At 50.9% G+C, this 57671-nt stretch carries 50 protein-coding genes and 1 riboswitch (2 of these 51 running past the window's edge); of the genes, 27 read left to right on the top strand and 23 right to left on the bottom strand.

Translation table 11 applies throughout. The features are described 5' to 3' along the window. From M1D61_RS20360 to M1D61_RS20345, 4 genes are all read left to right on the top strand, one after another. Positions 1 to 826, top strand: the 3' portion of a protein-coding gene (locus tag M1D61_RS20360) for an EamA family transporter (protein WP_458120377.1). Its footprint begins 110 nt before the window's first position; 826 of the gene's 936 nt are visible here — the last part of the coding sequence; its start codon lies beyond the left edge, outside the window; it ends in the stop codon at positions 824 to 826. Positions 827 to 1105: 279 nt separating this feature from the next. Then, positions 1106 to 2206, top strand: a complete 1101-nt coding sequence (locus M1D61_RS20355) for an FAD-dependent monooxygenase (protein ID WP_458120376.1) — start codon at positions 1106 to 1108, stop codon at positions 2204 to 2206. A 186-nt stretch (positions 2207 to 2392) separates the two neighbouring features. Further along, a complete protein-coding gene (locus M1D61_RS20350; protein ID WP_458120375.1) occupies positions 2393 to 3166 on the top strand; it encodes a GTP cyclohydrolase II in 774 nt (257 codons plus the stop codon). 320 nt (positions 3167 to 3486) lie between these two features. Further along, positions 3487 to 3618, top strand: coding sequence for a hypothetical protein (locus M1D61_RS20345; RefSeq protein ID WP_458122573.1), 132 nt, complete (start codon positions 3487 to 3489; stop codon positions 3616 to 3618). Between the two features lie 198 nt (positions 3619 to 3816). On the opposite strand, the gene M1D61_RS20340 is transcribed toward M1D61_RS20345, so the two are convergent. From M1D61_RS20340 to M1D61_RS20330, 3 genes are all read right to left on the bottom strand, one after another. Further along, positions 3817 to 4647: an aldo/keto reductase gene (locus tag M1D61_RS20340; RefSeq protein ID WP_046213777.1), complete on the bottom strand. Its 831-nt coding sequence runs from the start codon at positions 4645 to 4647 to the stop codon at positions 3817 to 3819. Positions 4648 to 4711: 64 nt separating this feature from the next. Beyond that, on the bottom strand, positions 4712 to 5959 hold the full coding sequence (locus tag M1D61_RS20335; RefSeq protein WP_458120374.1) for a CynX/NimT family MFS transporter: 1248 nt from the start codon (positions 5957 to 5959) through the stop codon (positions 4712 to 4714). A gap of 3 nt (positions 5960 to 5962) precedes the next feature. Further along, positions 5963 to 6643, bottom strand: a complete 681-nt coding sequence (locus M1D61_RS20330) for a FadR/GntR family transcriptional regulator (RefSeq protein WP_458120373.1) — start codon at positions 6641 to 6643, stop codon at positions 5963 to 5965. 984 nt (positions 6644 to 7627) lie between these two features. On the opposite strand from M1D61_RS20330, the gene M1D61_RS20325 reads away from it, so the two are divergent. Beyond that, the gene (locus tag M1D61_RS20325; protein ID WP_458122572.1) at positions 7628 to 9166 is read left to right on the top strand and encodes a DUF6359 domain-containing protein; all 1539 of its coding nucleotides are present in this window, start codon (positions 7628 to 7630) and stop codon (positions 9164 to 9166) included. A 129-nt stretch (positions 9167 to 9295) separates the two neighbouring features. Here M1D61_RS20325 and M1D61_RS20320 read toward each other — a convergent pair whose 3' ends face one another. The 4 genes from M1D61_RS20320 to M1D61_RS20305 all read right to left on the bottom strand — a co-directional run bounded on the left by M1D61_RS20320 (position 9296) and on the right by M1D61_RS20305 (position 12186). Further along, complete coding sequence (locus M1D61_RS20320) at positions 9296 to 9733, bottom strand: DUF350 domain-containing protein (RefSeq protein ID WP_458120372.1); 438 nt, start codon at positions 9731 to 9733, stop codon at positions 9296 to 9298. A 79-nt stretch (positions 9734 to 9812) separates the two neighbouring features. Beyond that, a complete protein-coding gene (locus M1D61_RS20315; protein ID WP_458120371.1) occupies positions 9813 to 11276 on the bottom strand; it encodes a glutathionylspermidine synthase family protein in 1464 nt (487 codons plus the stop codon). Between the two features lie 5 nt (positions 11277 to 11281). After that, positions 11282 to 11704, bottom strand: coding sequence for a hypothetical protein (locus M1D61_RS20310; protein WP_458120370.1), 423 nt, complete (start codon positions 11702 to 11704; stop codon positions 11282 to 11284). Then, positions 11701 to 12186, bottom strand: a complete 486-nt coding sequence (locus tag M1D61_RS20305; RefSeq protein WP_458120369.1) for a hypothetical protein — start codon at positions 12184 to 12186, stop codon at positions 11701 to 11703. The genes M1D61_RS20310 and M1D61_RS20305 overlap by 4 nt, the downstream gene beginning before the upstream one ends. A gap of 362 nt (positions 12187 to 12548) precedes the next feature. On the opposite strand from M1D61_RS20305, the gene M1D61_RS20300 reads away from it, so the two are divergent. Continuing rightward, complete coding sequence (locus tag M1D61_RS20300) at positions 12549 to 13826, top strand: hypothetical protein (RefSeq protein ID WP_458120368.1); 1278 nt, start codon at positions 12549 to 12551, stop codon at positions 13824 to 13826. A 309-nt stretch (positions 13827 to 14135) separates the two neighbouring features. On the opposite strand, the gene M1D61_RS20295 is transcribed toward M1D61_RS20300, so the two are convergent. Together M1D61_RS20295 and M1D61_RS20290 are read right to left on the bottom strand one after the other, a co-directional pair. Continuing rightward, positions 14136 to 14705: a thymidine kinase gene (locus M1D61_RS20295; protein WP_458120367.1), complete on the bottom strand. Its 570-nt coding sequence runs from the start codon at positions 14703 to 14705 to the stop codon at positions 14136 to 14138. Positions 14706 to 14794: 89 nt separating this feature from the next. Beyond that, positions 14795 to 15139, bottom strand: a complete 345-nt coding sequence (locus tag M1D61_RS20290; RefSeq protein WP_458120366.1) for a hypothetical protein — start codon at positions 15137 to 15139, stop codon at positions 14795 to 14797. 361 nt (positions 15140 to 15500) lie between these two features. Between M1D61_RS20290 and M1D61_RS20285 the strand changes: the two genes are divergently transcribed. The 7 genes from M1D61_RS20285 to M1D61_RS20255 all read left to right on the top strand — a co-directional run bounded on the left by M1D61_RS20285 (position 15501) and on the right by M1D61_RS20255 (position 22724). Beyond that, the gene (locus M1D61_RS20285; protein ID WP_458120365.1) at positions 15501 to 15854 is read left to right on the top strand and encodes a metal-sensitive transcriptional regulator; all 354 of its coding nucleotides are present in this window, start codon (positions 15501 to 15503) and stop codon (positions 15852 to 15854) included. Positions 15855 to 15964: 110 nt separating this feature from the next. Next, positions 15965 to 16177, top strand: coding sequence for a copper ion binding protein (locus tag M1D61_RS20280; RefSeq protein ID WP_458122571.1), 213 nt, complete (start codon positions 15965 to 15967; stop codon positions 16175 to 16177). 252 nt (positions 16178 to 16429) lie between these two features. Continuing rightward, positions 16430 to 18940, top strand: a complete 2511-nt coding sequence (locus M1D61_RS20275; protein WP_458120364.1) for a heavy metal translocating P-type ATPase — start codon at positions 16430 to 16432, stop codon at positions 18938 to 18940. A 69-nt stretch (positions 18941 to 19009) separates the two neighbouring features. Beyond that, positions 19010 to 19450, top strand: coding sequence for a hypothetical protein (locus tag M1D61_RS20270; protein WP_458120363.1), 441 nt, complete (start codon positions 19010 to 19012; stop codon positions 19448 to 19450). A gap of 161 nt (positions 19451 to 19611) precedes the next feature. Beyond that, complete coding sequence (gene nfsA / locus M1D61_RS20265) at positions 19612 to 20355, top strand: oxygen-insensitive NADPH nitroreductase (protein WP_458120362.1); 744 nt, start codon at positions 19612 to 19614, stop codon at positions 20353 to 20355. A 276-nt stretch (positions 20356 to 20631) separates the two neighbouring features. After that, positions 20632 to 21120 (top strand): PH domain-containing protein, encoded by a 489-nt coding sequence (locus tag M1D61_RS20260; protein ID WP_458120361.1) that lies wholly within the window; start codon positions 20632 to 20634, stop codon positions 21118 to 21120. Next, the gene (locus tag M1D61_RS20255) at positions 21117 to 22724 is read left to right on the top strand and encodes a PH domain-containing protein (protein ID WP_458120360.1); all 1608 of its coding nucleotides are present in this window, start codon (positions 21117 to 21119) and stop codon (positions 22722 to 22724) included. Before M1D61_RS20260 ends, M1D61_RS20255 begins: the two co-directional genes overlap by 4 nt. Before the next feature lie 180 nt (positions 22725 to 22904). Here the strand turns inward: M1D61_RS20255 and M1D61_RS20250 are convergent, their stop codons facing one another. Further along, on the bottom strand, positions 22905 to 24332 hold the full coding sequence (locus M1D61_RS20250; protein WP_458120359.1) for an MDR family MFS transporter: 1428 nt from the start codon (positions 24330 to 24332) through the stop codon (positions 22905 to 22907). 497 nt (positions 24333 to 24829) lie between these two features. Here M1D61_RS20250 and M1D61_RS20245 point away from each other — a divergent pair, with 497 nt between their 5' ends. Then, positions 24830 to 27010 (top strand): response regulator, encoded by a 2181-nt coding sequence (locus M1D61_RS20245; protein ID WP_458120358.1) that lies wholly within the window; start codon positions 24830 to 24832, stop codon positions 27008 to 27010. Between the two features lie 141 nt (positions 27011 to 27151). Here the strand turns inward: M1D61_RS20245 and M1D61_RS20240 are convergent, their stop codons facing one another. From M1D61_RS20240 to M1D61_RS20220, 5 genes are all read right to left on the bottom strand, one after another. Further along, positions 27152 to 28018, bottom strand: a complete 867-nt coding sequence (locus M1D61_RS20240; RefSeq protein WP_458120357.1) for a TatD family hydrolase — start codon at positions 28016 to 28018, stop codon at positions 27152 to 27154. After that, positions 28015 to 28833, bottom strand: a complete 819-nt coding sequence (locus M1D61_RS20235) for an ABC transporter ATP-binding protein (RefSeq protein ID WP_458122570.1) — start codon at positions 28831 to 28833, stop codon at positions 28015 to 28017. The genes M1D61_RS20240 and M1D61_RS20235 overlap by 4 nt, the downstream gene beginning before the upstream one ends. Positions 28834 to 28864: 31 nt before the next feature. Further along, positions 28865 to 29659 carry an ABC transporter permease gene (locus M1D61_RS20230; RefSeq protein ID WP_458120356.1) on the bottom strand — a complete coding sequence of 265 codons (795 nt, stop codon included), beginning with the start codon at positions 29657 to 29659 and terminating at the stop codon, positions 28865 to 28867. Next, on the bottom strand, positions 29659 to 29949 hold the full coding sequence (locus M1D61_RS20225; protein ID WP_046213763.1) for a thiamine-binding protein: 291 nt from the start codon (positions 29947 to 29949) through the stop codon (positions 29659 to 29661). The genes M1D61_RS20230 and M1D61_RS20225 overlap by 1 nt, the downstream gene beginning before the upstream one ends. Positions 29950 to 30075: 126 nt before the next feature. After that, positions 30076 to 31125 (bottom strand): ABC transporter substrate-binding protein, encoded by a 1050-nt coding sequence (locus M1D61_RS20220; RefSeq protein WP_458120355.1) that lies wholly within the window; start codon positions 31123 to 31125, stop codon positions 30076 to 30078. A gap of 87 nt (positions 31126 to 31212) precedes the next feature. After that, a riboswitch (TPP riboswitch) is annotated at positions 31213 to 31321 on the bottom strand. A gap of 215 nt (positions 31322 to 31536) precedes the next feature. Between M1D61_RS20220 and M1D61_RS20215 the strand changes: the two genes are divergently transcribed. The 5 genes from M1D61_RS20215 (at position 31537) to M1D61_RS20195 (ending at position 36852) form a co-directional block, all read left to right on the top strand. After that, positions 31537 to 31953: a pyridoxamine 5'-phosphate oxidase family protein gene (locus M1D61_RS20215; RefSeq protein ID WP_458120354.1), complete on the top strand. Its 417-nt coding sequence runs from the start codon at positions 31537 to 31539 to the stop codon at positions 31951 to 31953. 285 nt (positions 31954 to 32238) lie between these two features. Then, positions 32239 to 32427 (top strand): aspartyl-phosphate phosphatase Spo0E family protein, encoded by a 189-nt coding sequence (locus M1D61_RS20210; protein ID WP_046213760.1) that lies wholly within the window; start codon positions 32239 to 32241, stop codon positions 32425 to 32427. Between the two features lie 393 nt (positions 32428 to 32820). Continuing rightward, the gene (locus M1D61_RS20205) at positions 32821 to 35121 is read left to right on the top strand and encodes a bifunctional 2',3'-cyclic-nucleotide 2'-phosphodiesterase/3'-nucleotidase (RefSeq protein WP_458120353.1); all 2301 of its coding nucleotides are present in this window, start codon (positions 32821 to 32823) and stop codon (positions 35119 to 35121) included. A gap of 246 nt (positions 35122 to 35367) precedes the next feature. Beyond that, positions 35368 to 35640, top strand: coding sequence for a hypothetical protein (locus tag M1D61_RS20200; protein WP_458120352.1), 273 nt, complete (start codon positions 35368 to 35370; stop codon positions 35638 to 35640). Positions 35641 to 35826: 186 nt separating this feature from the next. Then, positions 35827 to 36852, top strand: coding sequence for an EAL domain-containing protein (locus tag M1D61_RS20195; RefSeq protein WP_458120351.1), 1026 nt, complete (start codon positions 35827 to 35829; stop codon positions 36850 to 36852). Positions 36853 to 36963: 111 nt separating this feature from the next. Here M1D61_RS20195 and M1D61_RS20190 read toward each other — a convergent pair whose 3' ends face one another. From M1D61_RS20190 to M1D61_RS20180, 3 genes are all read right to left on the bottom strand, one after another. Then, positions 36964 to 38118 (bottom strand): mannitol-1-phosphate 5-dehydrogenase, encoded by a 1155-nt coding sequence (locus tag M1D61_RS20190; protein ID WP_458120350.1) that lies wholly within the window; start codon positions 38116 to 38118, stop codon positions 36964 to 36966. 210 nt (positions 38119 to 38328) lie between these two features. After that, positions 38329 to 40311, bottom strand: coding sequence for a PTS mannitol transporter subunit IICBA (locus M1D61_RS20185; protein WP_458120349.1), 1983 nt, complete (start codon positions 40309 to 40311; stop codon positions 38329 to 38331). After that, positions 40308 to 42434, bottom strand: coding sequence for a BglG family transcription antiterminator (locus M1D61_RS20180; RefSeq protein WP_458120348.1), 2127 nt, complete (start codon positions 42432 to 42434; stop codon positions 40308 to 40310). The genes M1D61_RS20185 and M1D61_RS20180 overlap by 4 nt, the downstream gene beginning before the upstream one ends. Before the next feature lie 547 nt (positions 42435 to 42981). Between M1D61_RS20180 and M1D61_RS20175 the strand changes: the two genes are divergently transcribed. Beyond that, positions 42982 to 43650: an SGNH/GDSL hydrolase family protein gene (locus tag M1D61_RS20175; protein ID WP_046213753.1), complete on the top strand. Its 669-nt coding sequence runs from the start codon at positions 42982 to 42984 to the stop codon at positions 43648 to 43650. Positions 43651 to 43896: 246 nt separating this feature from the next. On the opposite strand, the gene M1D61_RS20170 is transcribed toward M1D61_RS20175, so the two are convergent. The 3 genes from M1D61_RS20170 to M1D61_RS20160 form a co-directional block, all read right to left on the bottom strand. Further along, positions 43897 to 44838 carry a cation diffusion facilitator family transporter gene (locus M1D61_RS20170; protein WP_458120347.1) on the bottom strand — a complete coding sequence of 314 codons (942 nt, stop codon included), beginning with the start codon at positions 44836 to 44838 and terminating at the stop codon, positions 43897 to 43899. A 438-nt stretch (positions 44839 to 45276) separates the two neighbouring features. Next, complete coding sequence (locus tag M1D61_RS20165) at positions 45277 to 47046, bottom strand: alpha-glycosidase (RefSeq protein WP_458120346.1); 1770 nt, start codon at positions 47044 to 47046, stop codon at positions 45277 to 45279. A 935-nt stretch (positions 47047 to 47981) separates the two neighbouring features. Beyond that, positions 47982 to 49283, bottom strand: coding sequence for an aldehyde dehydrogenase (locus tag M1D61_RS20160; protein ID WP_458120345.1), 1302 nt, complete (start codon positions 49281 to 49283; stop codon positions 47982 to 47984). 206 nt (positions 49284 to 49489) lie between these two features. Between M1D61_RS20160 and M1D61_RS20155 the strand changes: the two genes are divergently transcribed. Then, a complete protein-coding gene (locus M1D61_RS20155) occupies positions 49490 to 50092 on the top strand; it encodes a TetR/AcrR family transcriptional regulator (protein ID WP_458120344.1) in 603 nt (200 codons plus the stop codon). Positions 50093 to 50258: 166 nt separating this feature from the next. Beyond that, a complete protein-coding gene (locus M1D61_RS20150) occupies positions 50259 to 50774 on the top strand; it encodes a hypothetical protein (RefSeq protein ID WP_458120343.1) in 516 nt (171 codons plus the stop codon). A gap of 166 nt (positions 50775 to 50940) precedes the next feature. On the opposite strand, the gene M1D61_RS20145 is transcribed toward M1D61_RS20150, so the two are convergent. Then, the gene (locus M1D61_RS20145) at positions 50941 to 51399 is read right to left on the bottom strand and encodes a MarR family winged helix-turn-helix transcriptional regulator (protein ID WP_458120342.1); all 459 of its coding nucleotides are present in this window, start codon (positions 51397 to 51399) and stop codon (positions 50941 to 50943) included. Between the two features lie 458 nt (positions 51400 to 51857). Between M1D61_RS20145 and zwf the strand changes: the two genes are divergently transcribed. Further along, positions 51858 to 53357 (top strand): glucose-6-phosphate dehydrogenase, encoded by a 1500-nt coding sequence (gene zwf, locus M1D61_RS20140; protein WP_458120341.1) that lies wholly within the window; start codon positions 51858 to 51860, stop codon positions 53355 to 53357. Between the two features lie 260 nt (positions 53358 to 53617). Continuing rightward, on the top strand, positions 53618 to 54517 hold the full coding sequence (gnd, locus tag M1D61_RS20135) for a phosphogluconate dehydrogenase (NAD(+)-dependent, decarboxylating) (protein ID WP_046213742.1): 900 nt from the start codon (positions 53618 to 53620) through the stop codon (positions 54515 to 54517). 253 nt (positions 54518 to 54770) lie between these two features. Here gnd and M1D61_RS20130 read toward each other — a convergent pair whose 3' ends face one another. Beyond that, positions 54771 to 55010: a hypothetical protein gene (locus tag M1D61_RS20130; RefSeq protein WP_458120340.1), complete on the bottom strand. Its 240-nt coding sequence runs from the start codon at positions 55008 to 55010 to the stop codon at positions 54771 to 54773. 315 nt (positions 55011 to 55325) lie between these two features. Here M1D61_RS20130 and M1D61_RS20125 point away from each other — a divergent pair, with 315 nt between their 5' ends. The 3 genes from M1D61_RS20125 to M1D61_RS20115 form a co-directional block, all read left to right on the top strand. Continuing rightward, positions 55326 to 55760: a MerR family transcriptional regulator gene (locus M1D61_RS20125; protein WP_458122569.1), complete on the top strand. Its 435-nt coding sequence runs from the start codon at positions 55326 to 55328 to the stop codon at positions 55758 to 55760. Between the two features lie 202 nt (positions 55761 to 55962). After that, on the top strand, positions 55963 to 57177 hold the full coding sequence (locus tag M1D61_RS20120) for an MFS transporter (RefSeq protein WP_046213740.1): 1215 nt from the start codon (positions 55963 to 55965) through the stop codon (positions 57175 to 57177). 371 nt (positions 57178 to 57548) lie between these two features. Next, positions 57549 to 57671, top strand: partial view of a universal stress protein gene (locus M1D61_RS20115; protein WP_458120339.1) — the start only. Its footprint extends 324 nt past the window's final position; only the first 123 of its 447 coding nucleotides appear in the window; its start codon is at positions 57549 to 57551; its stop codon lies beyond the right edge, outside the window.

Here is a 57671-nt window from a genome sequence, read left to right as displayed (position 1 = left end):
TCAGATGCTGCTCGGCGCATTGTTGTTATGGGGATTTCTGCTCATCAGCCGACTCGGCCGAAAAAGCAGACGCGCTCCCCGATATGCGGCTATCAGCCGCAGACAGATTGTGCTGCTCACGGTTATGGGCTCTACCACCGGATTAACCGGTATGTTCTATTATCTGGCGCTGCAGTACATTTCCGCTTCACTGGCGATTGTGCTGCTGTTTCAATTTACCTGGATGGGTGTACTGGCAGAAGCAATCATCAGCCGCAGACTGCCCGGTACAGGCAAGCTGCTGTCGCTGATTCCGCTGTTAATCGGCACATTGAGCGCCACCAATCTGCTGGCGACAGGATTCAGCGGTATTCACTGGCTGGGCTTCGTGTATGGTCTGCTGGCAGCAGTCTCGTATACGATCTTTATCATGCTGAGCGGCAAAATGGCCGTGCAGGTCAATCCGATGCTGAAGACCGCTCTGATGGTAACCGGTGGATTTATCGTTTGCGCGGTTCTGCTGCCGCCAACATTTTTGTGGGATGCAGGTCTGTTCATGAAATTGGCGCTCAAATACGGTTTGGCGCTCGCTTTTCTCGGTCCATTCCTGTCTACACTCATGTTCTCCAAGGGAGCGCCATTAACCGGATCAGGCATGGCTTCCATTCTGGGTGCCGCAGAACTGCCTACAGCCGTGCTTATGTCAGCGATTGTGCTGAATGAGCAGGTTGGCCTGCCGCATTATATAGGCATGCTGTTGATCCTGCTTGGGATTGTTTTTCCGGAAATATGGAGAAGGATCGGGTCACGCCGGCATTCGCTGTCTTCCAAATATCACAACCTGTAAATGTAATCTGTAAGTGTCGATTGTAAGTACCAGGTGTAACTATCAGAACATGAAGCCTGTGCAAAAGCATCTTTTACGGTAATCACCGGATAAAGTTTGGGATATCCGCGCCATAACGATAAGAGGTGCTTTTTTTGTGCTGTACCAAAAAGGTTTTATAAAGTTGACAAGACCCGTTCACTTAAATATAATCTACTTATTAAAAGTAAGTTAACGACCATAAATGTAATTGCTATGACAAATAAAGATACTGAAAATCATTAGAGAAAGGGGGATTCGATGGATCTGAATACACAGGCCTGTATTGTCGGAGCAGGGCCGGGTGGAGCACTGCTTGGTTATCTGCTCGCTGCCCAGGGGGTATCGGTGATCCTGCTGGAACGGCACGGGCATATTGACAAAGAGTTCCGCGGTGAACATCTGAATGCAGTGGGCGAGCGGATTCTCCATCAGCATGGACTTTATGAGCAGGTTCGCCGGGAAGGACTGCTGCAGATGGAGCGTGTGGAATATTTCCAGAATGGGGAGATTATCAAGACTATTCTGCCGGGACCAGGCGAGGAGCATACCGGTATTCATGTGCCGCAAAAGAATCTGCTGCACGTTCTGCTCGGGCAATCCTTGAAGTTCCCCAACTACCGTCTTATGATGGATACAACCGTCACCGACCTGATCCGGAACCCACTGGATCACCAGATTACCGGTGTCCGGGTTCGTCACGATGGCAAAGAGCTGACGATTCACAGCCGGCTGGTCATTGGGGCGGATGGCAGATATTCGACCGTTCGCAAGCTCGCTGGCATCCAGGCGACCATTATCAAGCATGGATTTGATCTGCTGTGGGCCCGCATTCCTGCACCGGACGGCTGGCCGCCTACTGTGCGTATGGCGCTGGCACAGGAGGCCCAGCTGGCGCTGTTCTCCCAGCAGGGTGGCTATATCCAGATCGGCTGGAATATTCCGCAGGATACGTATCCGCAGCTGCGCAAGTCACCGGTTGATCCGTTTGTCGAGGCACTGATTCATGCCTTTCCAGAGCTGCAGGCGACTGTGCAGGAGCATATCCGCTCCTGGAACGACTTTGTTCTGCTCAAGGTGCAGAGCTGTGTATGCGATACCTGGGTACAGCCTGGACTGGTCATTATGGGCGATGCCGCCCATACGTTCAGCCCGACCGGAGCGATCGGCGTGAACAGCGCGATGCAGGATGCCCATGTGCTCGCCCCGCTGCTGCTGGAAGCACTGGCTGCAGACGACGTGAGTTTGGAGCGGCTTGGTGCTTTTGAACAACTGCGCCGTCAGGAGACGGTGGATGAACTGGACAGCCAGTTCATGCGGGAAATCGGTTTTCGGGCCCACTTTCCGGCTCATCAAGCCTGAAGTTCCTTTTATTACATGAATAATCTATCTGGAACCACGATACAAGATTAATAATTCTCTGTTAGAGTAAGTATAGGAGCCCGGATATCCCTCAATAAAACAAATATTGCAGGCCGGATGCTGATCCAATTGGAAGCTATCGACGTATTTACAAATACAGCATTCCCATTTCCGGAGGTAATTGATATGATCAACCCTAAAATTGCAGCTGCACTCCAGAATCACATTCAAATTGTACCGACCGGCGAGAAATTCATCTATCTGGTCGGCCCGATCCGTCTGCCGGTCAATCTGGACGGCGAGACTGTTGTGTTCCAGTGGTACTGCTGGCTGCGCTGCGACAGCATGCCGGGCGCCGACTGCGGAGATCGCAGCTATGACCACGCCGCTATTATCGAGATGCTCTCTTCCTCCAATCTGGCCGAAGCCCAGCAGTCCAGCGTCCTCGTCTATGGTGATTTCAAGGAATCGCCGGATGCGCTGATCCGGATGCACAGCATCTGTCATACCGGTGATATTTTTGGCAGCAAGCGCTGTGATTGCGGATACCAGCTTAAGCAGTCGATGAAAATGATCGCCGCTCACGGCTCGGGTGCGCTGTTCTATCTGGCCAACCACGAAGGACGCGGTATCGGTTTGTTCAGCAAAGCGATGGCCTATGTACTGCAGGAGCAGGGTCTGGATACGGTCGAAGCCAATCTGGAACTGGGCTTTGAAGACGATATGCGCAACTATGACGATGCGATTGCTGTACTGAATCAGCTGCGTCAGCTGCCGGTCACCTTGATCACTAACAATCCGCGCAAGCTGGACGCTCTTCAGCGCTCCGGTGCGGAAGTGAGCGGCAGAGTTCCGCTGTGGGGCGATATTTCCGAATTTAACGAGAAATATTTGCAGACCAAGGTCGACCGTTCCGGACACTTCGGCAGCGGCCCGCTGACCCATGTGATTACGGATTAAGCCTACAACCGGAAGACCTGCGTGCAGCTTCATGCAGCAGGGCTTTCGGTTATGTTATATTTCTATAAAGCATTAGCGACATCCTTTAGCTCCATGTCACTTTATAATATAAAGTACATGTAATTGTAACATGGTAGAAATAGGAATCGTTTGGTAAAATTCGTAGACAGAGTAGTAGATGACAGACTGCATAAAGATAGAATAAACAGATAGAGATATGCAGCTGTTTCTTCAAGACATCGCGGCAGGAGGTGAGTTTCTTGGAAGAGCTTAGATTGATTGAAGCATGCATCGAACAAGAGCGCCGGGAACTTAATGAAATGGTACAGTTTTATGACCTTCAGGACCACCGCGTATTGGACCAGTCGAGAAGAGTAGACACCATACTTAACCATTACAATCATTTGAAGCAGGCATTATTAGGTACTCGAAGTTCAATCGTAGGGTCATAAGCATTCAAGCAGGGAATATAAGTATTGGAGTGAACACATACTTACTTATAAGCTTGGGATATTATAGGGAACAAATATAATATAATGGATAGGCCTCCGTGCAGACGGGGGCTTTTTTATATGCCCACACATCAAAAAGGCACAACGGGAATAGTCCCGATGTGCCTGTATATCCGCAGCAGTGCTGCAGAATAGAATTTAGAAGTTAAAGTTGTCCGGATCCGGACCGGTGCGCTCGTTTTTGTTGAGTGCATTCAGCTGATCCACTTCATCCGCTGTAAGCTGGAAGTCGAAAATGTTCGCGTTATCCACGATACGCTCTTCTTTGACCGAGCGGGTCAGCACGACTACGCCTTTGTCCAGTACCCAGCGCAGCAGTACCTGAGCCGGGCTCTTGCCGTATTTCTCGGCAATGGCGGTTACGACTTCGTTGTCGAACAGCTTACCTTGCGCCAGTGGGGACCAGGCTTCGACCTGGATGCCTTTTTGGGCGCAGTAGTCGAGCAGTTCGTTTTGCGTCAGCAGGGGATGGAATTCGATCTGGTTCACGGCAGGCACTACTTCTGCGTCTGCCAGCAGATCGTCGAGGTGATGCGGCTGGAAGTTACTTACACCGATCGCACGGATGCGGCCTTCTTTGTACAGTTTCTCCATGGCGCGCCATGAATCTTTGTATTTGCCTTTTACCGGCCAGTGGATCAGGTACAGATCCAGTACGTCCAGACCGAGTTTCTCCATCGTCGCGTCAAAGGCTGCTAGTGCGGATTCATAGCCCTGGTCACCATTCCACAGCTTGGAAGTGATGAAGAGCTGGTCACGGGGAACGCCGGAGTCGCGGATCGCTTTACCGACACTTTCCTCATTTTTGTAGGCGGCAGCGGTATCAATGGAGATATAGCCTGCCTTAATGGCGGCCGTAACGGATTGTGTTGCGTCTTCGCCTTCCTCTACCTGCCATACGCCGAGACCGAACCAGGGCATTTCTACGCCATTGTTCAGTTTTTTGGTGGAGCGGATATCAGTTGTCATGATTGAGTTCCTCCTCTTGGTCGCTAAGATTGCTTCTTATAAATCATACCCTATTTTATAGTTATTAATCGATAGTACGTATATTTTTGTCATTTGTCGTCTCTGGATAAATGAATCCGCGGCTTCCTGCACCGAATCCCGTGTACATCAGACTGGCTGCAGCAGCGACGAGCAGCATCAGCGGAATCGTCCATGTACCGGTCGTATCATGCAGCACACCGAACAGGGTCGGTCCGCACGCAGCAAGCAGATATCCGACAGATTGGGCCATGCCGGATACTTCGGTGGCCTCTTCCGGTGTACGGGTGCGCAGGTTGAAGAACATCATCGACAGACTGAAGGCGGCGGCCCCGGCAATCCCGAGCAGAACCAGACAAAAAGCAATCCAGCCCATATGCCCGCTGCCCATCATAATCCCGAGCAGTGCGATCAGATACAGCACGACCGTGCCGAATACGAGCACACGCTGCGTCTTCAGCCGGGCGGCCAGAATCGGAATAATAAAATTAAACGGCAGCATTGAAAACTGCATCAGGGACAGCATATAACCGGACTGTACGCGGCTCATACCCTGCTCCTGCAAAATATCCGGCAGCCAGGCAATGGACACGTAGTAGATCATCGACTGCAGTCCCATGAAAAAGGTGATTTTCCAAGCGATCGGTGACTTCCATACGCTGTGACCGGAAGTGTGCGAACGGGCAGCCAGCTTGGCGACTTTGTTGTGACGCAGCTGCGGAATCCAGCAGAGCAGGGAGGCCATCGCCAGCACCGTCCAGGTGAGCAGCGAACCCTGCCAGCCCAGTCCGGCATTGACCGCCAGCGGCAGGCTAAGCGCGGATGCAAGCGCGGCAAATACATTGGTACAGATCGAGTAGACGCTGGTCATAATCCCGATGCGGAGCGGAAATTCCCGCTTGATCAGCCCGGGCAGAATCACATTCAGCACTGCAATCGCCAGACCGGTCAGGAATGTACCGGTGATGAGGATACTGATGCCGCCGAACGGACGCATCCAGCCGCCGACGACCAGAATAACCATGGCAAAGAAAATAATTTTCTCCATGCCATAACTGCCGGCCAGCCTGGCGACAAACGGGGACAGCAGCGCAAACGCCAGCAGTGGAATCGTCGTCAGGAAGCCGGCCATCGTATTGGATACGGTAAAGTCCTGCCGGATCTGTTCCAGCAGCGGACTCAGACCGGTAATCGGTCCCCGCATATTAATGGATACAAACAGGATACAAAAAACGAGAAAGGCCATATTCCGCGTAGATGCGGAAGAGCCGGGAGTTTCGATAGTTGTGCGCATTGCTTATAAATTCCTTTCCATGATGATACCGGTGAAATGAGAAATATAATTGTCGACGATAGAGGCTGCACGGTCGGGCTGCTGCTCACGAATCGCCAGAATCAGATCACGGTGTCCGGTATGGTAATGATCATTGCTCATCTCGGTCGTACTCAGGATGGACATCTGAATCTGCACGAACAAATTGGCATACAGGTCGATCAGCAGTCCATTATACGACGCAGCCACAATGCTCTGATGCAGCTTCATATCGACTTCCACAAACGCTTCTACATCGCCCTCGTCGGTATACTGCTGACACAGGTCGGCATACCGATCCATGGTCTGAAGATCTTCTTCGGTCCGCCGCAGACAAGCCAGCCGCACCGCTTCCCGGTCCAGTGCATGACGCACCTCCATGATCTCTACCATCGTCGAACGCTGCACACGCTTTTGCAGAACAGAGTTTAATTCACTGCTCGCCGTCACAAAGGTCCCATCCCCCTGCCGGGTAGATAGCAGCCCCACATGCACCAGTGCCCGCACCGCTTCCCGTAATGTATTGCGGCTGACACCAAACTGCTCCATCAGCTCCGCTTCACGAGGGATGCGCTCACCGACCTGCCAGTGCCCTTCCTTGATCCGCTGCTCAATCTGCACATACACCTGATCCACCAGCGATTTCTTTTCCAGCTTGTCAAACAAAAGACTCACTCCCAAAGGTAGGATGATTGGTACATTGGCTATTCTATAAGAATAATCTCTATTTCGCAAGATGGTTGGGGATAGTTGTGAGGTTGGCAAGGGTTACGGATTGTCCAGCGTTTTGCTTCATCCGCTGCAGAAAGGAATAAGGGCACGTCCTCCGGTTAAGCCTGGAGATTCTTGAATAGGGTATTGGAAATGAGAATCTCCAGACTTAAAGGTCGTCCGGTGCCCTTATTTCCTTTCTTCCGCTCTGCAAAACTGTGGGAATCCGTAAACAATGCAAACCCATAAATCGGGGTGGGGTAATTTGTAACCTTTACATTCGTCAGATCATGCGTTCATAATCCAGCAGAAAGCAGAAAGCAGAAAGCAGAAAGCAGAAAGCAGAAAGCAGAAAGCAGAAAGCAGAAAGCAGAAAGCAGAAAGCAGAAAGCAGAAAGTAGTAGCCGCAAATCCAGCCCTCCTCCCTAAAATCCTCCCCCACAAACCACACCTCATAAACGCAAAACCATACCCTGCACCCTGCAGCAACCACCAACCGCTCCTCTCACCAGCCTATTACCCTCTCTCGTCTTTATCCCCCTGCCACCGCCCCCTAATAAAAAAGAATTTAAATCTTTCCCTAAATTGCGGGATGGGAGAGCTTGGCACGGAGCGGAGGGAATGGAATCCTTCTAGAGCCATCCTTTAAGACCGGCTATCGACTGCTGAAGGCAGTCATTCAAGATAGCTGGTCTTAACAGAGGGCGGCAGAAGGATCCATTCCCGCAGCGCTGTCCCTAAGCAACCTCCACCCACAACTCCCCCGCAAATTTAAATTCCTTTTTATTTAATTTTTACATAAAAGAGGAATACGCTAGATAAAAACGAATTATGATAAATAAAGAATCAACTGTCCCATCGTTTGACCATTTAGCCAGAGGAGGAACGTACATGCAAAATGCAGTATCCCGAAGGTTTCATCTGATTTTCCTTGCCCTGATGCTGACGGCTGTATCCCTGTTTGGAGGTATGCCGGGTACCAAAGCAGAGGCGGCTTCAACACTTACTGTGGCACAGGCGATTCAATCGCAGACCGCAGGCACGATTACCGTTACTGGAGTGATTGTCGGACATGCCAGTGGGGCACAGACGGCGGATTTCAGCAGTCCGTTTGCCAATGATTTCAATCTGCTGCTGGCAGACAGCAAGGGGGAGACCAGCAACAGCAAGCTGCTGAATGTACAGATTCCGAGCAGCTATCGTTCCCAGTTTGGACTGCAATCCAACCCAGGGCTGATCGGCCAGACGATTACGGTGACAGGTACCGCAGGTACATACAATAATTATCCGGGTGTAAAAAGCCCGACGTCGATGACGATTGGCGGAACTACACCAACAGACCCAACTAATCCAACCGATCCGACGCCAGGTACACCAGGCACCGGAACGACACTGCCGGATGGCACAGGCAAAAAAGTACTGTTCGACAATACGCATGGACAGACAGCCGGAGCAGCCGACTGGATCATTAACGGTGGATTCTCCGACTTTGCAGCTGGACTGCGTGCAGTCGGCTTTACGGTAGAATCGCTGGAGCGTCCGATTCCGTACACATTCGGCGAACAGGCGATCACGTATGACAAGCTCAAAAATTACGATGTATTCGTTCTGGCCGAGCCAAACGTTCCTTTCAAATCAAGCGAGCAGGCAGCGATGCTGCAGTATGTCAAAGCAGGCGGCAGCATTTTCTTTATCGGTGATCACTACAACGCCGATCGTAACAAAAACCGCTGGGACGGTTCCGAGGCGATGAATGGCTACCGCCGCGGCGCTTACAGCAACCCGGCCAAAGGCATGAGTGCAGAAGAAGCCGCTTCCCCGGCGATGCAGGGTGTAAGCAGTTCCGACTGGCTGGGTGCGAACTTTGGTATTCGTTTCCGCTACAATGCGCTGGGTGATGTAAATGCAACCGATATCGTTGCTTCGAATCAGTCGTTTGGCATTACGGCAGGGGTCAAATCGGTAGCGATGCATGCCGGCTCCACGCTGGCAATCGTTGATCCGAGCAAAGCCAAAGGCATCGTCTATGTACCGTCCGGCGTCTCCAAATGGGGTAACGCGGTCGACCAGGGCGTATACAATGGCGGCGGACGCAATGAAGGACCTTATGCAGCGATCTCCAAGCTGGGCGCGGGCAAAGCAGCCTTTATCGGAGACTCTTCTCCGGTAGAAGATGCTTCACCCAAATATCTGCGCGAAGAGAACGGCGCATCCAAGAAAACCTATGATGGATTCAAAGAGGTGGACGATGCCACACTGCTCGTACAGACAGTGAGATGGCTCGCCAACAAAGAAAGCTACACGAGCTTCAGTGCAGTCAGTGGACTGACGTTGGACAGCCCGACACCACTGCTGCCGATCGAGACACCATCTTCTTCGACCGAACCGCAGGCTGAACCGTGGGCGACGCCGCAAGCAGGCTACAAATGGTATGATCCAAAAACATTCAAACCGGGTTCCTACGGCGCAGCTTCCTGAGTGGAATCCCATTTCTAACGAGATACAGCAAAACAGCCTCTTCTCCTGTACCAATACAGGGAAGAGGCTGTTTTTTTATGCGCAGCTTGATATTATACCGACAGTATATGCTTTATCCATTCAGACGATTTACATCAGGAACGTCCCGATCACAAATGAAATACCGATGATCAGCGAGCGAAGCAGCTGAGCCATGGCCATGTTGCCATTTTTGATCTGCTCGCATACTTTGGTGCGTGGGGTGATCAGATCGAATAGGATATACACCAGGCAGAGAATAGCGATGCCGACCACCGACCAGATAATCACATCCAGCCAGTTGTTCGAGTTGATCGATACGAGTCCGACAATAATACAGAGGCCGAGCAGCTTGCTGCCCATATACATTCCGGCTGCTTCATTGCCCTCGGCAATCTCCTTGTTGTCGTTATACCGGGTGACCAGGCTGAATATATAATAACCGACCAGCAGTACGGCAAATAAGATGACCAGTCCAATCCCGACATGTAATAAATCCGTTCCAAAATGTCTCAACAATAGTCCCTCCTGTAAATTAAGATGCTTCATGCATCGTTCAATATCATGCAGTTTTCGAATTCGTATTGTATTCCGTTCAGCGGCGGATATCGGTGCGGATCTGAACGATTTAACTGCTCGATTCCCTGTCAAAGGCAGAGTGTTCGTCCGCTGGTGCGACAGCCGCCGCGCAGTAACAGGCCAGATTATCCGTCACTTTGCCGCCAATGCGCGGCAGCAGTCCGGCAAAGCGCCCGCCGATCACAAACGCACCGGTCAGAAGATACCCCTCATGGGTACCTTCCTGTGTAACAGCCCGCACCGGTTCCATCGGATGCAGCTGCTGATAGATTTTGGGTTGTTCTTCGTAATAGGCCGTAATCGCTTCTGCTGCGAGTCGTTCCTGCTCGGCTTGATCAGAATCCGGAGATATAGCAGTACTATCTTTTGTATCCGGGCCAGATTGTTCGCCAGCATCATCGGGGTTAGCGTAGAATTCGCCTGTATCTGCAGCCGGAGTCGTTTCTACCGATAATTTTTCCTGTCCGGGCTGCTCCACCAGTCGGGTTCCTTGGCCTTCACGTCCAAAATAACCTTTAGACACATACGGAATCTGATCCCGCCGGAACGGTTCATCTGTAAAATAGGTCGGCAGCAAATACTGCCTGATCCAGCTGCATTCCTCTGCAGTAAACAGGGTAAATCCGGCGTAGTCCTGCATCTGGTCATTACGTTCATACAGCGACCATAATGTTGCCATAAATCCTTTGCTCTGCGTAAGGATATGCTGCGCCGGATTGATCAGGCCGAGTCTGCCGTCAGCGACGAGCTGCAGCAGATCCTCGCCGACTGCCCGGCCGGAATCTGCCTCCCGGTCTTCCACGAGATATTCGAGCGGATACAGGCGATAGAGAATCGTAATCCGTTCCTTCTGATGATACAATCCCTGCTCGGGTACGATGGTGAGCTGCTCCAGAGGCACATAGGCTGCTTTGATTCCAGCGGCCTGGCACTGCTCCAGCAGATACATCGTATTCATCCGGTCTTCCTCATGCCAGTCATAGCTTGTGAAATGAATGTTGTCGCCCAGCCCGCGCTCCGAGTAATACGCCAGTGCCTGCCGGAACATGTACTGAATCTGCTCGTTCATCCGGCCGGAAGCCGGCAGCAGACCGGGTATATGCGAGAGCAGCGCTCCTTCGAGAAAGGCGACCTCAGGTATGCCGCTTGGGGTATCAGTGTTATTCTCAATACATTTCAGTTCACCGCCCGGGCTGATAATCCAGTCGAGCCGGGTCAGTCCATCCCATGGAATACGCTCCCTGGCAATAAGAGCGAGCAGTGGATGAATGCCCAACTGTTCGACCAGATAGTCATCCGGCAGATATTCCTGCACGAAATGCAGCGCTTTCCGATACAGATGATCGACCCGCTCCGAACCGATTCGCAGTTGTTCATACTCTTCTGCTGTATAGATTGTCAGAGCCGGCAGGCAGTACGGCTGTCCGTACATGGTATGATATGGAATTCTACGGGCAATCTCGCCGCTGAACAGCTGTTCACGGGATAACGGCAGTGTCACTGTCTTACGCATACCGGTTACCCTCCAAAGAAAGAGCTGTGTGAGCCGCTGCTGCCAAAGCCGCTGTGCGAGCCGGAGCTGCCTTTTTTGTAGGAAGAGCCGTAGCCGCCGTAATAATGCGAACCGCCGCTCGAATCATCGCAGTTATATGGATTACCGTTCTGGTCGTATTCGCAGTAATCGTCATCGTCTCCGCAGCCGGTCAGGGCGACCGGTACAACCAGCATGAGCGAGAAGGCAGCCATGCGGGCTTTGGAACCGAGCGAACGACCGGACTTTTCCGTAGGGTTTTGATAAATGGTGGAACTTTCCGTAATCGTACCGGCCACATCAGGCAGCTGCTCCGGTGCACCGATATGGGCAGTTACAGCCGCAGGAGGGATAGTTATTGCCTGATCCTGTATGTTGGTTTTCAGATTGTTATGTAGCTGTCTTGTCATGGATGTCTCACCTCACTCAGGAAAAACATGACTTTCTGGCGATCTGCATCCAGTACCGTATAAAGCATGTCATACGTGATCCCGTTCTCTACCCAGTAATGATCCAGCAGCCGACGGGCGATATCCAGTGGCGGCATGGAATAATCGTAGCCGCTGATCCGCTCGAAGCTGTCACTGTTCCAGATCCAGTATTCCGGCTGCAGCGCGGAAGGATAATCCTTTTGCCCGGTAATCGTGCGAGCGAGACTCTTCTGATACGGATGCGGCAGTTCCTCTGCGAAAGGACGCGCGTATACCAGATGCTGCCCGGTATCCTCGGATTCATGGGAGATGTGTACCCAGATCCGGTGGTTCAATTTGATAGCGTCTACCAGCTTGTGCACAAAAAGCTCATCCTGATGAAGGGATGGGTATTCATGGATCAGACCGAGTTCGCGCTGTTTGTCCTCCGACCATTCAATGTATCGTAGAGGATATTGCATGATGTTCACTCCCTTTTGAATCTTTCGTTGCAAGTACACCCATGTTTACGCACCTTGTTATAAAAAGATGCACAATTTCCATTTTCCGATAAAAAGACCTATTTGGGAACAGGAAATATTAACCATGAGTAATCAGACAAAGTACCCGGGGGAAGTACCGTCAGTATTTGACTTCACCATATAAGTTTATCTGTTCCAAAACATGATTTTACCATCTGCGCCCATCTGGCCGGCAAGGTTGCAACCGGTAGTGCCGTCCACTGTATAATGAACGCAGCAACGTTTCTGGCATGGCAACCAAACAACCCGTGCCTTCCTTGGATAAACGTCTGTCACTTGTGAAGAACAGGGAGGGACGACAGATGAGAAGAAGACCATCTACAAGTGTGGCATCCAGATTGCAGCCTGCTTTGCAGTACCATCGCAGAACGGGATTCACTCGGTGGCAGTGGTGGGGAATGATCCTGCTGCTGGCAGCCGGACTGGGGATAAGGATCTGGTGCGGCAGCCGGTATGCTGGATTTGTCACGGATCAGGAGCTGTTTGTGCAGTGGATGAATCAGGTGAGGGAATATGGACTCGTTAGCGTCTATCTTCATAATGGCGGCATTAACTATCCGCCGCTGTTTCTCTGGCTGCTCAGCGGCTATGGAGCGTTATTGCAGCTGCTGGACATAACAGCGCAGCCAGGATTGCTGTCTTATAAAAGTATTGTCATCGTGCTGGATATGATCGCTGTTGCAGCGGCCGTCTGGTGGTCGTCCGGAAAAACAGATTATCGGACCCGCTGGCTGCTGCTGGCAGCATTTGCCCTGAATCCGGCGCTGATCGTAAATGGGGCGGTATGGGGGCAGGTGGATATACTGAACGGTATGCTGATGGCCGGTTCCATTCTGCTGCTGCTCACTTCGCCGCTCGGTGCGGGCATCCTGTTTGCACTGGCGCTGCTGACCAAGCTGCAATCGATTATTATTGCTCCGGTGCTGGGCTGGTATGTGCTGCGGGAGCTGTGGAACAGACGCTTTCGCATGACGGTGCTGTTGACTGTCGGCGTCGTTATTCCTTTCGCCGTGACTGGTCTGTATTTTGCCAGTCAGGGCGGTCTGCAGGCGATGATCCGATCCGCCTATCTGAGCGCGGTCGGCATGTATACCCAGGTGACGATGAACGCGCTGAATATCTGGTACTATCTGGTCGGCACCGCTCCGGATACGAGTGATACGGTACGCTTTTGGGGCATCCTCTCGCTGCGTGATGTCGGCTTCATCCTGCTGCTGCTCGCAGTCCTCTATGCGGGGGTGTATCTCTGGAAGCTGCATACCATCGATACCGCTGCCCTGCTCAAAACAGGAGTCTGGATATCCTTTGCCTTCTTTATGCTGCCGACGGAAATTCACGAACGTTACAGCATCCCCGCCCTGATTCTGCTGCTGTTCACAGCCATGCTGGACCGCAGATGGTTTGGACTGGCTGCCCTGCTCAGCCTGACCATTACCTACAATCTATGGCAGGTCGTCACCAGCCAATTGCAAATGACTGGCGGCATGATAGCGGCCGGTCTGCACATGATCGCCCTGCTCTGGATGGGGCTTCTCCTGCTGCTGGATCTGCGCCGTCAAAGGCAGGGAATGCATGGTTAATCATACATTGCAGGAAAAGCAGCAATACATGATAACTACAACACAAGGAAGCAGATATAACCTCATAGATTAGGCTTATAGAGTAAGAGGCCAAAAACACAAATGAACATCACCACCCTGCTCATTTCTGCAAAAACCAAAAAGGCCGACTTCATGCACCCACCGTGCAATCGTCAGCCTTTTGTCATTACACGCATTCTATCGCTATCCAGCGAACAACCGCACGGATGTACACTCATCCTGCAACACTGCCTACTTTCCGCATCCGTTCAGATCGGCGATCCTGCTCACTGTCCTGCCCACACCCGCTCAAATTGGCGGATTATTGTAGCATTTGCGGCACACTGGATAATAACTCTCGTTGCCGCCAATCTGGATCTGTTCCCCGGTATATACGGGACGTCCGTCCTTCATGCGCAGGTTCATCGTGGCTTTGCGCTCGCAGAACCAGCAGATCGTCTTCATTTCCTCGATTTTGTCTGCATAGAGCAGCATATACTTGCTGCCTTCGAAGAGATGATTCTGGAAATCATTTTTCAGTCCGAATCCCATGACCGGGATATTCAGTTCATCTACAATACCGACCAGCTGCAGGACCGCTTCCTTTTTCAGAAACTGGCATTCATCGATCAGGAGGCAGGAAGGCTTGGGTGTATAGTTCTGGACAATCGAGTAGATGTCCGTATCTTCATGTATGGCAATTGCCTGACGGCGTACACCGATCCGGGAGGAGACATAACCCATCTCATCGCGCGTATCGAGCGCCGAGGTAAAAATCAGAACATGCTTGTTTTGTTCTTCGTAGTTATGGGCAACTTTGAGGATCTCGATCGACTTGCCGCTGTTCATCGCGCCATATTTAAAAAATAACTGTGCCAATGGGAAAAAGGCCCCTTTCTCTGTATCATTTGCTCTGTCAGCCTGATCTATTGTAACAGGAAATACTGAAGAGACCAATGCTGTATGGATCAGGAAGAGGCCTTTTCCAGCAGATGCTCCAGCGTCGTCACCAGCCTGTCCAAGTGCTCCATCTCCACCAGGGTACAATCTCGTGGCGGTTCCTGCAGCACAATCGCCAGGATATCGTTGCATACCTCATCCATCTCTTCATAGGACAGAATGAGTGCCAGTCCCTTGATCGCATGGGCATGGCGATGAATGGCATACTGAAGTTCGGGTATGCCGACAGGGGAGGGATCGTCATAATAAGTATGAAAGCGAATACGCAAATCTTGCATTTTCAACTCAGCGTCCTGCAGAAAACGAATCCGGGTCTGCTCCATCATCTGCTGATAACGATCGGTTTTGGACATATGATTCCCCTTCTTCCATAATATGTATAAAATAGACGGTCGCGAGCCCGGCCGAATTTTGCCGGATCAAAGAGGGCGGATAGAACAGGGGTATAAAGGAAGAATGTCCGGCTGAGTCAGTGCGCCGAATTCCAAAAATAGTAAAATATGCTCGTTTAGTTTAACATATTTCGCATATGTTCGTGAATTGGTTCAGGGAAGAAATACGTCGAATTTTAAATACTTTTTACTTAAATTAAAACAATAGTATATGAAGTTATTGAATACCCCCACGGGGTATGTTATGATTGGGTTGTAAAATCATTTACCCTGACATGTCTATCCATCAGATATACGGGCAGGTGAAAGAGGAGGCTGTACGATGGAAGAAACAGAAATGGTCCATGAGGATCGTTCGCCGAATACTGCGCTGGCAGATCATACGGAATGCAGCAGTATCCGGCGCAGCCATCATTCCGAAGAAATGAAGACGAATATGGTTCGTCGTCTCAATCGGGTAGAAGGACAGATTCGCGGCATCAAGGGCATGATCGAAAAGGATACCTACTGCGATGACGTGCTGAATCAGATCGCCGCTGCCCAGTCTGCACTCAATTCGGTCGGCCGCCTGCTGCTGGAAGGTCATATGAAGAGCTGCGTAGTCGAACGTATTGAAGCCGGAGAGAATGAAGTGATTGACGAGCTGCTGATTACGATTAATAAATTGTTGAAATAACGTGATGTGTTAGATGGATGACGATCCAACATCCATCTGGATGACGATCCAACATCCATCTGGATGACGATCCAACATATATTTTGAAGGAGGAATAAATCATGACACAAATGACAAATGTAACGCTGGAAGTGGAAGGCATGTCCTGCCAGCACTGCGTACAATCCGTAGAGGGGGCACTTGCTGAGATCGGCGCCAAGGGAAAAGTAAATCTGGAGGCCAAATCCGTGAACATCGAATACGATGCACAACAGCTGGATGTCGTTAAATTGACCCAAGCAATCGAAGATCAGGGATACGATGTTATCTCGGCAGGAGCCTGAGAACCATTACTCATTCACGAATAGGACAGGGCAGCCGCATGGGCACCTGATGGCAGATGATGTTTTCAGGTGCTAATGTCGGATGCCAATCCGGCGTTGTCTTTTTAATAACGCTGTCAACAACACGTATTCAATAAGCGCGGAACCAAGCCCATACGGGCTTTTATTTAACACTTATATGTACCCCCTGGGGGTATTTTGGATAAAGAATATGATGCAACAGATCCTAACAGGATAAGAGGAGGTTATCGTATGAATAATCCACACAACGCTGCTAACGATTCTGCAGCGGATACACTGCCATCAGGTACAGCTGCCGATCATTCTGCACGTCAGCTGCAATTGCAGATCGGCGGTATGACCTGTGCGGCCTGCTCGGCCCGAATCGAGAAAGGTCTGCGCCGACTGGAAGGCGTGCAGGAAGCCAATGTGAACCTGGCGCTAGAACGTGCTTCGGTAATCTATGACCCGGCACAAATTGATGAAGCCACCGTCGAGCGCAAGATTGAACAGCTCGGCTACCAGCCGCTCAAGGAAACTGCCGATCTCGATATTATGGGCATGACCTGCGCCGCCTGTGCGACCCGAATCGAGAAAGGAATCCGGCGGATGGAGGGAGTATCCGAAGTCAATGTGAACCTGGCGCTGGAGACCGCGCGGGTGCAGTACAATCCGGGCAGCGTGACACTGGAAGAGATTACCCGCAAAGTGGAAAAACTCGGCTACAAAGCCGAACCGAAGCATGAGGAAGGCATTGAGCAGCGGCGCGAGCGGGAAGCGATCATGCGCAAGTGGAAACTGATCATCTCGGCGGTATTATCGCTGCCGCTGCTGTGGGCGATGCTCGGTCATTTTAGCATCACCTCATGGATCAGCACCCCTTCGATTCTGATGAATCCATGGTTTCAGCTGATTCTGGCGACACCGGTGCAGTTTGTTATCGGCTGGCAGTTCTATGTGGGCGCGTACAAAGCGCTTCGCAGCGGCAGTGCCAATATGGATGTTCTGGTCGCACTCGGTACATCGGCAGCTTACTTTTACAGTCTGTTCCTGATTGTTCGCTCGGTATTCGTACCGGGAACACAGGTGGAGCTTTATTTTGAAGTCAGCTCGATTCTGGTGACGCTGATCTTGCTTGGTAAATGGTTTGAGCACCGGGCCAAAGGTCGTTCTTCCGAAGCGATCCGCAGCTTGATGAATCTGCGTGCCCAGACGGCACGAGTCGAGCGGGACGGCGGGGAGATGGAGATACCCGTCGATGATGTGCAGCTCCATGATATTGTTATCGTCAAACCGGGTGAGAAAATTCCCGTGGATGGCGAGGTGCTGGAAGGACAGTCTTCGGTCGATGAGTCGATGCTCACCGGTGAGAGTCTGCCGGTCGACAAAACGGTCGGCGATGCGGTGATCGGAGCGACGATCAATCAGAATGGACGGCTGCGCTTCCGGGTGAATCGGGTAGGACGGGATACCGCACTCGCCCAGATTATCCGGGTCGTCGAGGAAGCACAGGTATCCAAAGCCCCGATTCAGCGGATGGCTGATGTGATCTCAGGCATATTTGTACCGATTGTGGTCGGGATTGCGCTGCTGACCTTTGGCGTCTGGTATCTCGGTCTGGAACCGGGCAACTTTAGTAGTGCACTGGAAAAGGCGATCGCCGTGCTCGTCATCGCCTGTCCATGTGCGCTCGGTCTCGCTACACCAACGTCCATTATGGCCGGATCGGGCCGGGCGGCGGAATACGGCATTCTGTTCAAGGGCGGCGAACATCTGGAAGCCGCCCATAAGGTGAATACCATCGTACTGGACAAGACGGGTACGATTACACGCGGCGAGCCGGTGCTGACCGATGTTCATTTTGTTCCGGGAACAAACGGACTGGAAGAGCGGGTCTGGCTGCGGGCTATCGCCAGTGCAGAAGCTGCTTCCGAACATCCGCTGGCCCGGGCGATTGTACAGGGGCTGCAGGAACGTGATATTGCTGCCAGCCCGGTGCAATCATTTGAAAATATACCCGGGAAAGGTATCCGGGCTGTCATTGGTGGACAGCAGCTGCTGATCGGCACCCGGCTGCTGCTGCAGGAAGCAGGCATCTCCGGCAATAATCTGGAAGAAGAAGTACAGCAGGTGGAAAGCCAGGGCAAAACCGTAATGCTCACGGCAGTGAATGGCCAGTATACCGGCTGGCTGGCTGTCGCCGATACGGTCAAGGAGACGTCCAGAGAGGCGATACAGCGTCTGCGGCATATGGGCATGGAAGTGATCATGATTACCGGTGACAATGAACGCACGGCCCGGGCAATCGGGCAGCAGACCGGAGTGGACCGCATTCTGGCCGGCGTACTGCCGGAAGGCAAAGCCGCCGAGATCAAGCGTCTACAGCAGGAAGGCCGCATCGTCGCCATGGTCGGAGATGGGATCAATGATGCGCCGGCACTGGCAACCGCAGATACCGGCATTGCGATCGGCACCGGCACCGATGTAGCGATGGAAGCGGCGGATGTCACCCTGATGCGCGGGGATCTGAACGGTATCGCCGATGCGATCCTGATCAGCCGCCGTACGATTCGCAATATCCGCCAGAATCTGTTCTGGGCGCTCGCTTACAATGTGATCGGCATTCCGGTGGCGGCTGCGGGGCTGCTGGCGCCATGGCTGGCCGGAGCGGCAATGGCATTCAGCTCCGTCTCGGTCGTACTGAATGCACTGCGTCTGCAGCGGATCAAGCTGCAAAAGCCGCAGCTCCATACTGGCAAATAAGGTATACTATACTCCTGAAGGTAGATAGTCTGGGATGCAGACGATTTTATAGTCTTTTGGGAGGGTATTATGCACGAAGATCATTCCGGCCAGCAGGGCCAACCGTATCAGACACCACCACCGCTGCCGGGTTACCGGTCGCCTCCGAATGGGTATTATCCGCTGCATCAACCAGAGCATCCCGATCAGCAGACTGGCAGGGATCGGTTCGTTATGGCACTCATATCATTTGTACTGAGCCTGATCGGTCTGATCAGCATGTCGGGCGTTGTGTGTTTATTTATTATTCTGGTTGCCGCCAATGCGGAATTTGGCGTGATGCCGATGCTTGTTATAGTGGGACTGGTCGTCTCGGTGGCGATTATCCTCTTGTCACTTGTATTTGCGATATTATCGCTGCGTTCTTCACGCGGCAGGGGATTTGCGATGACCAGCCTGACGATCGGGCTGCTGCAGATCATGGGTTGGGCCGGATTTGTTGGATTGACGATCTGGTTGGGCTCGCTGTAAGCAGCATGAGTGTCTCCGACCCGTGCAGATGTAGGTTTTCGTTCCGCTTCTGCAGCATTACAGTATTGTGTATTATAATGTGCAGGATACAGTCTGCTTCATCTGATCCTGCGCATGGTTAAGATACGATTACATTGTATAGACAGGAGTGTAGTGCAACCGTGAACGATACGATTAATCTGTTAATGAATCACCGCTCAATTCGCAGTTACAAGCCGGACCCGGTCACCGATGAACAGCTGGAGACGATTATTGCTGCTGGGCAGATGGCCTCCAGCTCCAGTAACGTGCAGGCTTACAGCGTCATTGCCATCCGCGATCCAAAGCGCAAGGCTCAGTTGTCCGAGCTGGCCGGCAATCAGCGTTATATCGTGGAATGTCCGGTCTTTCTCGTCTGGTGTGCCGATCTGTATCGTCTGGAAAAGGCAGTACAGCAGCACGCGCCAGAGCAGGAATCATATACCGATGCGGTTGAGAACTTTATCGTAGCTACCGCCGATGTGACGCTTGCTGCCCAGAATGCAGCCGTTGCTGCCGAGTCGATGGGACTGGGCATCGTCTATATCGGCGGAATCCGCAACGATATCGAAGGGGCCGCCGCACTGCTCGGTCTGCCGGAGCTGGTCTATCCGGTATACGGCATGTGTATCGGTTATCCGAATCAGGAGCCGGACCTGCGCCCGAGGCTGCCGCTCAAGGCCGTACTGCATCATGAATCCTATGATACCGCTGCGACCGAGCAGAGTGTAAAAGAGTATGATGAACAGATGGCGAACTATCTATCCGTTCGTACAGCGGGAGCCAAGAATACACCATGGTCTGCGCTGATGGCTCAGAAGTTTACCACTCCTTCGCGGATGCAGCTCAAAGAATTTTTAGATAAAAAAGGGTTCAATAAACGTTAAATTTGGAGATTTGGCAGAGTTAGAGATAATGCAGCGTTCACCAATCTTCCTGTCAGCGAGATAGCAGCCGCCAGAATGGAAACGACATTTCTTCGTGAAGTGTTATTGCCGTCCTGGCGGCTTTTTATTTGTTTTTGGTAATACTAGCAATCAAATATGGAGAGATCGACACCAAAAGCAGGCAGATAGTGTATATACTGTTAACGTATACTTTTGTAAATGAGCAAAGCGTATACGGATGAACAAATATTGCTTGATGAGCAAAGGAGGAACAGGATGTCATTTACCGGAGCCAAAATGAGACCACTTCATCCGGACTGGAAATCCGCAGAGCGTCTGGGAGCACTGATCGGCTATGGAATCTTCCTGCTGATCCTGGCGGCGATTGCACTGCTGCCGGGCTGGCTGGGCTGGTTTGAGATGCCATGGTGGCTGAAGACGGCACTGATCGGTCTGGGTGTGCTGCTGATCGTGTTCTACGTGATGATCGCCCCATCGGTCCGGTACAACCGTTTCCGGTTCGCCGTATCGGATGAAGAGCTGGAGATACATAACGGGCTGTTTTTTATCAGTGAGACGCTCGTCCCGATGAGCAAGGTACAGCATGTGGAACTGGAGATTGGACCGATTCTGCGGCGTTATCGTCTGGCAGAGGTACATATTGTTACTGCGGCGACCACTCATACTATTGCCGGAGTGAAGCTGGAGGAAGCGGAGCAGCTCAAGCAGCAGATCGGACGTCTGGCACGGAGGGTAGACGAATGAATCAGCAGCCGCGCCGGATGCACCTATTGTATGTCGCTTTTGCACTGCTGCGTACCGTTAAGAATCTGGCTTTCCTGCTCGTGCTGGCTGCTGTACGGATCATCAGCGGTGATGGTCTGTCTGCGTCGGTGTACTGGACGATCGGCGGAGTACTGCTGCTGCTCCTGCTGAGTGGGCTGTATCAGTTCGCTGCCTGGCGCCGGTTCACCTACCAGGAGGAAGAAGATCGCCTGGTGATCCGAAGCGGACTGCTTCAGCGCCGGGAGAAAGCCATCTATTATTCGCGGATTCACTCGGTCAGTATTGAACAGCCGCTGATTCAGCGCCTGCTCGGTGTTGTACAACTCAAGATCGAGACGCCGGGAGGAAGTTCAGATGGAGATGCCGTGCTGGAAGTACTGTCTTCTGCCGAAGCGGAACGTCTGCAGGGAATGCTGGAGCAAGCTGCCGTTACCATGGAAATGCGACCGGGATCTTCTTCCGAACCTGCAGACACAACAGCAGAAAATGACGATTCTCCGCGCAATCATACAGGAGATGAAGGTGATGGTTTGCCGAATTCTTCTGCTTCCTTGGGGAATGGTAGAAGGGGCAGCGGTGCTGGTAATTTTCCGAACGGTACCGCCAGTTCGCCGCAGCTCGTGCCACAGCTGTTATACCGGTTGACCACTCCGCAGCTGCTGCGAGCGGCGCTGACCGAGCTGAACCTGGGATTGGGACTGGCTTTTATCGCGGGTATTTATTCTTTTGCCGGTGATCTTCTGCCCGGCAGTTTGGTGAACCAGCTGATGGATAATGCACGGGGGTATATTACCGGTATTCAGGCACTGTTGGGAGCGGTGCTGATCGGTCTGATTTTTGCCTGGCTGCTGTCGCTCGTGCTGTTTATTGTCAAATACGCCGGATTCTCCGTCTATCGCAGCGGGGAGCGGCTGTCTGTCCGCTATGGACTGCTGGAACGCAGGCAGTTCGTGTTCCACCCGAAGCATGTGCAGGCGGTTACCGTCAAGGAAAGCGCGATTCGCCGCTGGCTCGGCTTTGCCCAGATTCAGCTGCATGTCGTCTCCTCCGGCAGGGATGCCAAGGTACCTGTGCTGCATCCCTTTATCCGCAGAAGCGAAGTGCAGACGCTGCTCGACTCGGTTGTGCCTGGATTTCTGTACCGCAAGCCGGAGTATCGTTCACCATCCCGGGCGCTCTGGGCATATGTATGGCCGGGACTGCTGATCGGCGGCATTATTACCGCGGTAGGTACCTATTTCCTGTCGATGTATGGCCTGCTGATCGGTCTCGTGCTGATACTGGTCATTGTGCTGCTGGATTACGGTCGTTATCGCCGCTCCGGTGCTGCACTGGAGGGAGAGCGGCTGATTATCGCGAATCGGTACGTGTCCCACTATACACACTGTGTGTTATGGAAGCATATTGAAGCTTTCAGCTTTACCGGCAGTCGGCTGCAGCGTCGCCAGCATCTGCTGACGCTCCGTTTGTATATCGCGGCAGGACATGCTACTTTCCAGGCCAACCGATTGGAGCGCCGGGAGGCGGAACAGATCAGCGGCTGGTATAGCCGCAGCCACCGAGCAGCGGATTGGGAACAATGAACAAGTCTGTATTGTTTTTATTTTCAGTAAAATGGTCATGCAAAAAGGCTGCGCTCCCTCATACCGGGGAATCGCAGCCTTTTGTATTGTGGGAAAATCATTTACAGCGGAGTCTGTAATCGCTGCTCTCTTGCTCCGGCAGATCAATCCGTCATCCAAATCAGAATTAGCCCGGATGTGTTACTGCTGATGATTCAGCAGCCTGCTGCTTGGCGGCAGGAACAGGGCGACCAGCAGATTCAGGACAGCCACTGCGAGCATCAGGATAAATACATAATGAATGCCAAGCGCCAGCTCGCTCGCTGTACCGTGGGTAACGAACGCGTTGAATACGAGTCCGAATACTGCGACGCTGACGGTCTGTCCGAGCGAGTTCATCAGCGTATTGGTGGACGTCGCCACACTGCGCATCTGGAAGCCTACTGCGCCCTGAATAATGACCATGGACGGAGTTACGATACAGCCCATGCCAAATCCGATCAATACCAACGAGGCGACAATAATGAGATAAGGCGAACCGGAGTCCATTACAGCGACCAGCAGACTACCGATAACCGCCAGTGCCGAACCGAAAATAATCAGCGATTTGGCGCCCAGCTTGTACATTAGTCGCCCCGACAGCGTGGAAGCGATCGGCCAGGCGATCGACATTGGCATCAGTGCCAGACCGGCAAAAGTCGCACTGTATCCCGACACATCCTGCAGCCATAGCGCACAGTATACGGTAACCCCCATCACCGTCCAACGGGTAGTAAAGGCCAGAATGTAAGGAACCGTCAGCACGCTGGTACGGAACAGCGACAGGGGAAGCATCGGCTCCTGCGCTCGTTTTTCAATCCGCAGGAACAGCCCGAGGAAGATTATCGTAACAACAAACAGGCCGATAATAATGGGCGACGTCCATGCATACTCCTCGCCTCCGGTCAGCAATGCCAGCAGCAGCGCGGTCATCCCGATGGTAAAAGTGAGTGCACCGGCATAATCAATCGCCTTTTGCTGCTTCTCAAACGATTCATGATAGTACATAAAGATAAATAGAATTGCGATAACGCCAACCGGCAGATTAATAAAGAAAATCCAGCGCCAGGAGATATAATCGACGAAGTAACCGCCGACGAGCGGCCCGAATAATCCGGCAATTGACCACACAGAGGAGAAAATCCCCTGTACTTTGGCCCGTTCCTTGCCCGGATACAGATCGCCGACAATGGTAAAGGTAACCGGTGTAAGTGCACCTGCACCAATGCCCTGCAGCGCCCGGTACCAGATCAATTCGGTCATGGAACCGGCGAATCCGCACAATACCGAACCGAGGATGAATAATCCGAGTCCGATCGCGAACACCAGCTTGCGTCCGTACAGGTCGCCCAGCTTGCCAAAGATCGGTGTAGCGATACAGGTCGTCAATGTATAAATGGAAAAGATCCAGCTGATCAGGCTGAGACCACCCAGTGAGTCGATAATACGTGGTGAAGCCGTGCTGACAACCGTCGAATCCAGCGCCCCGATGAAGAGTGCAGCCAGTAGTCCGACCGTTACCATTGCCCGGTTGGTTTGCTTGGACATACGTATGATTCCTTCTTCCTGCTTGAGTTTCAGTATTGCCATATATGACTCCGTGCAAATAGGCTATACGGATACAATTACACTGCGTATCCGGTCATGAAGCATTCCAAATCGTATACCGGAACAAAGAGATGCGTCAAGGGGAAAACGGAAGAGTTCATGTAACAATGAGTCAGCAGAGTGACCGATTGGAATCTCTATGCGACAGCTAATCCCTCAAGTACAGCACGAAATGGATTGCTTTCACTAACGAAATTATGGCGTTTTGTTTTCGTAAGCAAAATACCATTTACTATTAGATGAAAATAAGTCCAAGTTTCTACAGACAAAGTACCAATGTTCACGTATCATTGAGAGTATATTCAGCCAGCGTTTCTGCTATAATCTCGCCTACATCAAGAGAGAGGAAGAATGCAATATTTATGAATTATAAACACCAACAGATTATTGGGTTTAGTTTTATGCTAATGCTGGCAATCCTATTTATTATTATAGAAGGGTTCTTTTTACAATATACCTTGATGTCGGAACGATGGGTGATGACAGGAATGCTCTCCTTTATCCTGCTGCTGGCAGGTATCATCATTTCACTCTGGACGATTCGCCGGACGACAGGCCGCCTTCAAAAGGTGACACATGTCATCACCAATGTGAATTTTGACAAGATTCACGAGATTCCTTACTTGGAGATCAAAGGCAAAGATGAAGTAGCGAATATTGCACAGGCATTCAACACCATGTCCATGGCGCTGGTAGAGTATAACCGCAAAATGCAGGAAGCTGCTTCCCGGATGGAAGATACGAACTGGGTGCAGACACAGCTGGCCCAGATCGGAAATGTATATCAGGAAATCAATAATACTCCCGAACTGGCGGAAAAGCTGCTGACGAGAATCGTTCCTCTGCTGGAAGCTTCGTATGGATTATTCTATTATGTCCATCCAGAGGTCAAGGGAGACCAGTTTCAACTTGAGTATTCGTATGGCGCCTATGGAGAAATGTCGGGTACCGTTCCTGGATTCAATCCCGGAGAGGGCGTCATCGGACGTGCAGCGATGGAGCAAAAGGCACATACGCTGACAGCCGATGAAGACCATCCGATTCGCATTCAGACGGGACTTGGCTACAGCATTCCCCAGCAGATCGTCGTAACACCGATTATCTTTGCCGGACGTACGGTAGCGGTACTGGAGCTTGGAGCGGCGTCGAAGTTTGCATCGCGTCACTGTCAGCTGATTGATCAGATCTGCAGCAGCTTTGGGGCGATTATCAGCAATATCGAGAACCGGATGCAGGTCGAAGAACTGCTGCGCAACAGCAGTATGATGAATAAGGAACTGCAGATGCAGCAGGAAGAGCTGCAGACCCAGCAGGAAGAACTGCAGGTACAGCAGGAAGAACTGCAGACGACCAACGAGCAGCTGCGGGAACGTACAAGTTTTGCGGAGAACAAAGCGCAGGAACTGGAAACGACCCGGCAGGAACTGGAATTGTATGCCGAACAGCTCAAGCTCAGTTCGAGCTACAAGACCGAATTTCTGGCCAATATGTCACATGAGCTGCGTACACCGATGAACAGCATTCTGATCCTATCCCAGCTGATTGCCGAGAGTCAGCCGAGGGATGACAAAGATGAGATGCCTGGGTATGGCCATATCATTAACCGCTCTGCCCAGGATCTGCTGGCACTGATTGACGATATTCTGGATCTGTCCAAAGTGGAAGCGGGCATGGTGGAAGTACAGCGTGAACTCATTTCCATCCATGATATTCCGGAAGTAATGGGTTATAACTTCAACAAACTGGCTGAACAGAAAAATCTAGAGTTCTACAATGAAGTCGATGATGATGCACCGCCCACTTTTTATACGGATGGCAAAAGACTGCAGCAAATCCTCAAAAATCTGCTCTCCAATGCATTCAAGTTCACGAGCGAGGGCACAGTACAACTGCGGATTGCTCCAGCAGACAAAGCCAAGCTGGCGGAGGGTTACAGCCTGCCGGAAGACGCGGAGAGCATGCTCGCCATCTCGGTAACCGATACCGGGATTGGCATCGCGGCGGACAAGCAGCAGGTTGTTTTTGAAGCATTCCGTCAGGCGGACGGTGCCCGTACGGATCGTGATTATGGCGGAACCGGATTAGGATTATCGATTTGCCGCGAGTTTTCGCAATTGCTGGGCGGCTTTATTACGGTGGAGAGTGAAGTGGGCCAGGGAAGTACATTTACACTGTATATTCCTTCGATGCCCGAAGACACTACACCGAACAGCCCGGAAACGGCATCTTCCGTGCCCGCCGGTCTGCCGGAGGAGCTGAAAGTACTGCAGGGCAAAAAAGTACTGGTAGTCGATGATGACTTCCGTAATATTTTCGCTCTGGAAGGTGCCCTCAAATCCAAAGGCGTGGAAGTCATGAGTGCCTACAACGGCAAGGAAGCACTGGAAATGATGGAGCAGGGCCAGCCGGATCTGGTTCTGATGGATATTATGATGCCGATCATGGACGGCTACAAGACGATGGAGAATATCCGCAGTCAGCCGCAATGGAAAGACCTGCCGATTATCGCCCTGACCGCCAAAGCGATGAAGGATGACCGTCAGCGCTGCCTGCAGGCAGGAGCCTCCGATTATCTCAGCAAGCCGCTGCAGATGGAGCAGCTGTTCTCGATGCTGCTCGTATGGCTGAGCCCGATACCTTCGATGAAGAGTGATGGTTAGGGCTTTTGAGAAGCCTCCGGATGTCAATATACAAATAAAAGCCTGATCTGCATGAAGGAATCCATCCTTCTATACGGATCAGGCTTTTTTTGCATGAACAGAAATCTCTCTGCATTTTGTACTGAGCGAATCATGGATACATCATTGATTGATCCGGTAAAAGGCACATGTATTAGTATACAGAATCTGCCGCGCTTCCCGTTCGCTCAATCCCTGGATCTCTGCCCATGTCCGGCATACGTCTGCAGTCATGCGCGGATGAGTAGACTGCCCGGCAAAAGGTTCTTCAAACGGCCAGGGGCCATCCGTCTCGGCCATCACCAGCTCACGCGGATAAAGTGCGGCCAGTCGGCGGATCTCCGGTTCATACACAATATCCGGTGTAAAGGAAATATGATATCCTCGCCGTACCATCTGCTTGATCGTGGCTTCGGAGCCCTTGAACCAGTGGAAATGCGCCCGCTGGATACGATACTGCTCCAGCAGCTGGCAGACCGTATCGGCGTCCTCATAGACGGCATGGAGTACCACCGGCTTGTCATGCCGGGCAGCCAGCTGCATATACTGTTCCAGCAGCCGGATATATCCATCTTCGTCCAGTGCTTGACCCTGCCCGGCCAGCTCTTGACGACGGTAATAGGGCAGCCCGATCTCGCCGACTGCCACAGCACTATCGATGCGGGATTCTATCCATTCCAGCAGCTCCAGTGTCTGCTGATCATCAGGAAGCGGCTGCTCGGGATGATATCCATACGCAGAATGCACGAAGCCCGGATAACGCCGGGCGAGCTGACGGGTCCGCTGACAGGAATCCATGTTCATCGAGACAGCAACGACCGACTCTACCTGATGCTCCGGCAGGCCCTGCATCATCTGCTGTATCTCGTCATCCCCATACTGGTCGAGATGAATATGACTATCGATCAACGGAGACAGTCGCTGCTGCGGAACCTGCTTTTCCGCCAGCCGATGAGCATGGAGAGGGGAAAGAAAAATAGAATCGCTCATCGCACATTCAACTCCGCTCGCAGCGCTTCGGTCAGCTGTCTGCGCAGCGTGATAAATTCCGGCGTATCCGTCAGTTCCTCACGCCGTGGTCTTGGAAAAGGCACGTTGACCTTCTGCATCACATGAGCCGGACGGCTGGACAGCACGTAGATCGTATCCGAGAGCAGCAGTGCCTCTTCGATATGATGCGTAATAAAGACGACCGACCGCCGGTTCTCCTCCCAGATCCGCAGCAGCCAGGACTGCATCTCGCTGCGGGTAAAAGCGTCCAGTGCGCTGAACGGCTCATCCAGACAGAGCAGTGACTGCGGTCCGAGCAGTGCCCGCAAAAAGGCAACCCGCTGCTGCATGCCGCCGGACAGGGTATGCGGATAGGCACGCGCGAATTCGCCCAGGCCCACTTTATCCAGCCATGTACGAGCCAGATTCAGTGATTCCTGACGCGGCAACCCGGCTGTCTCGCGAGCGAGGATCACATTCTTCTCGATCGTCCGCCAGGGCAGCAGGGCAGGCTGCTGCGGCATATAGCCGGCTTTGCCTTTGAGTCCGTTAATCCGCTGCCCCTGCAGCATAATATCGCCTTGATCCGGCAGCATGACGCCGCCGATCATCTGCAGCAGTGTGCTTTTGCCGGAACCGGAAGGTCCGATCACCGATACAAATTCACCTTCATGCACGGTCAGCGAGATATTTTCCATCACCTGCAGCTGCTGTTTTCCCTGGGCAAAGGACTTGCTGATTCCGCGCAGCTCCAGGAAGGGAGTGCGAATTGTCGGGGAGTCGGCAGCAGAGACATTTTTCTCCTGCTCCGCCATTTCTCCTGTTGTGATTGCTAGGCCGGGTTGTTCAGACACGATCGGTTCCTCCTTTACTAATGGCGCTACTGCCATTTTGCCAGCGTACACACCATTTCTCCAGCAGCACGATCAGCGAGAACATGATCAAGCTAAAGGCGATCACGATCATGATCGCAACAAACATGCGGTCGGTGCGGAAGGCAGACTGCTGCAGCAGCATATAATAGCCAAGACCTTCGCTGCTGCTGATCCATTCCGCGATAATCGCGCCCATGATGCTGTAGGTAGCGGCGATCTTGAGTCCGGAAAAGATCGACGGCAGACTGTAGGGCAGTTCCAGCTTCCAGAAAATCTGGCCCCGCGTCGCGCCGATCATCTGCATATAATTCATCATCGTACGGTCGGTCCCGGCGAGCCCGCCAAGTGCAGCCACCGTAATCGGGAAAAAGCAGACCAGCACAATCACGATCAGCTTGGACAATAGCCCGAATCCGAACCAGATAATGAGCAGCGGCCCGAGGGCGATCAGTGGAATATTCTGGCTCAGGATCAGCAGCGGATAGAGGGCCCGTCGCAGAAACGGAATATAGTGCAGCACACCGGCGACGATCAATCCGGTCGCTGCCCCGATGCCGAATCCGGCCAGTGTCAGCTTCAGCGTCGCCCATGTATGCCCGAGCAGACTGACGTAGCTTTTCTCCGCTTCCCGGGCGATCCGGGCGGGACTTGGCAGAATCCAGTCCTCAATCTGGAAAAGGGAGGTAGCCATCTGCCATAGCACCAGTAACAAAACGACCGCCCCAAAGGGCGGCCATATGCCTTTCCACCATGCTCTGATGGACATTAGCGGTATTTCTCCGTTAATCCGTCCATGCTGATGCCGGATGGATTATGTGCGATTTTGATCTGGGAAATGATACTCGGGCTGCCCTTTTCCACCAGCGCCTCATGCATCTTCTGTACAACCTCCAGCAGCTGCGGAAGTTCGCCTTCCAGCGTCGTCTCCAGCGGATGCACTTCATATTTCAGTCCGGAAGCCTGAATGACCGCAATCGCGGCATCGACGTAATCATAGGAATTTTCATTATTAACGGTCTTCGGAATGACCTGAATGCTCAGTAGTGTCGTAGCCATGATTTAATAACCTCCTGGTAGAATGACTGTAGTATTGAATTCGATCAGGCAAAATAAATTAATGATACCGGCAGCGATACGGCCGGCGATTCAGCGCCCGGGAGCCGTACTGCTTGATTTTGCTTCTTATTTACTACTGTCTGCTGCAGGCAGATAGTCGTTGGTAAATGCCTTGGAAGCATCCAGCTTGTCGTCGAGCAGACCCTGTTCATACATCCAGTCGGCATAACCGGACCAGATCTCAGGCTTCTGCATGCCCCACTGTTTGGCATCATCCTGATATTTGGGTGACAGCCACTTCTGGCTGGCTTGGACCAGTTCAGGGTCCAGATCCGGTACCGCCTGGATCAGAATATCTGCGGCTTTGTCCGGATTGGCGATTGTATATTCATAGCCCTTGGCGGTTGCTGCCATGAATGCCTTGACCAGATCGGGGTCCTGCTGAATCTGCTTCTCGTTGGTCACGATGACCGGTGTGTAATAGTCCAGATTCGGTGAATAATCCTTGACGTACATCATGTTGAGCGGCTCTCCGCGCAGTTCGGCCTCCACGCCGGTCCAGCCGTAGAAGATCCAGGCAAAGTCGATGCCTTTTTTAACCGCTGTGAAAAAGTCGGCGTCCCCGATATTGACGCTTTTCACCTTGGTTACATCCCCGCCGTCAGTCGTCATGATCGATTTCATAACCGCTTCCTCAACCGGTGAGCCCCATGCGCCATAAGATTTGCCTTCCATATCCTTGGGCGTCTTGATTCCGCGGTCGACCGGCGAAGCAAAACCGGAAGTGTTATGCTGAATCACGGCTGCAATGGAGACGAGCGGTACACCCTGCACACGGGCCTGGGTCACGCTCTCCTGATAGCTGATGCCAAATGGCACTTTGCCCGAGGCGACCATCGTATCTGCACCGCCCTGTCCCGGCGCAATAATCTCTACATTTAATCCGGCATCCTTGTAGTAACCCATCTGCTGGGCGACATAGAGACCGGTATGGTTCGTATTCGGTGTCCAGTCCAGCACGACCTGTACATCCTTAAGTGCGCTGCCGCTCGTGCCTGCGGTGTCCTGACCGCCGGCTGCCGGACTGCTGCTTCCGCTCTGACCTCCGCATCCTGCCGTGATAAGCAGCAGGCATACCGCCAATAGCGGCAGAAGCTTGTTCCAGTGTCTGTTCATTTCGTTACCCCTTCTTCCTTCTATATAAAAAGATATAAAAAAAGCGCCCCGGATCGGGACGTCATAGGTGCATATCGTATGAGACACATACAATGCTTGATTCGCTTCCTACGCTGGCATTATCCAGATCAGGTAAAGGGTCTGTATTGGTCGAATACACTCTCAGCCGGCTAGCCCAGCTCCCCCAGATCGTATGCGCTTTTTCTAGCTGTAATTATAGACGAGTGCCTGCCTGCTGTCCAGCAAGAGAGGCATCCGGGAAAGGTGGAACAGGCCGGGAAGGTTCAGCTTCTTGCTGACCGGGTAAGTATCCAGTATAGGCACTCAAAGTTAAGTACTATCTAAAATTCAGCGCCATGCAGTACAGGCGTGTTGAATTATCCAAGTCCATATCGCGGAAGGAGCTTGATCATGAGTCAAACACCAGTAGAACAATCTATCGTTAAAGCACTGGAAGAGAACCGTTTTTGTGCATTTGGCACAGTGGAGAACAATAAACCAAAGGTGCGCTATATGGCCGTATATAATGAAGGTCTGAACATTCATCTGGCAACAGACCGCAAAACACAAAAAGTGGATGAACTGGAACAGAACCCGAACTGCTATCTGCTGCTTGGTTATGAAAAAGGCGGCAATAACGAAGTGGTTGAGATCGAAGCGACCTGTGCCGTGTCCACGAATGACGAGCTGAAGCAGCGCGTCTGGAAAGACGAATTCAAAAACTGGTTCTCCGGACCGGATGATCCCGACTATGTGGTACTTGATATTACACCACAGACGATTGAGTATACCGACAAAGAAGGTCAGAAACAGACCTGGAACAGCTAAGTCGCCTTTCCGTCGAATACCTGACAGCATTCCTGTAACAAGTGATTCAGCATAAGATTGTATAATCCGGTGACGAATTTTGTAAAATGCGCAGGCATACTACAGAATCGGCACCGGATTTTTTGTCATTTTTTGCTTCCAATAAAAGGATAAAATAGGGACCCTAGAAACTTGATCAACAGCATGAATTTAGGGTATAAACAATGTATTACTACAAATTTTATCTATTTCAAATATAAGGTAATTGCAAGAAGTGAAAGGGGTAATCTACAGGAGGTGCTTTCCTTGGACCTAAAAAAGATCGAGCAGCAGATTGAACAGGAACGCCGCATATTGAACCAGATGGCCGAAGAGCACGGAATCCGCGATCACCGGGTGATCGACCAGTCCGAACAGCTGGATCGTATTCTGGACTCTTATTTACAGCATAAACACCGCAAAGGGAATCAACCTGCAACCGGTATGAGTCAATAAGGATATATATAAGCCGTCATACATCACAGAGAGCAGCATGTCCTTTGTTTTGGTTTGCTGGATTTGGATAAAAAAACGAATAATATCTGACGTATATATGTTATATATACGTCTTTTTTGTAACTAATTTAGTAAAAATCGTAAAAATGAATCAAATATCCCTTCAAATATATCAATTGATAGTATAAGATTCTATCATGTCACTATATGCTTTGCTCTTTTATGCGTCTACACTCTCATTTTATTTCAGCAATATGTAAATAGTAGTGTAAATCCGTAAATCAATTTCACACCCGCTTTACATATGCTTTATACATAGATGAGTGTAAGCGTTTATACTGAAAGAATCAGAGAACGTATATGTGCTGAATATATTCGGGAGGGGTTTTGATTTTGAATCTGGGGAAAAAGACACTCAAGAAAACAGTAGCGGCGATTGCAGCGCTGCACCTGTTTGGCATCACGGCTATGCCGGCATTTGCGGCGGATACAACTACTGCAGGTACAACGGTTAAGCTTCGTCTGATGGAGACAACTGACCTGCACACGAATATGGTGAACTATGATTACTATTCAGACAAACCTACGGATGAATACGGTTTCGCCAAGACGGCAACGCTGATTAAAGCGGCGCGCGCCGAAGCTGCGAACAGTGTATTGATCGATAATGGTGATCTGCTGCAAGGCACACCGCTGGGTGATTATGTAGCCAAAATCGAACCGCTCGCTCAAAATGCGACCCATCCGATTTATGAAGCCATGAATCCGCTCGGTTTTGATGCAGCAACCTATGGTAACCATGAGTTTAACTATGGACTCGATTTTCTGAATCAGGCTGTAAAAGGTGCCAAGTTCCCTTATGTGAACGCTAATATTTATAAAGACAACGGAAACGGTGAAGGTACCGAAAACTACTTTACACCGTACGTTATTCTGGATAAAGAAGTAACCGACGAAGCCGGAGCAAAACACACGCTCAAAGTAGGCGTACTCGGTCTGGTCACTCCGCAAATCATGCAGTGGGATGGCGGCCACCTGAACGGCAAGGTCATCACCAAGGATATTGTGGAGACTGCCAAAAAATTCGTGCCGGAAATGAAAGAAAAAGGTGCAGACATTATTATTGCAGCTGCCCATACCGGCTATGATGATGCTCCGCAAACCAATATGATGGAGAACGCGGTACTTTATCTCAGCCAGGTGCCGGATATTGATGCCATCATGTTCGGCCATGCACACAAAGTCTTCCCGGGTACTGACTTTACAGGCAAAACCGGTGTAGATCTGGAAAAAGGAACAATTAACGGTGTTCCGGCAGTAGAGCCTGGATTCTGGGGTGACCATCTCGGCGTCATCGATCTGGAACTGAAGCAGACAGGAGAGGATTGGGAAGTTACCGACTCTCAGGTAGCAGCTCGTCCTGTCTATGATAAAGCAGCCAAAAAAGTGCTGGCTGAAGTAGACCAATCTGTGGTAGATGCTGTCTACAAAGAGCATCAGGCTACCATCAATTATGTGCGCGGACCTGTAGGCGAGACCTCTTCCCGCATTACGAGCTATTTTGCACTGGTACAGGATGATCCTTCGATACAGATCGTAACCAATGCACAAAAATGGTATCTGGAGCAAAAGCTGAAAGGTACAGAAGTGGAAGATCTGCCTATTCTGTCTGCAGGTGCACCATTCAAGGCAGGCGGACGCTCTGGCCCGGCGTATTACACTGATATTGCTGCAGGAACGATTGCTATCAAAAACGTATCCGACCTGTATGTATATCCAAACACTGTCTATGCCGTAAAAGTAAATGGCGCAGAAGTGAAAAACTGGCTGGAATGGTCTGCAGGACAGTTCAACCAGATCGATCCATCCAAATCCGGCGAGCAGCCGCTGATCAACATGGATTTCCCGACGTATAACTTTGACGTTATTGATGGTGTAACCTATCAGATCGACGTGACCCAGCCGCAGAAATACGATGCCAAAGGCACACTCGTTAACGAGTCCGCCAACCGTATCGTCAACCTGCAGTACAATGGCAAGCCGATCGATCCCAAGCAGGAATTTATCGTAGCGACCAATAACTATCGTGCTTCTTCATCCAAGCTGGCGAACCCTGATGGCAAACGCATCGTACTGGCTGCTCCGGATGAGAACCGTCAGGTAATTATCGATTACATCCGTGAGAACGGTACAATCAACCCGACCGCGGACGGCAACTGGTCCCTGGCTCCGGTCAAAGGCAATGCCAAAGTAACATTCACCTCTTCACCAAAAGCACAGGATGCCCTGAAAGCAGCACCGTCTCTGACGGCAGGCGGCAGCAGTGAGCAGATTGCTTATGCAGGCGAAGGCACCGATGGATTCGCCAATTATACACTGGATCTGTCCAAAGCAGCATCCCCAGCAGCAGGCACCAAGCCAGCAGCTCCTGCCAAGGACAAACCGGCTAAACCGGCAGCTCCAGCAGCGACCAAACCTGCGAAGCCAGCGAAACCTGCTGTGCCAACCAAGCCGGCCAAGCCCGTTCCGGCAGCGACTGCAGAAGAAGGTACGTATACAATCCAAAAAGGCGACAACCTCTATCGCATCAGTCTTCAATACGGTGTGACTTGGCAGGAACTCGCCAAGTACAACAAAATCACCGACCCTACCGGTCTGCAGGTAGGCGACGTACTGGAGATTCCAGCGAGCTAATCGAACGCATCCAGTTATGCATTGTATGTACTACAGTAAAAGGCTGTCGGATCTTCCGGCAGCCTTTTATTTGCTGAATCTTCGGATGCTGCTACGCTCCAAATTGCTGTGTCGTATCGAAAATACTCTCGTTAGTTTGCTTTTTACAAGCTAATGTGATTGGATAAAATTATATAAATTACCCATATGTGTATTATAGATAGAGATATATTAACAGGGATAAAGAAACGAGGAAGGCGGAGTGTCATGAAACCAACAATTGGGATCAATTGGAAGCTGATTAATCTGTCTGCGTGGCTGGTCGTCATCTTGTCGTATGTGCTGCCTTTTGAGCCGGGTGATAACATAGGGATTCAGATAGGATTTCCGCTCTCTTTTATGACTATTTATGAGATAGAGGGGCAGCGTAATCTGCTTTCTGCCTATCGTATGGATCTGCTAGCATTTCTGTTGGATGCTGCGCTCCTATATGGTGTGTCTCTGGTCTGCTTGAGACTGTACAAGCATTTTAGAAGGTAGAGAAAGAAGAGGCTTTGGTAATTATGGAGAGCGTAGACGTTTAACTGCGGTCTTTTTGTTATTTCCGCAATCTTTTACATTAAGAGCAAAGAATAGTATTACGATGAGGATTGTACCGGTCGATATATATAGGGATCTAAAACGTAAACATAATGATATTGTATTTTAGTAACAGGGAGGACCCCCATGAATTGTAGCGGATGCAGTTTTATTCAACCGATTGAAGATCAAGGCACGGTGTCATTGCGCCCGCTCTCCCCTTCCCTTGAGCAGTTAATCAGGCAGCAGTCTTATGACTTTTATATAGTAGAAGATATTGGTTCGATCTCCTATCATTCACGAGAGCAGATGCTGGATATTTTGAAATGGGTCAGAGAGCTGCGTGATGTCGAAGAAAATAAACTGTCGATCGGAATTCTTGGCATGGACGATATTGGTGGCGAACCAGCCTGGTTTCCGTTGTCTATGCTGATCACACGTCTGCAGAACTACGATATTGTAGAGATTATCCGTCAAAAGCAGTTTACCAGCCATATGCAGCCAATCGTGAATGAACAGGAGCAAATCATCGCTTATGAGTTCCTGCTGCGTCCGATTCCGGATGGACCGGGTTTCCAGCCGTATCAGCTGTTCGAAGTAGCTCATCGTACGGGTCTTCACTCCTTCTTGGACCGGGCAGCCCGCATCTCGGCAATCGAGACGAGCGCGCTGCATCTGCCATCCGGTGTGAAGCGGTTTATTAACTTTTTACCGTCGTCCATCTATAATCCCAAATACTGCCTTAGTCATACCTTTGCGGCGATTGAGCGCCTGAAGCTGAATCCGCAGGATTTTGTGTTTGAGGTTGTGGAGACCGAGAATATTATGGAAATGCCCAAGCTGCAGGATATCTTCGATGTCTACCGGAGCAACGGTATCAACGTGGCACTCGATGATGTGGGCTCCGGCTATTCCCTGCCCGAGCTGATCGGCAAGCTCAAGCCCGATTACGTCAAAATCGACCGCGGCCTGATCGACGGCTGCGACCGGGACGAGCAGAAGCAGCGGGATATCCGCAATATTGCCGAACGTACCTGGGATATCGGCAGCCATGTATTGGCGGAGGGTATTGAACGCCGCGAAGAATTCGAATTCTGTCGCAGTATCGGTATCAATCTGGCACAGGGATATCTGTTTGGCAAACCTGCAGAGCGTCCGTTTACAGTCATGTAAATTGTATATATAAAAAAGAAGCCCCTAATGACTTAGGGGCTTTTGTTGTATCTATTGAACAATAACCCGGCAGAATCTCTTTTCGGAACGAGGGCAGCGCATCCGTCTAACTTAAGCTTTCAGACTTTTGAACTCTTCGTAAGCAGCCATAATCTTGTTGTAATCCTCGCTGTCCTTGGCAAACCCGGTCACATCACTCACGACAGGTCCAATGTCATCGGCCTGGATACGACCCTGCAATTCGGCAGACTGTGGATCGTTGCTATTGTCGTACAGGAAAGCGGCGGCTGCACCCTGCAGCAGGTGATCGCGGCCCAATCCCAGCTCGGCAGCCATATTGGCCGGTCCGATCAGACGGTCGGCAGGACCCAGCTTGCGCAGCGGCTCACGACCGACGCGGATGACTTCATCACGGATATACGGGTTTTTGAAGCGAGTCTCGATTTTGTCGATGTATTTGGCATGTTCTGCCGCATCGAATCCGTATTTTTGCACCAGGGCAGCGCCGCTTTCTTCCATCGCCGGGCGTGCAATCGCGCGTACGGAATCATCCTGGATGCTCTGGTCAATCGTCTCGATGCCTTTCAGGAAGCCCAGATAAGCAGTGATCGCATGACCGGTGTTCAGGGTGAACAGCTTGCGCTGTACATAAGCGACCAGGTTGTCGGTCAGCTTCATGCCGTCGATCTGCGGCGTGCCGCCTTTGAGCTTCGGTTCTTCGACGATCCACTCATGGAAAGCTTCCACACCTACATCCAGCAGGTTCTCACCCTGGAAAGGAGGCACGATCCGGTCGACGGAACAGTTGGCAAATCCGACATGCTCACGCGCATACGCTTTGCCTTCTTCGGACAGATGGATCTCCACCTGCTCCTGCAGATGGCTGGTCGCACCAACCATGTTCTCGCAGGCGATAACATTCAGCGGACCTGCACCAGCTGCACGACGGGCTTCGATACCCTGGGCAATTGTAGGTGCGATGAATTTGAGCACATTCGGTCCTACTGCAGTTGTGATGATCTCGGCACTGGCGATCTCGTCGACGATTTCCGGGCCATTGGACATGCAGCCGGAGACGTTGGTAATCGTCTCGACGCTTTTTTCCAGATCGAGAATGTGGATCTGGTAGCTCTTTTTCTCGTTCAGTTCCTGGATCATCTGTTCATTCACATCTGCGAATACGACATGGTAACCGGCATTTGCCAGCAAAGCTCCGATAAATCCGCGACCGATATTGCCTGCACCAAACTGAATTGCTTTTTTCATAACTTGCACCTCCGTAAGTATAGGCTTGCTGCCGGTTTGCAGGAATATTCAGACAGCCGAATATTGGCTTTCATGAATCATTGCCATAAGGGCAGCAACCGTAAATGGGTGCCCGTACACGTATCGTCTACGGGCAAGAATATGGATAAACAGGTTAAATCAGCAGTTGATTCGCTGCTGATTTAACCATGAGAAATTTGCTATTCAATATTAGATAGAGAATGTGCGGTAGATTTCATTGGCATCTGTAACCTGAGCCAGATGGTGAACGACAGACTCGTCTTCGATCGCTTCCGCAATCTTGGTCAGGATCTGCAGATGTTCGCCGCCTGCACCGGCAATACCGATAACGAGATACGCTTTGCCGCCTTCAAACTCTACGCCCTGCGGATATTGCAGAACGACGATACCGGAAGTCTGAATTTGCTTTTTCGCTTCGCCGACACCGTGAGGAATGGCTACGCCGTTACCAATGTAAGTGGTAGCGACTTTCTCGCGCTCATGCATGGCTGTTACATAGTCCGGTTTGACATAACCGGAGCTTGCCAGCAGTTCACCGGCTCTGCGGATCGCATCTTCTTTGGGTTCGCTGGCCAGGCCGAGTACGATATTTTCCTTGCGCAGTACACCGGAACCTTGAGCTGGAGCGGAAGTGCTATCCTTTGTATCTTCTACCACGTGTGGAGCGTTGTGACTGAGTACTTCGCTGACTTCACGTTTGACGCCGGCAGCTTCATCCGGAATGGAAGATTTGGCATTGCCTGCTGCTGTGTCTTTCAGCTTGTTGATCATTTCATCATAGATCGGGTTGTTGATAAAGTTGTCGATCGATACATGTTGTGCATTTGGCGCTTTGCCGCGTGCACGGCTGGTCAGGTTCTGCTGGGTCACGACGATATCGGCATCCCCAGGGATGGCATCAACCGCAGAGTTGGTGACCTGAATCGGCAGACCAGCCTGCTGTACTTTTTTGCGGAAAGATGAAGCACCCATTGCACTGGAACCCATACCTGCATCACAGGCAAATACGATTTTGCGAACTTCACCGGTTTGCAGATCAGCAGCTGTTGTCAGTGCCGGACCGGAAGCATTCCCGCCAGTTTTCATGTTTTTGGAAGCGGATTGTGCTTTTTCCAGATCCTCATCGCCAACGGAAGCTTTGCGCAGGAAGAGGGCAGACACCAGGAATGAAACGATTGTAGCTGCAGCGATACCAGCAATTACATGGAGTTCGCCGCCTTGTGGAGCCAGTGCCATAATCGCAATAATACTACCCGGAGAAGCGGCACCGGTTAAGCCGGAACCCAATAATACGTTGGTAAACACACCTGCCATACCACCGAGGATAACAGCCAGGAACAGAATCGGTCTCATCAATACGTAAGGGAAGTAGATTTCGTGAATACCCCCGAAAAATTGAATGATGATTGCACCTGGTGCAGAACCTTTAATGGAACCTTTACCAAAGACCCAGTATGCAAGCAGAAGACCAAGACCAGGACCCGGATTGGCTTCCAGCAGATAGAAGATGGATTTACCATGTTCCAATGCATCTTGCGTACCCAGTGGAGTGAAGATACCATGGTTAATTGCATTGTTAAGGAATAAGATTTTACCAGGTTCAATAAAGATAGAAACAAGTGGCAATAAGCCGTGGTTAATTAGGAAGTTAACGCCAGCTTCCAAAAGATTAGTAAACCCGACAACGAGTGGACCAATTCCGTAATATCCGGCTATAGCCAGGAACATACCGATGATACCGGCAGAGAAGTTATTAACGAGCATTTCAAAACCGGATTTGATTTTGCCTTCTACCAATTTGTCGAATTGTTTGATAATCCAACCACCCAGAGGACCCATGATCATGGCTCCGATAAACATTGGAATCTCGGCACCGACAATAACGCCCATTGCTGCAATGGCACCAAGTACGCCACCACGATGTCCGTGGACTACTTTACCGCCTGAATAAGCAATTAATAGAGGCAGCAAAAATTTGATCATTGGATCAACCAGTTTGGCGAGGTCTACGTTTGGCATACGTCCTGTTGGAATAAACAGGGCAGTCAACAGACCCCAGGCGATAAATGCGCCGATATTAGGCATAATCATGGCGCTCAGGAAGCGTCCGAATGCCTGGACGCGGTCTCTGGCGCTTTTCTTTTCGCGAGCAGATGTATCTACTGTGCTCATAATTGTTCGACCTCCATCATATATTGTTCAATTTTGCGTGTGTACAGATCTTTCATCATGCTGGAGATCTCTGCCTGCAGTCCGGCAGGAGGATCGGATACCAGCCGTGTAACAAAGCCGGGGCGGTCGATCAGTGATTTGCTGACTTCATTTACGGCTTCGAGATAGGCTTTGCTGCTGTCCCTCGGGGCGAGCAGCACGATGGCAGCATACAGGTCGACGGGACTCGTCGCTGCCTGGATCGGCTCGCTGAATCGAATAATGCCGAGGAAAAGCTTGTTCACGACACTGGAACGGCAGTGCAGCAGGATCAGTCCATCCTGTGACAGTACCGTCTCCCCCATGCGCTCACGCTCATGCAGCTCCTGCTCCAGAATACCGGAGCGTTCTGCTGAAGCAGTGAACATGCCGGCGATCCGGTGGATCAGGTCGGGGACCGAGGAGACAGCGAACCGGTCCTTGATCACTAGTCCGTTCGTTAGATCGAGCATGCCGGTGAGCGTTTCCTTATGATTGCCGAGTGTGTCGGTCAGGCGTGTTGCCGGATCGGCAGCAGGCTGGTCGATCGGGGGATGATCCCCGGTTACTTCCAGCTGGGAGACGGCAGTACGGATATCGCGGATATCTTCCGGCGAGAGCAGGGGAGAGACACGGACCGTCGGAATGTGACTATCCACCTCTACCGTGGAGATAATGATATCGGCACGGTTCTCCATCCGGATCGCTTCCGAGGAAGAGACCACATCGATAATTTGCAGTGACGGGAATTCCCGCTTGACCCGAATTGAGAGCAGACTGGACGTTCCGAGACCGCTTGCACAGGCGATGATCGCCTTGACCGGTTTGCGCTGGGCGGCTGCGTATTCGGACATGGCGCCGATATGCATCGCCAGATAGCCGATCTCTGCCTCCGGTACTTCCCGGTGAGTGAATTCACCGAGCAGCCGTGAGCATTTGCGGGCAATCTCAAAGGTTGGCCCGTACTGCTCCTTAATCTGCGTAAGCAGCGGGTTGCGAATATCCAGCCCCAGTCGCAGCCGCTCAATCGCCGGTCCCAGATGATTGATGAACCCGGCGAACAGCTTGCTGTTGCCCTTGAGTTCAAAGCCGGTCTCGGCTTCTGCCATTTTGAGAATATCCCGCGCCAGCTTCACCAGTTCGAAGCTAACATGTTCGTAGTATGGATCGGACTCCGCACTCAGCCGGGTCTCGGCTCCTTTGAGATGCATGGTAATGTACCCCAGCTCATCTTCCGGAATCGAGATGTCAAAAGATTGCTCCAGACGCTGGGCCAGCTTGCGCGCCGTCTGGAATTCACTGAGCTGCTTGAGTTCATCCAGGATGTGCGGAGCAATCGTGATGCGCTGCCCGCGCCGGATGCGTTCAATCGCCAGTGCCAGATGTACGGTCAGACCGATGTAGGCGCTGTCGGTTAGCTTGATATGGGTATCCCGCTCCAGATCGCTGAGATACTGCTGCAGCTGATTCATCATGCCGTCATCGACCAGATTCAGCAGCCGATTGCGAATATGGAACTGGACACGCCCGGTCTCTTCATCGGCCGCGAGCGGATCGCGCACCAGATGAGTGAGCTGGTATTCATCCACACTCTCATATAGCAGGTGAACCAGTGCAGAGCGGATATGACTCTCGGTGCCTTCGACGTATACGCCCAGCCCGGGCTTGCGGACCAGCGTAATGCCAAAGGAAGACAGCCAATGTTCAATCCGGTCCAGATCGTTACTCAGTGTGCCTTCCGTAACTTTGAACTGGGAGGCAAACGCATATAGTTTAATCGGCTCTTTGGAAAGGAGAAGTTCGCTGATAATGAAGTAGTGCCGTTCTTCGCGGGTGTAGTCTTTCCGGGGTGTCTGTTCTTCCAGTTCACGCTGTGTACTGGCAAAGTCGGATTCACTGCCTTCCAGCGCAAGTCCGGTTCCCGGTTTGCGAAGCAGCTTCAGCTTGTGTTTGCGCAGCCACTCTTCGGCGGCAGGCAGTTCACGCTTGACCGTTTTCTCACTCACATCCAGATGATCTGACAGGTCACGGATCGTAATATACTCTCCATGAGAACCGACCAGGAATTGCAGCATCATCGTGAGCCGTGCGGTCAGCTTCTCCAAAATCGACAACCTCCTCTCCAAATTCCGACTGAAAACGATATCATGAAAGCAGTGTAAGAAAATAGAACTAGTTCTGATACTTAAAAGTTTAAGCTTCCGAGGATGGGAGATCAATTGAAAGATGCCATGATTTGTCCTTTATTCATAAGGGACAAAGGTAAAGAAAGAGCAGAAATGGGTACGCGGCAAGCTGGGAAATGTCCCTTTTGTTGAACATATGAGGAGGTATACGCAGCGCTGTGAATATAGTTCGTACAGATCATTATTGATTAGTAATTTGCGACAAATAGTGACAGGAGGAAATGCGGTGAACCTCTATATCTACAGAGTTCGGCTGTTATGCAGATTATTAATTACTTCATCCATTAAACCGGAACAAAACTTGTCTAAACATATTATGAAAGAGTAAGCGATATAAATATACAGCCCAATCAGACAGGAGCAGCGGATAGGAGAATACCGGGTTGTCCCGAATATAGTAGATGAAGCGAGACGATACACGATATGGCAGCATGACCACAACTACCCGGCAAAGGAGAGATTGGAAATGAAGCAAAATCAGATACATAGCAGGCGAAGAATTCTGTTTCAGGGCGATTCAATCACTGATGGCAACCGGGGGCGTGATGATGACCCCAATCATATTCTGGGACATGGCTATGCATTCTGGATCGCCGCCGAGCTGGGAGCTTCGCTGGCTGAATCGCAGCCGGAATTCATCAATAGAGGGATCAGCGGCAATCGTGTCTCTGATCTGGAAGCCCGCTGGCATGAGGATACGCTTGGGCTGGGACCGGATACAATCAGTATTTTGATAGGGGTCAACGATATTCTAATGTCAGCCCGAACACCGGCAGGCTTTGATCGGCAGAATTATGAAAGTGGCTATCGTCGTCTGCTGCAGCGGACCCGTCAGGAACTGCCAGATGTACGGCTGATACTTTGCGAACCGTTTATCCTGCCGGGTGGACATACGGATGCCGACTGGGCGGGATGGCGAGCGGCAGCAAATGATTGTGCCGCCATCGTACGCCGATTGGCGGATGAATTCGGTGCGGTCTTCGTACCGCTGCAGGATGCGTTTGACGCTGCCTGCAAGATCGCACCGGCACCCTACTGGATCTGGGATGGCATCCACCCGACTACAGCAGGACACGGCCTGCTTGCCAAGCGCTGGCTGGAAGTTGTACAGAACAGTCCGGTACGAATAAACTAAGGGAAACGAGGCGGTTAATCGGGCTCTGAACTGTCTATCGGCAGCGCATGAATTGGCAAAGTAAAAGCAGCGGAATGGAAAATGAAAACTCCCGTTATCCAGTAGAATACATTAGGATAACGGGAGTTTTTTATAGGAAAGTGCAGCAAACAGATCCATTTCGTGTGTGCATACTGGCTGTGAGGGTGGTTTTGTCTGGCGTGCATAATGAAACGGAGCAACCATCCACCTCATTCTGGAAGTCCGCTATAGCGGCTTTCGTGAATCGAATTCCACTGTCACTTCGTGCTCCTGCTCTTCACCGGCATACCATGGGTTCAAATGGACAAGCACTTCGGTGACCTGTGTATCGGCAGTCATAATATTTTTCTTCATCATCCGGGAGATATCATGTCCCTGCTGGATGGTCAGTGTGGCATCGACACCGATACGGACATCGACGACGATATACTGGCCATGTTCCCGGGCGCGGATGCGGTCGATTCGTTTGACCTCCGGCATATTCTGGAGTACGGTGGCATACGCTTCGAGCTTCTCCGGATGAACAGCCTTTTCCATCAGGATATCAATGGAATCGCGTCCGGTCTCATACGCCAGCTTGAGGATCAGCAGGGCGACGATGATTCCGGCGAGCGGATCGCCATAGGAGAGCAGGGACCAGCCGTACGCTTCACCGATCAGCCCAAGACCGATACCGGCACAGGCGGCTGCCGAGGCGTATACATCGGCCAGATGATCCTGGGCGGTCGCGATCAGCCCTTTGCTGTTGGCTTCGCGTCCGATACGCATTGTGTATACATACAGCACCATTTTCCAGATCAGCGAGATAATCGCCGCGAACAGTGCGATAATATGCGGCTGGGCAGGCGGCTCGAACAGCAGCATAAAGGAATGATAGCCGATATACAGCGCAGCGATTAGCAGGATAGCGGCGACGACGCTGGCACCGACGACCTCAGCCTTGCCGTGGCCATACGGATGATCTTCATCCGGCGGCATGGACGAGATGCGCATGGAACCGAGAGCGGTTGCCGAAGCGATCACATCGCCGGCGTTATGGATGCCGTCCGCGATCAGTACCTGACTGTTGAACAGTACGCCGACGATCAGCTTGAGCAGTGTCAGTATGACGTTACTGACCAGACTGGCCCAGGCTGCGAGCATGGATGAATTAAGGGTTCTATTCATTAGTATGGCCTCCTGCAATATATATACTGCCGGAAGTTGCGCCGGCGTATGAGCATAAGGATCACATAATAAGCTTCTTTATTATGTAAACGAAATAATTTGAATATAATCGGTAGGCTGCGAGCTGACAGCTCCAGGCGATTCAGGTACAGAGAGCCAGGCTGCCGACACAGCAAAACAGTGCCATTCCAAATGACACGAAGTATTAATATAGCATAATTGTGCCTATTAACCAAGCCATTTTCCAAACCGAATCATGACGCAGGAAAAGCGCCTCGTCTTCAGACAGAGAGGCGCTTTGCAGTATAGGTACAGTACGTAAATTAGGCTACGATTGCTGCTTCAGTGTCCTGATAATCATACGGCTTTAGCGCCTAGGATTACTGTACTTATCTGATCTGCCGGATGTTAGGGATTAGCAATTAGTAAACTTTGTACTCAGCCGGTCTGCTGCGGCTGCTTGTCCTCGTCCAGACAGCGCAGTACCTGGTAACCGTAGGCTGGCAGCTGGCATTTCAGCAGGCCGCCTTCCAGCTGCAGTTCCCGATTTTTCAGCACATCTTCCCATTTTGTGCCTTTGATATCAATCTCGATATCGATCGGCTCGCTGGAGCTGTTCATGGCAATGATGAATTTTTCTTGGTCATCGTAGCGCTCATAGACCAGTTCATTGCTGCCCTTGCGGGAATGAAGGAAGCGGAAAGTACCCTGGCGCAGTGCAGAGTACTGCTTGCGCATTCCGATAATCTGCTGGTAGTAGGCAAACAGTTCACGATCCTGTTCTTCTTCCTCCCAGACCATACAGCGGCGGCAGTCCGGATCGCCCTCGCCTTCCATGCCGATCTCATCTCCATAATAGATACAAGGGGCACCGGTAAAGGTCATCTGGAACAGCGCGGCCAGCTTGAGGCGGTTCTTGTCTCCGCCTGCTACCGTCAGTGCGCGCGGGGTATCATGACTGTCGATCAGGTTAAAGGCCACTTCCGCCACCTGACGAGGATAACGAGACATCTGGTTGCCGATCGCATGCGAGAACGTCTGGGCGTCGGTTACATCTTTAATGAAGAAATCCGTTACGGCATTTTTGAAAGGATAGTTCATGACCGAGTCGAACTGGTCGCCCTGCAGCCATGGAATCGATTCGTGCCAGATCTCGCCGAGGATATAAATATCCGGATTGATGTTTTTCAGGGTCAGCCGGAATTCGCGCCAGAACTGGTGATCCACCTCGTCCGCTACGTCGAGGCGCCATCCGTCGATACCGTACTCTTCCGCCCAGTAACGGGCTACGCCGAGCAGATATTCTTTGACCTCGGGATTCTCGGTATTCAGCTTAGGCATGAGCGGCTCAAAGTCAAAGGTGTCATATGTCGGGATGCCGTCTTCCACCGCCAGCGGGAATTTGCGCACATGGAACCAGTCTTTGTATTTGGACTGTTCGCCTTTTTCCTGTACATCGACGAAGGGAGCGAACGTTTTGCCGGAATGGTTGAATACCGCATCGAACATGACGCGAATGCCTTTGCTGTGGCAGGTGTTGACGAGCTTTTTGAGCGTTTCCTCGTCGCCAAAGCTCGGGTCGATCTTCATATAATCTTCCGTGTCGTATTTGTGGTTGGTCGTTGCTTTGAAAATAGGGCACAGGTAGATCGCGTTCACGCCCAGCTCGGTCAGATGATCCAGATGATCGATAATGCCCTGCAGATCACCGCCAAAGAAATTGTTCCACTCCGGCTTGCCGCCCCATGGCAGCGTGCCTTCCGGATCGTTGGAGGTGTCGCCATTGGCGAACCGTTCCGGGAAAATCTGATAAAACACAGCATCTTTTACCCAATCCGGCGTGGTGAACACATCGACCGGGTTGATAAACGGAATATCGAACAGACGGTCCATCTGCGGCTCTTCCGCACCGAACTTGTCTTCGTCCATCCAGATCTCTTCCTGGTCATCCGCCAGCTTAAATCCATATTTGAGACGGCGATACGGCGGCTTGACGGCGCATTCCCAGTAATCGAACAGATCATCGGTCGCAAAGATGCTCATCGGTACGAGTTCTTTGGACTTTTCCCACATGTACTTGTCGCCTGCGAGTGCCCAGGCCTGCTTGACATCCTGCTTTTTGGTGCGCAGACGCAGATGGATGGTCTCGCGGTCGTACGGATAACCCCAGTTCAGTTTTGGACGGTGATAGACGGCTTCGATCAGCATGCATGTTCCTCCTGTGTTTGTTATGTAAAGGCTAACGATTTTTACCCCGAAAGGGTAGAGTGGAACCAGAATATGCCACTTCTTTTAATGGCTGTTATCCAAATCGTGAGCAGGCTGCGAAAGAGCTGTTTTATTGTACCGCATAAGGTTTGAGGATTAATGTAACGAAGATCTTTATTTCTTTAAGAAATGAGCCTGCTGTAGGCAGACCACTGATCAATCCATACACAGATAAATAGGTACAAACCAAAAGGAGAATCCACCTGATCTAACCCTAGGCAAGATTCTCCTTTTTGGATATGGACAATTACTCCAGCCACTCTGGAGAGCACGAACCATGAGGCACCAGCACTGTCCGATACTCACCCGGCGTCTCCGACATATACACCTGATCAGTCACGCCCTGATAATGGCCGCATACCGTGTCGGCCGTAAACAGCTCTGGATCAAGATACAGATATTCCTCGGACGATCCTAATAGATGTCCATAAAAACGAGAAAAGTTTCTGAATGCGAGTCTTTGACCGTCTTGTTATTTGCATTGATATGACGAGATTCCAAAACTGCAATATATGTAAAAAAACAGGCCAGAGCATGACATGCCCCGGCCCGTCTATTAAGCTTATTCTTCAGTTGCAGTTTAGATCTACTTGCATTTACATTCCGCAGAAGGCAAAAGTGACCAAAAGATGCATCAGCACCAAGCGGAGAAAAGGGAATAGGGGCAAAGGACGACCTTGGAGCCTGGAAATTGACCTTTGACCTCTTCCATAATTTCCAGGCTCCACCGGAGGACGTGCCCCTATCTCTTTTCGGAGCGGATGCTGCCGAGCAATCCATCTTTTCAAAGCGACTACTGCCAAGCGCCCTAACGCCCCAGCTTTTCATCGCAAATGATGCCTCTGCTCCGTAGGCTGCTCCAAATGCTCAACCACTCAGGAATTGCGCTTCATCACACTTTTCAGATGAGAAAACACTTCAAAACTCTGCTGCCCATGATACGAGCCCATGCCACTTTCACCCACACCGCCAAATGGCAGATAATGCGAAGTCATGTGGGACAGCGTGTCATTGATACAGCCACCGCCGAAGGATACAGTGCTCAATACCTGTTCCTGCAGCTGCTCATCCTGGGTGAACAGATACAGTGCCAGCGGTTTTGGACGGCTCACGATTTCGTCCAGCAGTGGGTTCAGATCGTCATACTCGATCACCGGCAGGATCGGTCCGAAGATCTCTTCCTGCATGATTGGTGAATTCCAGTCTATGCCGCCGAGCAGAGTCGGTTCGATCAGCAGTTGATCACGATCGGAACGGCCGCCGATCAGCACTTCTTCGCCTTTCATTAGAGTAGACAGGCGGTCAAAGTTGCGCGCATTTACGATATGCGGGAAGTCCTGATTTTGCATGACATCTTCGCCCTGCTTGTCCTTGATCTCTGCCTGGATCAGTTCCAGCAGCTGGGCACGTACATCCTTGTGGACCAGCAGATAGTCCGGGGCTACGCACGTCTGACCGGCATTGAGGAACTTGCCGCGAACGAGACGCTGCGCCGTGATCTGCAGATCCGCATCATGATGGACAATGCTTGGGCTTTTGCCGCCGAGTTCCAGCGTTACCGGAGTCAGATGTTCGGCAGCGGCTCTCATGACGATGCGGCCGACGCTGGTGCTGCCAGTAAAGAAGATATAGTCGAATTTCTCTTTGAGCAGAGCAGTGCTGGCTTCCACTTCACCTTCGACGACGGCGATATATTCTTGAGGGAACAATTCATGGATCAGATCGTAGGTCAATTTGGATACGGCAGGAGTCAGTTCGGAAGGCTTGAGCACCGCACAGTTACCTGCTGCAATCGCACCCACCAGCGGACCGAATGCCAGCTGGAACGGATAGTTCCATGGTGCGATAATCAGCGCCACACCATACGGTTCCGGATAAATGGTGCTGACCGCATCCGGCAGCGCTGCTGCGGTTGGAACCTGACGTGGTGCTGCCCACTGCTCCAGGTGCTCCAGTGCAAAGTCGATCTCGCCCATAACGATGCGAATCTCCGAACCGTATGCTTCGGCTTCTGACTTATTCAAGTCAGAACGAAGTGCATCCAGAATACGCTGGTGATAATTTTCGATTCCCTGTCTCAGCTGCCGCAGGGCAGTCATCCGGTAAGCTACGTCTTTGGTCTGGCCTGTATAAAAGAACGTCCGCTGCTGCTGGACGAGTGGTTGTACATTAAGCATGAATAGTCAGCTCCTCAATAAATGTTTGATACAATTGTATTTATTTACATATGATTACTCGCAATATATCGGATTATAAGACAGGAAATGTTATGTTACAATAACCAGATGATCCAAATATGAGGTTTATGCCACAGATGGGTAATAAATGTAGGCATAACTGCCGAATAAATAGAGAAATACCCGGTTACAGAAAGGATGCAGCGATGAAAGAGCACAGGGAAGATCCGCGGGTGCTGCGGACGCGTACTGCGCTGCATAATGCACTCAAGCAGCTGATGCAGGAGCAGGCGTATGACAAAATTACGATTCAGGATATCACCAAGCTGGCTGCCGTGAATCGCAAAACCTTTTATCTGCATTATGAATCCAAGGACCATCTGCTGTACACCGTGACAGACGAGATGCTGGATGAATTGTTCGGTGAGGCGAGGGATGCGGGTTCTTTTGACCAGTCGGTGGATGAGCTGCAGCGTTATATCGCCGGCCGGATTTTCGAATATATGATTCGGTACCGGCGCTTTTTCGAGGTCATGTTCGAGCGCAAGGCGATGTTCAACTTTGTCTCTTATATGAAAAGCTATATCGCGCGGTTCTATGAAGAGAAGTTTGCGGAGCTGGATGACGACAAGCTGCCTGTGCACAAGGATGTCATCGCCAGCTATATCAGCTCCGCCTACGTAGGCATCATTCACTGGTGGCTGGAAAACGGCATGCCGTATACCCCCGAAGAAATGACCGAGCAGATGATCCTGCTCAACTCCCACGGACCGATCCATATTATTCGTACGTACAAAGGTGAGGAATAACAACGCAGCACGCCCAAAATAGCGCAGTACGCAAAGCGAGGAGAGCACACCTGATCAGGCTGTGCTCTCTTCTTTGTCGTTGACATAAAAGCTGAAGGATGTAAATTCTTAGACGTAATGCATACTTTTTGCTGTAACCAACGTCCATAAACTTAGAAAGGATGTGTTGATCATACTTAAAATTACAATTGCTCTTGCAGCTTTAACGCTGACCATCTGCTTGGCGGGCTGCAGTAAGGAAACTACTGCTCCCAGTCCGTCCCAGGAGCCAGCCGCTGCTACCAACCCGACAGTACCAGCCCCTTCCGAACAAGCTAACAGTGCAGAGGAGAAGCCAACAGCCCAGCCAATTACCGATAAAATCAAGTGGGATCAGGTCAACGATCCGCTCGTGAATAATGCGATGAAAGCACAACTCCAAGCAGCAATAGATGCCATGGCAGCCGGGGATGTCGATCAATTTCATCAAGCGATCGGCAGGGATATGGGAACTGCTTTTGATTACCTGTTGAATAATACGATGGAGTTTACAAGCGTGCTCGCGGCGTACAAAGAATACGGACGTATCGTTGTTCCTATTCAGGGTCATTCAAAAGAGACAAAAGAAGAGAGTGAATTATCCCTTTCTTTTTATTTTGTAAAAGATAAAGGCGGAGAATGGAAATTGGGATCAATTGATTAGGGACATTACTTTACAAAAAAAGAAAAGACGCCGTCAGGGCGTCTTCATTGCTTGGGAGAGAATGCTTGAGATCAGCTGACTTCTGGAACGAGCTCCAGAAGTCAGCTGATCCCATGGCGAAATAAATGAGCTGCCCGATCCTCAGGCAAGCTTCCCCGGTTATGAATTAGCCAGAAATGCCGACACTGTCCGTTTCGTTGACCCGTGCGTTGTCCTTAATCTTGTTAAGCAGTCGGCGCAGCACAATCAGTTCCTCATCCGAGATGCCGTCCATCAGATCCAGGCTGATCTCTTTCATAATGACAGCGACGTCCTGTTTCAGCCGTGCGCCTTCGGGAGTCAGATAGATTTTGAAGCAGCGGCGGTCATCGGTGCAGGTGATCTTGCGGATAAAGCCTTTGCTCTCCAGATTGGAGATCATGCGTGTAATATTGGTTTTGTCCTTGCCGAGGCGTTCGCCGATCTCATTCTGGGTGAGGCCGTCTTTTTTCCATAACAGCATCAGTACAAAAGTCTGTTCGGGAGCAAGATTGAATGGAGCCAATTTATTTTTAATATATCCGGCAATCGCAAGATGAACGTCACGAATGAATACGGTATAGCTCTTTTCTAAGTCATATGGCATGAGTATTCACCCTTACATGTTTTCGTATTTGGTATCGCATACATAATTATAGTTGCTATATCAACCTTTTAATCGACGTTAGACTAACACTTTTATTCGTACCTGTCAACGCAGCTATTCACAAACGATCAAAAGTTACCGATAAATAATTTAGCAGACAAGTAATATTCATTGTGAAACTTTCATTTTTACTCTTGACATTGTTCGACACAAGGTCTATTGTAAATTTTGTAAAGAACGACTGTCACAAAAGAGACACAATGAAAGATTGACTTCACGACGAGGCTTCGATATAAGCTGTGTTTGCTAAAACCAGTCCACATACCGGGTCGCTCGTTTATTTTTTGCCGATATAGTTGCTATATCAACCGTATAGTAAACCCATGAACTAAGTCTGAATACTTACACCCATGCGATATAGAGAAAAGGGTGAGGTACATTTTGGAGGAGAAACCATTATGGAAGCTATGACATTTGTATTGTTCGGTTCAACAGGGGATTTGGCAAAACGCAAAATCTTCCCTGCATTGTATAATTTGTTTATTGATCGCAAAATGCCTGAAGCATTCTCCATTATTGGCCTGGGACGCAAATCATTCAATGATGCGACTTTCCAGACTTATGTGGAACAGGCTCTACAGGAATTTTCCCGTAATACACCGGAAGATCGTGAGACAGTGGACGCATTCCTGCGTTCGATCCGTTATCACATTCTGAATGTTGATGATACAGCCGGCTATCAGGAATTGCTGAAGCTGGTGGAACAGCGCGAGACCGAGCTGAATATCCCGCAAAACCGCATGTTCTACATGTCCGTAGCGCCGGAATTCTTTGAAGTGATCGCGGATAATATCAAAGCAAGCGGCCTGGGCAATACAACAGGCTGGAAACGTCTGATCATCGAGAAGCCGTTTGGTCATGATCTGGCTTCGGCACGTCAGCTGAACGAACAGCTGAGCAGAACTTTTGCTGAAGAAGAAATTTTCCGTATCGACCACTACCTCGGCAAACCGATGGTACAGAACATGGAATCGTTCACTTCCGCGAACCCTGTCATTCAGTCCCTGTGGAATAACCGCCACATCGCAAATGTACAGATCACCGCTTCCGAAGTGGTAGGCGTGGAAGAACGTGCAGGTTACTATGATCATACCGGAGCGATCCGTGATATGGTGCAGAACCATATGCTGCAGGTGCTGATGATGACAGCGATGACGCTTCCTGGCGGCCATACGGCTGACGATGTGCGTACACACAAAAAGTACATCGCCAAAGCACTGCGTCCGATTACCAAAGAAGATGCGCACAAGCACTTCGTACGTGCCCAGTATACTGCCGGTGAAATGAACGGCAAGGAAGTACAGGGTTACCAGGACGAGCCGGGCATTGCGCTGGGTTCCAACACGGACACATTCGTGGCTGCACGCGTCTGGGTCGACGATTTCTCCTGGCAGGGCGTACCGTTCTACATCCGTACCGGTAAACGCATGAAAGAGAAATCCACCCGTATCGTCGTGGAATTCAAGAACACGATGCAAAATAACGATATCTGCGTCGATTGCGACGGCCAGCCGAACATGCTGACCATCAGCATCAATCCCGAAGAGAAAATCATGCTGCAGCTGAACCGCCGCAATGTCAAAACCGGCCAGCTGGAGCCAATGACTTCCGAATTCGTCATGGGTACCGACAACGATCCGGAAGCTTACGAGCTGCTGATCGGTGACGCCCTGAACGGCGACGCTACTTTCTTCGCTCACTGGGATGAAGTGGAACTGTCCTGGCAGTGGATCCAGCCGATGCTGGAAGCTTTTGCAGACAACAGCCTGCCGGTTCACGAGTATGCAGCCGGCACTTATGGTCCCGAAGCATCCAACGCACTGCTGGCTGAACAGGGATTCCGCTGGCTCGGAGACAAAGCGGTTACTCCGGTCAGAGAAAGCGCCGTTGTACGCTAATCGTTAATCACGACCTGATCCTTATATAATTGAATGAGTGGCATACGCTCTGGTTAATGATGGACAGAGCGTATTCTCCATGCTTTCAGAGCCGGATTCCGGCTTTGTCAAACCGCTTTGTGTCTCCATGCACAAGGCGGTAATAGATTCGGACGTAGGAACAAGCGTCCGGGGTGAGTGTTATATACTTGCCGCAGTGGATAGAGAGTACGACCAAAAAAAGAGGGATACCAATCCCCAACAACACGGAGGACTATACAATGAAAATCGGACTGATTGGCTTAGGCAAAATGGGTATGAATCTGGGACAAAACCTGATGGACCACAATCATGAAGTGGTTGCATTTGACCTGAACAAAGAAGCGGTAAAAGAACTGTCCGGCATGGGCGCACAGGGTGCAGACACCATCGCTGAAATGGTCGGCAAACTGGAAGCACCGCGCGTGGTATGGGTAATGGTACCTCACGGCGTCGTTGATTCCGTACTGGCTGAAGTAGCTCCGCTGCTGTCCGAGAACGATATCGTGATCGAAGCAGGGAACTCCCACTACAAAGAATCGATCCGCCGCTACAACGAAATGAAAAAAAGCGGTATCCGTTACATGGACGCAGGTACTTCCGGCGGCATGAGCGGTGCTCGTAACGGCGCTTGCTACATGGTTGGTGGCGACAAAGAAGCTTGGGAAATCGTAGAACCGATCTTCCGCGATACAGCTGTAGAGAACGGCTACCTGTATGCTGGTGAAGCCGGTAGCGGTCACTACCTGAAAATGGTCCACAACGGTATTGAGTACGGTATGATGGCAGCAATCGGTGAAGGCTTCGAAGTTCTGGAGAAGAGCCCATACGACTTCAACTATGAAAAAGTGGCACGCGTATGGAACAACGGTTCCGTTATCCGCTCCTGGCTGATGGAACTGACTGAAAATGCATTTGCCAAAGACGGACGTCTGGAAGAAATCCAGGGCATCATGCATTCTTCCGGTGAAGGTAAATGGACCGTTGAAGAAGCGATGGATCTGCAAATGGCAACTCCGGTTATCGCGCTGTCCCTGCTGATGCGCTATCGTTCTCTGGATAACGATACATTTACAGGTAAAGTCGTAGCTGCTCTGCGTAACGAATTTGGCGGCCACGCTGTTGAGAAAGCAAGCAAGTAAGATTGCAGCAACCCAGATTTGAATATATGACGGAGTAAAGAAGGGCATCCTTGCCGGTCATAGCCGGCCCATATGGGTTTTGACTTCTGCGCCGTTATATAACAAAGCCTCTGTACCAGTGAAGAGATATCTTCCTGCGTACAGAGGCTTTTTGTGATGCCTGTAGGTCGTTCTATACCTGTATATGGTTGATCGGCATGTGTTTAATAGTGCGAGGATATGACCACCGCAGATACATGAGTGTACTGTGTAATCAGGTCTCCTGCGGAACAGGATCGCCGGGATTATCCATATCACGGATCACATTCAGAATGACCAGAAAATCCGCTGTCTCCTCGGTTTTGAACAATTCCACGACCTGATGAACTTCTACATAATCATTCTGATACTGTCTCTGACGACGGACGATCTCGGCGAGTGTGGCACCGAGTGACGTATTTTCCCAGCTGGCAATGCTCAGTTCGATATAAGCTTGTGATTTCAGAATATTCATGGGTTCCTCCTGTTTATAGGAATTTGTCATTCAATTCCATAACTGTCTTCACCACCATAGCATACCTGCGGCAAGGAAACCAAATATAAAGCGCACAGCCTGCCTAAGGGTACATAAAAGGAAGTGTATACCCGGGCAGTCTTTGAGAGAATGCCGTTCATTTTCGACAAATCTGTAAATGGATATCAAAGCGCCTATTTTCTTTTTTTTCTGAAAAAACAGATTTATTTCTCAAATGACGTTGACGTTAACGTGAGATAGTACTATTATATTCATATAAGATATGTAAATATTTAAATAAAGAAGGTGGACACAATAACTCTTTACAAGATTGATGAAGTGGCAACGGAATGCAATCTGACCAAACGTACACTTCGCTATTATGAAGAGATCGGATTGGTGTCACCGCAGCGGAGCGATGGCAACACCCGGCTGTATACACGTGAAGATATCGAGCGGCTCAAGAAAATCATCAGCGCGCGTGATGTGCTCGGATTTTCGCTGCAGGAACTGCAGCGGTATATCGAAGTTGTCGAGATGCTAAGAGGACAGCGTGAGCGTTACCGGAGCATTACCGATGATGAGCAGCGCAGACACCAGCTGGAACAGATTGATCGTACGCTCGGCGAGCAGCTGGCGATGATGCAAGAGAAGATTCGCACCATTCATTCATTCAAGGATGAAGCGGAGCAGCTGCGTGAACAGGTACGTGAAGGTCTGGCGAGGCTGAGCCGGGAAACGGACAGCTAAGACGGTTTGATTTGTAATTTGCAAGAGGGTTGAATCCATTTCTGCAGATCGGTGAATATGTCAATAGATTCACATTACAGTTCATTCTTTACACATACCGGATATTCGATGGAGCCGGTCTTTCCTTTTGTCTCTAAATACTTAGCAAAACAATAAAATAATTTTGGTGTGAATCAGCACAATCAAGGAGGAGTTTTTCATTATGAGTAGTAAACCAGCAACTGCAAAGCAGCTGCCACAGCAGGGCGGATTATTATCCCAGCCCAAAGCCGTATGGGCCGTTGCTTTTGCCTGTGTTATTTCATTTATGGGTCTTGGATTGGTTGACCCTATTTTGCCAGCGATCGCGAGTCAACTGAACGCGACACCAAGTCAGGTGTCTCTGCTGTTCACCAGCTACAATCTGGTAACCGGTCTGGCTATGCTGATCACTGGCGTCGTATCCAGCCGGATCGGTATTAAATGGACATTGTTAACCGGTGTGCTGCTGATCATCATCTTCTCGGCACTCGGTGGATATTCGGATACGATCGGTCAGATCGTCGGTTTCCGTGGTGGTTGGGGACTTGGTAATGCACTGTTCATCGCAACCGCGCTGTCTGCTATCGTTGGACTGTCCACTTCCGGTACAGCCAAAGCGATCATTTTGTATGAAGCTGCACTTGGACTCGGTATCTCGGTCGGCCCGCTGCTGGGTGGTGAGCTGGGTTCCATTTCATGGCGCGGCCCGTTCTTCGGTGTCAGTGTACTGATGCTGATCGGCTTTTTCTTCATTCTGTTCATGCTGCCCAAGATTCCCAAACCAAAAACACGCAGCACGCTGGCGGACCCGTTCCGCGCACTGAAATTCCCGGCGCTGAAAACGCTGGCGATTGTCGCTTTCCTGTATAACTTTGGTTTCTTCACCCTGATGGCTTATTCCCCTTATGTCATGGGACTGGATGAGCACGGTCTTGGTTATGTGTTCTTCGGTTGGGGGATGCTGCTGGCGATCACTTCCGTATTCGTGGCACCGAAGCTGCAGGCTCGCTTTAACCTGGCCGGTTCGATGGGCGTTATGCTGACCCTGTTTGCACTGGATCTGGTATTTATGGGTCTGGGCGCAGCGACTGGTTCGCCAACGCTGGTCATTATCGGTGTTATCGTCGCCGGTATTTTCCTCGGTATCAATAATACGCTGATCACTACAGCGGTGATGGAATCGGCTCCGGTCGAGCGTTCGGTTGCTTCGGCAGCATACAGCTTTGTCCGCTTCCTCGGTGGTGCGGTATCGCCATTCCTGGCAGGTAAACTGGCAGAATGGTACAACTCGGCGACTCCATTTTACTTTGGCGGTGCGATGGTGCTCGTGGCGGTAATCGTGCTGGCGGTGCGTCGTCGTCATCTGGCGGGAATTGATGTGTCGCACGGGCATTAATTTGGGGTGTGCTTGCATCATCCGCTGCGCAAAGAGATTCTGCCATTCCCTCCGGTTAAGCAGGGAGATCTGGAATGACCGCATGGCGGTCGATCTCCCTGCTTAAATGTCGGTCATTGGCAGAATTCTCTTTGCTCCGCTTGGTGCGGGAAGCTTGGATTGGAGCAGGGTAAAAGACCTTAAAGAACTGAAAGAGTTAAAAGACCTGAAAGTGTTAAGAGATTTAAAGAAGAGTTGGAAAATAATTAAAAGAAGCTCCAAAGGAAGATTCTATGAGTAAGGATATGGAGCATTGGAAAAAAAGTTAAGGCTGTATATGGAGTATATAGTGGACTGACAGGTATCAAATAGATGAAATGGAGGAACAGATCATGGCAGAAGTACAGGGTAGTTCAGCGTATCAGCGTATACTGGTGGCAGTTGATGGTTCCGAGCATGCGCAGCGTGCATTGGAACATGCGGTGCAGCTGGCGAAAGGGCTGCAGATCGCACCA

The sequence above is a fragment of the Paenibacillus sp. Z6-24 genome (genome assembly GCF_054161335.1).
Note: the sequence above shows the minus strand (reverse complement) of the source record. Positions and strands in the feature narration are given on the sequence as shown.

Coding starts and splice junctions, on each gene's coding strand:
- M1D61_RS20355 (WP_458120376.1), top strand. CDS start 1,106: ATGGATCTGAATACACAGGCCTGTATTGTCGGAGCAGGGCCGGGTGGA.
- M1D61_RS20350 (WP_458120375.1), top strand. CDS start 2,393: ATGATCAACCCTAAAATTGCAGCTGCACTCCAGAATCACATTCAAATT.
- M1D61_RS20345 (WP_458122573.1), top strand. CDS start 3,487: ATGGTACAGTTTTATGACCTTCAGGACCACCGCGTATTGGACCAGTCG.
- M1D61_RS20340 (WP_046213777.1), bottom strand. CDS start 4,647: ATGACAACTGATATCCGCTCCACCAAAAAACTGAACAATGGCGTAGAA.
- M1D61_RS20335 (WP_458120374.1), bottom strand. CDS start 5,959: ATGCGCACAACTATCGAAACTCCCGGCTCTTCCGCATCTACGCGGAAT.
- M1D61_RS20325 (WP_458122572.1), top strand. CDS start 7,628: ATGCTGACGGCTGTATCCCTGTTTGGAGGTATGCCGGGTACCAAAGCA.
- M1D61_RS20320 (WP_458120372.1), bottom strand. CDS start 9,733: ATGAAGCATCTTAATTTACAGGAGGGACTATTGTTGAGACATTTTGGA.
- M1D61_RS20315 (WP_458120371.1), bottom strand. CDS start 11,276: ATGCGTAAGACAGTGACACTGCCGTTATCCCGTGAACAGCTGTTCAGC.
- M1D61_RS20310 (WP_458120370.1), bottom strand. CDS start 11,704: ATGACAAGACAGCTACATAACAATCTGAAAACCAACATACAGGATCAG.
- M1D61_RS20305 (WP_458120369.1), bottom strand. CDS start 12,186: ATGCAATATCCTCTACGATACATTGAATGGTCGGAGGACAAACAGCGC.
- M1D61_RS20300 (WP_458120368.1), top strand. CDS start 12,549: ATGAGAAGAAGACCATCTACAAGTGTGGCATCCAGATTGCAGCCTGCT.
- M1D61_RS20290 (WP_458120366.1), bottom strand. CDS start 15,139: ATGTCCAAAACCGATCGTTATCAGCAGATGATGGAGCAGACCCGGATT.
- M1D61_RS20285 (WP_458120365.1), top strand. CDS start 15,501: ATGGAAGAAACAGAAATGGTCCATGAGGATCGTTCGCCGAATACTGCG.
- M1D61_RS20280 (WP_458122571.1), top strand. CDS start 15,965: ATGACAAATGTAACGCTGGAAGTGGAAGGCATGTCCTGCCAGCACTGC.
- M1D61_RS20275 (WP_458120364.1), top strand. CDS start 16,430: ATGAATAATCCACACAACGCTGCTAACGATTCTGCAGCGGATACACTG.
- M1D61_RS20270 (WP_458120363.1), top strand. CDS start 19,010: ATGCACGAAGATCATTCCGGCCAGCAGGGCCAACCGTATCAGACACCA.
- M1D61_RS20260 (WP_458120361.1), top strand. CDS start 20,632: ATGTCATTTACCGGAGCCAAAATGAGACCACTTCATCCGGACTGGAAA.
- M1D61_RS20255 (WP_458120360.1), top strand. CDS start 21,117: ATGAATCAGCAGCCGCGCCGGATGCACCTATTGTATGTCGCTTTTGCA.
- M1D61_RS20250 (WP_458120359.1), bottom strand. CDS start 24,332: ATGGCAATACTGAAACTCAAGCAGGAAGAAGGAATCATACGTATGTCC.
- M1D61_RS20245 (WP_458120358.1), top strand. CDS start 24,830: ATGACAGGAATGCTCTCCTTTATCCTGCTGCTGGCAGGTATCATCATT.
- M1D61_RS20240 (WP_458120357.1), bottom strand. CDS start 28,018: ATGAGCGATTCTATTTTTCTTTCCCCTCTCCATGCTCATCGGCTGGCG.
- M1D61_RS20235 (WP_458122570.1), bottom strand. CDS start 28,833: ATGGCGGAGCAGGAGAAAAATGTCTCTGCTGCCGACTCCCCGACAATT.
- M1D61_RS20230 (WP_458120356.1), bottom strand. CDS start 29,659: ATGTCCATCAGAGCATGGTGGAAAGGCATATGGCCGCCCTTTGGGGCG.
- M1D61_RS20225 (WP_046213763.1), bottom strand. CDS start 29,949: ATGGCTACGACACTACTGAGCATTCAGGTCATTCCGAAGACCGTTAAT.
- M1D61_RS20220 (WP_458120355.1), bottom strand. CDS start 31,125: ATGAACAGACACTGGAACAAGCTTCTGCCGCTATTGGCGGTATGCCTG.
- M1D61_RS20215 (WP_458120354.1), top strand. CDS start 31,537: ATGAGTCAAACACCAGTAGAACAATCTATCGTTAAAGCACTGGAAGAG.
- M1D61_RS20200 (WP_458120352.1), top strand. CDS start 35,368: ATGAAACCAACAATTGGGATCAATTGGAAGCTGATTAATCTGTCTGCG.
- M1D61_RS20195 (WP_458120351.1), top strand. CDS start 35,827: ATGAATTGTAGCGGATGCAGTTTTATTCAACCGATTGAAGATCAAGGC.
- M1D61_RS20190 (WP_458120350.1), bottom strand. CDS start 38,118: ATGAAAAAAGCAATTCAGTTTGGTGCAGGCAATATCGGTCGCGGATTT.
- M1D61_RS20185 (WP_458120349.1), bottom strand. CDS start 40,311: ATGAGCACAGTAGATACATCTGCTCGCGAAAAGAAAAGCGCCAGAGAC.
- M1D61_RS20175 (WP_046213753.1), top strand. CDS start 42,982: ATGAAGCAAAATCAGATACATAGCAGGCGAAGAATTCTGTTTCAGGGC.
- M1D61_RS20170 (WP_458120347.1), bottom strand. CDS start 44,838: ATGAATAGAACCCTTAATTCATCCATGCTCGCAGCCTGGGCCAGTCTG.
- M1D61_RS20165 (WP_458120346.1), bottom strand. CDS start 47,046: ATGCTGATCGAAGCCGTCTATCACCGTCCAAAACTGAACTGGGGTTAT.
- M1D61_RS20160 (WP_458120345.1), bottom strand. CDS start 49,283: ATGCTTAATGTACAACCACTCGTCCAGCAGCAGCGGACGTTCTTTTAT.
- M1D61_RS20155 (WP_458120344.1), top strand. CDS start 49,490: ATGAAAGAGCACAGGGAAGATCCGCGGGTGCTGCGGACGCGTACTGCG.
- M1D61_RS20145 (WP_458120342.1), bottom strand. CDS start 51,399: ATGCCATATGACTTAGAAAAGAGCTATACCGTATTCATTCGTGACGTT.
- zwf (WP_458120341.1), top strand. CDS start 51,858: ATGGAAGCTATGACATTTGTATTGTTCGGTTCAACAGGGGATTTGGCA.
- gnd (WP_046213742.1), top strand. CDS start 53,618: ATGAAAATCGGACTGATTGGCTTAGGCAAAATGGGTATGAATCTGGGA.
- M1D61_RS20130 (WP_458120340.1), bottom strand. CDS start 55,010: ATGAATATTCTGAAATCACAAGCTTATATCGAACTGAGCATTGCCAGC.
- M1D61_RS20120 (WP_046213740.1), top strand. CDS start 55,963: ATGAGTAGTAAACCAGCAACTGCAAAGCAGCTGCCACAGCAGGGCGGA.